Origin of the sequence: Comamonas resistens, assembly GCF_030064165.1 — a bacterium.
GTDB classification, from domain to species: Bacteria; Pseudomonadota; Gammaproteobacteria; order Burkholderiales; family Burkholderiaceae_C; genus Comamonas; species Comamonas resistens.
Map to the genome: position 1 here is coordinate 1,081,567 of NZ_CP125947.1, position 57,671 is coordinate 1,139,237.

Sequence of the window (57,671 nt, forward strand, 5' to 3'; positions counted from 1 at the left end):
CGCAGGAGCAGGCCGAGCCGGCTCCAGTCCTGCTGTTTTCGCCGATAGGCACCACGCTTAAGCATGAGGTGGTTGCGCACTGGGCACAAAGCCGTGGTGCAATTTTGCTGTGTGGTCGCTATGAAGGTATCGATCAACGCTTTATCGATACCCACGTGACGCATCAGCTGAGCCTGGGGGATTTCGTACTCTCCGGCGGTGAATTGGCAGCCATGGTGTTGCTTGATTCTCTGACACGGCTGCAGCCCGGCGTGCTCAATGATGAAGGCAGCTTTCAGCAGGACAGCTTCAATCCCGCGCTGGATGGATTGCTCGATTGCCCGCATTACACCCGTCCCGAGGTCTGGAATGGGCAGGAAGTGCCGGCCGAGCTGTTGTCGGGCCACCACGCAAATATCGAGCGTTGGCGCCGGGATCAGCGCCTGCGCATCACGGCCCAGCACCGGCCGGAGCTGATCGAGCAGGCGCGTGGCCAGGGGTTGCTCAATGCCAAGGACGAGGGGTTTTTGGCAAAAACAAGGACCAAGCTATAATTGCAGGCTCTTTGATCCTCTATCCGGCCGCTGTAAGGAATAGCGGAGCAGCCCCATCGGCTGCTTTGTAATACAGCCATAGCTCCAATCCCGGAGCTTGCCAATTTTGGCGCGGACAAGATCAAGGTGGACTTACATCATGAATCTGATCCAGACCCTCGAGCAAGAAGAAATCGCTCGCCTGAACAAGACCATCCCCGAATTCGCCCCTGGTGACACCGTCATCGTGAGCGTGAACGTGGTGGAAGGTTCGCGTAAGCGCGTGCAGGCTTACGAAGGCGTGGTGATTGCCAAGCGCAATCGCGGCCTGAACAGCGGCTTCACAGTGCGCAAGATCTCCAGCGGTGAAGGCGTGGAACGTACGTTCCAAACCTACTCCCCTCTGATCGCTGGCATTGAAGTCAAGCGTCGCGGCGATGTGCGTCGTGCCAAGCTGTACTACCTGCGTGAGCGTAGCGGCAAGTCTGCTCGTATCAAGGAAAAGCTGCCCCAGCGCCGTGTCAAGACTGCAGCCGCAGCCGAGTAATCCGCGCTTAGGAAGTCTTTCCGAGAAAGCCGCTACAGTTCGCTGTGGCGGCTTTTTTTATTGCAGCCGGGCCGCCCCGAGCCAATGCCCCCCTGTGGATGCTCACGCGCTATTGGGCAAGCGTTGGGGACTTTTTATGCCTTGCTGCATCAAAGTACATGCTTTCATCCGATCAAGCTTCTAAGAACACAAGCTCTGTGGGAATCAGCGATCCCAGGCTGGCACCTTTGCTGGGGGTGGATAGTGAGCTGCCCAGCGTGCCGCTGGATGCCCAGACTCCCCAGGCGCTGCGTCACCGCTTTGCCAGTAGCCGGGACTGGGTGCCCGAAGCCATGGAGGAAAAGCGCTTCACTACCCGCGCGCCATTGGATGCCGCGGTACTGGTGCCCATTGTGATGCGCGAGCAGCCGACGGTGCTGTTGACCGTGCGCTCGGCCAAGCTCTCCACCCATTCGGGGCAGGTCGCTTTTCCGGGTGGCAAGCGTGATCCGCAGGATGTCTCTGCAGAAGCCACGGCACTGCGCGAAGCGCATGAGGAAGTGGGCTTGTTAGCCAAGAATGTGGAAGTGCTGGGGCGGTTGCCGATCTATGTGACGGGAACCGCATTCAACATCACGCCCGTGGTGGCGCTGGTGCAGCCGCAGCCCGCCTACTTTCCCAACCCGGGAGAAGTGGCGGATTTGTTCGAGGTGCCGCTTTCTTTTCTGCTGAATCCCGCACATCACGAACGTAGAGGCATGCTCTGGCAGGGCGTGCAGCGGCAGTGGTTTGCCATGCCCTACCAGGACGGCGCACAGCAGCGCTATATCTGGGGGGCCACAGCAGGCATGCTGCGCAATCTCTATCGTTTTTTGGCGGTCTGAAATGATGCTTGTAACAAGCTGCACGACTGCGCCGGTATGATGAAGCAATGAGCTTTTTTGCCATCCTGATCGCCTTGCTGCTGGAGCAGGCGCGCCCGCTGGCCCGATCCAATCTGGTACAGGGGGGCTATCGCGCCTGGACCGTGACGGTGCGCAGCAATTTTGATGCCGGCAAACCTCACCACGGCTGGCTGGCCTGGGTCATGGCGGTACTGCTGCCCTGTGTGCTGGTGCTGGGCATTTATTTTGCCTTGCTGGAGCTGATCGGCTGGCCGGTGGCCATGCTCTGGAATGTGGCCGTGCTTTATGTGACGCTGGGCTTTCGCCAGTTCAGCCACCATTTCACGCGCATTCGCGATGCGCTGGATGCAGGCGATGAGTATGCGGCACGCCAGGCATTGGCTGACTGGCAGCAGGTAGATGCCGGTGAGGTGCCGCGCAGCGAAGTGGTGCGCCATGTCATCGAATATTCGGTACTGGCAGCGCACCGCCATGTGTTCGGCGTGCTTTTCTGGTTTTCCGTCCTCTCGGCGCTGGGCCTGGGGCCGCTGGGCGCGGTCATGTACCGCATGGCCGAGTACCTGTCGCGTGCCTGGTCGCGCAAGGGCGTGGAAGGTCTGCAGGCACCGACCAGCGAGCGCCTGCAGCGCGTTGCGGCCAGGGCCTGGTATGTGATCGACTGGCTGCCGGCGCGGCTGACGGCCCTGTCCTTTGCCATGGTGGGCAGTTTCGAGGAGGCCATAGACAACTGGCGTCTGTATGCCCAGCGCTTTCCCAATGACAACGATGGTGTGATCCTGGCTGCGACGGCTGGCGCCATCAATGTGCGCCTGGGCGGGGAAGCCCTGCGCCGCCGCGACGCCGGCTATGGCGAAGAGGGTGACGAGGCGCAGTGGGAGCCCGGCAGCGATGTCACCCCTGGCCGCGAGCCCGAGATGGCGCATCTGCGCAGCGTGGTCGGCCTGGTCTGGCGCTCGGTCGTTGTCTGGTTGCTGCTCCTGGCCCTGCTGACCTTTGCGCGCTTGCTGGGGTGACTCATAAAAATAGCAGCCAGCGCTTATGTATCAAGCGCTGGCTGCTATTGATCTGGAAGTCCATTCAGTAGCCAACCTGGCTCAGCTCATCGAATAGTTCGCCGTAAATACGATAGCGGTTGTCGCTGATGGGCAGGGTGTCTGAGCCGTTTTTGACGGCCTCAATCACGCCACAGCCTGGCTCATGCAAGTGCGTGCAGTTATAGAACTTGCAGTTCTTGGCGTGGGCGCCGATATCGGGCATGCAGGCGGGCAGCTGTGTGGGCGCGATGTGATACAGGCCGAATTCCTGAAAACCCGGCGAATCAATGATGGCCGTGCTGCGCGCTTCATCCACCCAGTACAAGGTGGTGCTGGTCGTGGTGTGCTTGCCGGTGTTCAGCGCCTGCGAGATTTCGTTGGTGGCGACCTTGGCGTCAGGCAGCAGCAGATTGATCAGCGTGCTTTTGCCCACGCCTGAGGGGCCGAGCACCAGCGTGGTCTTGCCTTGCAGCAGGCCGATGATGGCCTCACGATCTTCTTCGTCGGCATCTTCCAGCGACAGCGGCAGCACCATGTAGTGCGGTGGGTCATCTACCGCGTCGCGCATGGTACGGTAAGGCTCTAGCCGCTCCCAGGCGCGCAGGAACGGCTCTTGCAGGTCCATCTTGTTGAGCGCGATGATGGGCGTGATGTGAGCCGCCTCGGCGGCGATCAGGGCGCGGGCCAGCTGCACCTCGCTGAATACAGGCTCGGCAGCGATCAGGATCAGCAACTGGTCGAGGTTGGCGGCAAAAGTCTTGGTGCGAATGTCATCCTGGCGGTAGAAAACATTGCGGCGCTCGACGACCTTCTCGATCGTGCCCTCATCGCCCTGACCGGGAGGAGGGGCCAGCCATTGCACATGGTCGCCCACCACCGCCTGGCTTTTCTTGCCGCGTGGATGGCAGATGCGGCGCTCGCCGTCCGGAGTCTCGACCACGCAGTGGCGACCGTAACTGGCGACGACCAAGCCTGTTTGAATATCAGCTGCTGCCTGGGCGCCGGGGCGCCGTCCTTGTTTTGCCATGGAACTCAGGCCAGCTTCAGCAAGGCTTCGATGCGGCGGGCGCAGTCGATATCGGTGTCGGAGATGCCGCCCACATCATGGGTGTTCAGGCTGACCTGGCAGCGGTTGTAGCTGACTTCCAGGTCGGGGTGGTGATCCTGCTGGTGGGCGACCAGGGCCAGGGCATTCACAAAAGCCATGGTTTCGTAGAAATTGCCAAAACGGTAGGTCTTGCGGATGACGGGGCTGGCAGCGGTGCCAGTCAGCTCCCAGCCGCTCAGTGCGGCCAGTTGCTCGCGAGTCTGTTCAGGGCTCAAGGCACTGCGCTTTTGCTGGGACCAGTCTTTTTGTTGCAGGGTCATATTGCTCATATTGGAAACTCTTGTGAAGTTACAAGCTGCCCGCGGGAGTAGGCATGCGCGCCAATCGGTCCACGGCAGGAGGGTGTGAATAGTAAAAGCTCACATACCAAGGGTCTGGCGTGAGGGTTGAGGCATTGTCCTCGTAAAGCTTGAGCAGTGCCGAAGCGAGCTGAGCACCATCGGCCTGCTGCATGGCATAGGCGTCGGCTTCGAATTCGTCGCGGCGCGACTGGGCCGACATCAGTGGCGTGATGAAGAAGCTGAACACCGGCACGGCCAGCAGGAACAGCAGCAGTGCCAGAGCATTGTTCTCGGCGGGTACGCCCAGGTACTTGCTCTGCATGATGTTGACGCCCAGGCCCGAGTAGAACCAGGGTTGCTGGCTGAGCCAGCCCAGCAGCCCAAAGCCCAGCAGGGATGCGCCAAACATCAGCACCATGCGCTTGGTGATGTGCTTGTGCTTGAAGTGGCCCAGCTCGTGCGCCAGCACGGCTTCCACTTCGTCAGGGCTCAGTTGTTTGAGCAGGGTGTCGAAGAACACCACGCGCTTGGAATTGCCAAAGCCTGTGAAATAGGCATTGGCGTGTGCCGAGCGGCGGCTGCCATCCATGACGAACAGGCCTTTGGCCGCAAAGCCGCAGCGTTCCATCAATCGGGTCACCCGGGCCTTGAGACCTTCATCGGCCAGTGGCTCGAACTTGTTGAACAGCGGTGCGATGAAGCTGGGGAAGATCCACATCAGCAGCAGGTTGAACGCCGTCCAGGCGCCCCAGGCCCAGAGCCACCACAGCGGGCCCGTGGAGCCCATGAGCCAGAGAATCAATGCAGCCAGTGGCAGGCCGATGGTGGCGCCCACCAGCGTGGATTTGAGCAGGTCGCCCAGCCACAGGCCCAGCGTCATCTGGTTGAAGCCGAAGCGCTGCTCCAGCTTGAAGGTCTGGTACAGCGAAAGCGGCAACTCGATCAGCGACGAGATCACGGCAAAGCAAGCCAGCAACGCCAGTTGTTGCCACAGGCCCGGGTTGATGAATTCAAGCAGCCAGGAGTTGAGCCAGTTCAGTCCGCCCAGCAGCGTCCAGCACAGCAGCACGGCGGCCGATAGAGTGATGTCAATCAGCGAGACCTTGGCCTTGGCCAGCGTGTAATCAGCAGCTTTCTGGTGTGCGGCCAGGCTGAGGCGGTGAGCGAAGGCTGCCGGCACGGCGGCGCGGTGCTGCGCCACATGCCGTACCTGGCGCGAAATCAGCCAGACGCGCAGCAGCCATTGCAAGAGCACTGCTGCTGCAAACAGCAGCGAAAGTGCCAGTGAAAAATCTAGGTTGGAAGCCATGTATTGGCAGTGTAGGCGACAATTTGTGCCATGTCTGAAGCTTCCTGTACGAATTCCGTCAGTGCCGAGTCACTGCCCGCCGACGCCCCTGTTCTGCCCAAATCCGACCTCAATATGGTGTGGCTCGATTGCGAGATGACGGGCCTGAACCCCGACCACGACCGCATCATCGAGATCGCGGTGGTGGTCAGCAGCGCAGACCTGCAAACCCGCATCGAGGGCCCGGTATTTGCGATTCACCAATCGGACGAGCTTCTCAATGGTATGGACGCCTGGAACAAGGGCACGCATGGCAAAAGCGGGCTGATCGACAGGGTCAAGACATCCACGGTGACCGAGGCCGAGGCGGAGGCTGCGCTGATTGCCTTTCTGGGCAAATACGTGCCCAAGGGCAAGACGCCGCTGTGCGGCAACAGCATCGGTCAGGACAGGCGCTTCATGGAGCGCTACATGCCCAAGCTCAACAATTTCTTTCACTATCGCAATATCGACGTCAGCACCTTGAAGGAGCTGGCCAAGCGCTGGAAGCCCGTGGCCTATACCTCCTTCAAGAAAGCCCAGCGCCACACGGCGCTGGCCGATGTGCATGAGTCCATCGACGAGCTGCAGCACTATCGCAAGGAATTGCTGAGCGTCTGAGCCGACTGCAGAGTGGTATAGCCCTGCCACTTGCGGGAAAACCCGGTGCATGAGACAATGCGCTGCTTACCCGATATATGGGTAATTTGCGCATCTCCATCACACACCGGGTTCTTACTTGCGTGCAGCGGCCTGCATACAGCCGACACGCCAAGCCATAACGCCCATCTGCCCCTTTTGCGAACGGGCAGTCAAAGTCTGACGGTGGATGTTGATAACCAACCGTCAAAAGAAGTGGGCAGCACGCTGACTGCGCCGCTTTTTTTCGTGAGTTTTTCATGACTGAAAAATCCCTGGAGCAGGGCCAAGTGGCCGCTGCCGATATGTCTTTGTCTTCTCCTGAACTTGATTCCCGCCTCGACGCCATGCTGGCTGCCGTAGATGCCGAGGAATTTGATGTCGAACCAGCTGCTGAAGAGCAAGCTGAAGCCGAACCCAACGGCTTTGTAGAACTGGGCCTGGCCCCCGAGCTGGTGCAGGCTGTGGCCGATCTCGGCTACACCAAGCCCACAGGCGTGCAAGAGCAGGCCATTCCGCTGGCCATGAACAGCGGCGGCGAGCAGCCTTTTGTGGACCTGATGGTGTCCAGCCAGACCGGCTCTGGCAAGACGGCTGCCTTCCTGCTGCCCGTGCTGCACACGCTGATCAAGCAACGCGCTGAAGCCGACGCTGCTGCCAAGGCCGAGTTCGACCGCCTGTGCGCAGAAGCTGCAGCCAATGGCCAGCCTGCCCCCAAGCGCGCCAAGCGCAAGGACCCGACCAACGCCCGCAACTTCAAGGCTGCCGTGCCCGGCGCGCTGGTTCTGTGCCCCACGCGTGAACTGGCCCAGCAGGTGGCGCATGACGCCATCGAGCTGGTCAAGCACTGCCGCGGCATCCGCATTGCCAACATCGTTGGCGGCATGCCCTATCAGCTGCAGATCGCCAAGCTGCAGAACGCTGATCTGGTGGTGGCCACGCCTGGCCGTCTGCTGGACCTGCAGCGCTCCATGCAGATCAAGCTGGATCAGGTGCAATTCCTGGTCGTGGACGAGGCCGACCGCATGCTGGACCTGGGCTTTGCCGACGACCTGGCCGAAGTCAACCAGATGACGGCCCAGCGCAAGCAGACCATGATGTTCAGCGCCACGTTTGCGCCCCGCATTCAGCAGCTGGCCATGCGCGTGATGCATGACAACGGTGCCAACGTGCAGAAGATCACGATTGCCACCGCTCAGCAAAAGCACGAGAACATCAAGCAGGTGCTGTTCTGGGCCGACAACGCCCAGCACAAGCGCAAGATGCTGGACCACTGGCTGCGCGACAGCAGCATCAACCAGGCCATCGTGTTTGCCTCTACGCAAGTGGAGTGCGACGGTCTGGCCAACGACCTGCAGCAGGACGGCTTCTCGGCCGTGGCACTGCATGGCGCGCTGAGCCAGGGCCTGCGTAACCGCCGCCTGATGGCGCTGCGCAATGGCCAGGTGCAAATCCTGGTGGCTACCGATGTGGCTGCCCGCGGCATCGACGTGCCCACGATCACCCACGTCTTCAACTACGGTCTGCCCATGAAGGCTGAAGACTACACCCACCGTATCGGCCGTACCGGCCGTGCCGGTCGTGAAGGTGTGGCCGTGACCTTTGCCGAATTCCGTGACCGTCGTCGCGTGTTCGATATCGAAGGCTACACCCGCCAGCAATTCAAGTCCGAAGTGATCCCGGGCCTGGAACCTGTGCAGCGCTTCCCCGCAGCCGGCGAGCGTGATGGCCGCCGCGGCGGCGGTGGTGGCCGCGGTGGCTTTGGTGGCCGTCGCGATGGCGAAGGCTATGGCCGCAAGTCCGGCTTCGGCAGCTTTGGCGGCGGCCGTGGCAACGACCGCGGTGGCTTCGGTGGCGACCGTGGCGGTGATCGTTTCGGTGGTGACCGTGGTGGTTTCGGCGCGCCTCGCGGTGATCGCTTTGCTGACCGTGGCGGTGAGCGCGGTGGCGAGCGTGGTTTCGGTGGTGGCCGCCCCAGCTTTGGTGGCGACCGTCCGGAGCGCAGCTTCGAGCGTCGTGACGAGCAGCGCGGTGAACGCAGCTTTGGCGACCGCGGTGGCAACGGCAACCGTGGCGGTTTTGGCGGTGGTGAATCGCGTGGTGGCTTCGGCGGCGGTCAGCGTCGCGGCGATGGCCCCCGTGAGGGTGGTGATTTTGCTCGCAAGAGCTTTGGCGGTGGCCGTGACGCTGCCCACGGTGGCCGCGAAGGCGGCTTCCGCGGCGGTGAGTCGCGTGGCTTTGGTGGCGGCGACCGCCGTCCCGCTTTCGGTCAGAGCGCCGGCAAGCCCTACCAGCCTCATGGCGAGCGTGGTGCTGATCGCGGCTTCGAGCGCAAGCCTCGCGCTCCCCGTCGTGACGAGCGTTAATCGCTAAGGCTCAGGCCTGAAATAAAAAAGCCAGCTTTACGCTGGCTTTTTTGTATTCATGACTTTGAAAAAGTGAGCTGCTTGCGCCTGATGAATATTGGATTCAGCATGAATTTGCGCTGAACCCCTTGTCTGGCAAGCGCCAGCAGCTATTGATATTTCATTGATCAGAAGCATGGCGGCCAATTTCGGGCCAGTGGTGATGCAGATAGATCCAGGAGACCAGGCCGATCAGCATCATGAGGATGGAGCCGGTTGCCAGCAACACGGCGGAGTGCATGACCAGCGGTGCGATCACGCCCGCGACAAAGCCGTTGGCAACCGAGCCGACCACAGCCTGCAAAGAGGAGGCCAGACCGCGCCGCTCGGGGTGGATGTCCAGTACCAGCAGCGTCACCACGGGCACCATCAGCGCCCAGCCATAGGCGAACAGACTGATGGGAATCAGTGCCCAGCTCACGTGGGCAGTCCAGAGCATATTGGCCACCAGGTTGACGATGGAAGTCAAACACATGATGAGAAAGCCGTGACGGATCTGGCGCTTGGGGGGAATGCGCCCGGCTAGACGCCCGCTGGTCCAGCTGCCGGCCATGATGCCGCTGATCGTGGCGATGAAGAACCAGAAGAACTGCGTGGGCTCCAGGTGCAGGATGTCGCCCAGAAAGGCGGGTGCCGACAGCAGATAGAGGAACATGCCGTTGAACGGTACGCCGCTGGCCAGTGCCAGCAACAGAAAGCGCGGGTCGGTGAGCAGCACGCCATAGCCTTGCATCAGCGGCTTGAAGCGAAAGGGCTGACGCTTTTCCAGGGGCAGCGACTCGGGCAGGAATTTGATGTTGATGGCCCAGAGCAGCACGCCAACCGCGCTCAGAAACCAGAACACCGCCTGCCAGCCCAGGTGCACGAACAGCCAGCCTCCGATCACCGGAGCGAGTGCAGGGGCGATGCCAAAGAAGATGGTGATCTGCGCCATCAGGCCCTGGGCCTGGGCGGGCGGAAAGATATCGCGCACGATGGCGCGCGAGACCACAATGCCGGCGCCCGTGGACAGGCCTTGCAGCGTGCGGAATACCACCAGCTGGGTGATATCGCGGGAAAGGGCACAGCCCGCAGAGGCCAGCGCAAAGGCCACCAGCCCCCAGAGAATTACCGGGCGGCGGCCGAAACTATCGGCCAGCGCGCCATGGAACAGGTTCATGAAGGCGAAGCCCAGCAGATAGGCAGACAGCGTCTGCTGCATCTCTATGGGCGTGGCACCTAGTGCCTGGGCGATGCCGGAGAAGGCAGGGATATAGGTGTCTACGGAAAACGGCCCGAGCATGCCGAGGATGGCCAGGAGAACGGCCAGTGTCCAGCGTGGACCGCGCCAGAAATGTTGCATAGGAGATCAGTTGGAAGCCTGCGGCTACTGCGCCGCAGTGCTTCCGAGCATGCCACAACTGCGGCAGGCTTTGCTGTGCGCTGCGCCGCTCAGTTGGTGTAGGGGATCCAGGCGTCAGTGCCGGACTTGAGCAGATATTGTCCGTTGTCGTCATGCATGACGACGACATCCGCGTTTTCTGCAACGAAGCGCGTGCCCTGCAACTGAGCCACCCGGCCGGCCAGTGGCGTGGCTCCGGGACGATAGGGGTTGTCCTGCATGAGGTTGTTGACCAGCGTGAAGAGGTCGAAGTAGCTTGTGGGCTTGCTCACGATCACAGGGCCGGTTTGGGCGGAGGGCTGACCGGCAGGGGCTGCTCCAGTCGCACCGGCTGGATGCGGCAGGCCGATGAGCTTGATGGCCGTGGGCACCAGGGTCACGCGCGGGCCGGGGATCTCGCGCATGCCAGAGATCTGCATCTTGTCACCCCGCAGCGAGGCGCCGTGCTCGGGCACCAGCATCAGTAGCACGGGGCGGCCGCTGGACTCAAGGAGGCTGATGAAGCGGTCGAAGTCAGACAACAGCTGCGTCAGCCGTGGCTTGTAGGTCTGCAGGCTGTTGCGCGATGCAATGCCGGGCACACGGTTGCCGTCGTGCAGAGTGATGGTGTTGTAGTACAGGGCCACAGGCTCGTCGCCGCGGCTTTGGCGTTCCTTCCACCACTGTGATAGCAGGGCCAGATCGCTGTAGACAGGAGAGCCGTCAAAACTCTGCATGGCCTCTGGGGCGCCCTGGTTCTTCTCCATCTTGCCTGCGAAGCCGCCGCGCTCCTGCAGCGACTGGGCAAAGTCGTCAAAGACGCCGTTATGGTTGAGCAGGGCACTGGTGTGGTAGCCGACCTGTTCCAGACTGGGGAAGACGTTGCAGGCCGAGTCCGTGCCTTCATAGAGGGCCTTGTGCGGCATCTGGCCACAACTGCCGTGCAGCACGCGCAACTGGGCCGGGCCGCTGTAACTGGCCGCGCTGTTGAACTGGGTGAAGACGGCGTCGAAGCGCTGCAGCAGAGGTGTGTTGCGCATGCCTTCGAACTCCATGTCGTCCCAGGCCAATGAGCACACATGCAGCAGCACGATATCGAAGGGCGGTGTGGTGCCCGAGGCGAAGTTCAGCCGGCGCTGGTGTTCACTGGCGTAGAAGTTGGCAAGCAAGGCATCGGGCGTGGCTGCGGGTGCGGCGGCACCGGGCTGGGCGCTGTCTTGGGTCTGGGCAAGCACGGGCTTGACAGGTCCTTGTTGCAGGCGGGTGACCAGCGGAACGCTCAGAATGGCCAGCAGTGCAAACGTGGCAAAGCGGATGCGGCGCGCCAGTACGCTGTAGAGCGCCAGCAGAACGACAAAGCCCAGCAGGGCCTGCCAGGAGACGACGCGCTGCACCAGCTCGAGCATGTAGCTGGCACTGAAGCCGGCCAGCGCCGAGACCTGGGACAGCACGCGCGAGATGGGCGGGAAGTGCGTGTCGTAGTACAGCAGGGCGATGGCCGCGATCAGGCCCACGGCCAGGCGCAGGCTCTTCCATAGCCGTGATTGCAGTGGCCAGAACACAACGAGGGCCAGCAGCAGGTTCAATAGCCAATGCAGGCTCAGGTAGCCGGCGTAGTGCAGGCCGACCTTGGCGAGAAAATAGAAACTCCAGTAGCTCATGGCGTGCTCTTAGAAGGCGTGAGAAGGGACTGTCGGGCGCTGCGCATTTCCGCAACCAGGGAGTGCCAGAACTTGCGGTATCCATGCAGGCCCAGGATGCCGAGTTCGAGCAGGCCCTGCAGGGGTTTGTCGGTGTCGTGCTCGTTGCTCCATTCGCGCCAGGCGGCGGGGCGCGCGAACGTACATTGCACCAGCTGTATCTGCTGGAACTTGTTCAGTTCGCCGAACTCCAGCCCTATGGCACCGTTTGCATGGCAGGCGATGACGCGTGCGGGGAAGACGCATTCGCGCTGGTCGAACCACAGGCCAACATCCAGGTTGCTGCCGGGAGGCAGGGTCAGGCCCGGCGCGGCCTGCAGGCCCAGGCCGGACATGGAGAAGTCGGTGCAGTTGGTTTTGAGCACATGACCCGAAGGCAGGTACAGCGTGGCTGGCAGCTCGGATGCCACGCGGTGCATGCGGCGTACCTGCTTGGACTCGGTGGCCACGCCCAGCGCCGTGCCCAGCATGAAGATGCTGTAGGCCGTCCAGACCATGTTGAGCAGCACGGTCAGCGGCTCGTCGGAGTTGGCGTAGACAAGGCGCCACAGGCCCACAAAGAAGGCAGTAATGTTGAGCAGAACCAGGACTGTGTAGGGTCGGGAGATGGCCCAGTCGAAATAGCTGTGCGTGACAAGCCCGCCCTTGGCCGTGACATTGAATTTTCCATGGCGTGGCGACAGCAGGGCCACCGTGGTGGGAAGGGCGATGTACCAGGCCAGAACGGTTTCATAGACCTCGGCCCAGAAAGTGTGGCGGAACTTGCCCTGTACGTGGGCGTTGGCGATGTTGGTCTGCAATATGTAGGGCAGTACATAGAGCATCAGCAGCACGGCATTGGTGTTGATGATGTGCAGCTCGAAGAACAGATAGGCCATGGGGGCCGTGAGGAACACCAGTCGCGGCAGGCCGAAGAAGAAGTGCAGCATGGCATTGGCATAGCAGATGCGCTGCCACAGGCTCAGACCGGCCTTGAGGAAGGGGTTGTCCAGCCGGAAGATCTGTGCCATGCCGCGCGCCCAGCGGATGCGCTGGCCGATGTGGGCGGAGAGGCTTTCGGTGGCCAGGCCCGCAGCCTGTGTTTCATTGATATAGGCCGTGTTGTAGCCCTTGCTGTGCAGCTTGAGCGCAGTGTGGGCGTCTTCGGTCACCGTCTCCACGGCAATGCCGCCGACTTCCAGCAGGGGGCCGCGCCGCAACACGGCGCAGGAGCCGCAGAAAAAGGTGGCATTCCAGAAGTCGTTGCCGTCCTGGATGAGGCCGTAGAACAGCGCCCCTTCGTTGGGTACACGCCGGAAGGTGCCCAGGTTGCGCTCGAAAGGGTCGGGCGAGAAGAAATGGTGCGGCGTCTGCAGCATGGCGCACAGCGGATCGCGCTGGAACCATCCACCGGCGGTCTTGAGGAAGCTGCGCGTGGGAATGTGGTCGCAATCGAAGATGGCGACGAGTTCTCCGTCGGTTTGCGCGAGGGCATGGTTGAGATTGCCCGCCTTGGCATGGCGGTTGTCCGTGCGACAGATGTAGCCCACCCCCAACTGGTTGGCGAAGTCGCGGAATTCTTCGCGACGGCCATCATCCAGGATGTAGACCTTGAGCTTGTCCTCGGGCCAGTCCAGCGCCATGGCAGCCAGCACCGTGGGCCTGACCACGCTCAGGGGCTCGTTGTAGGTGGGGATGAAGACGTCCACCGTGGGCCAGCTCGAGGGCGGTCCGGACAGCGGGGCGGGCTTGCGCTGCAGCGGCCAGGCCGTCTGTATGAAGCCCAGGATGACGATCAGCCAGGTGTAGGCTTCGGCGGCCAGCAGGCCATAGCCGAGAGCCGCTTCCAGCGCGCTGTCGAACTGCAGCGTGTTGTTCATGCGCCACCAGGCATAGCGTCCCATGGCCATCAGGCTCAGCGTGGACAGGGCCAGCGATGGAAAGCGCCCGGGCAGCTTGCGCAGGACCAGGGAGAGCAGCCAGATGATGATCAGGAACAGCAACTGCCCGGCCCAGCTCAGGGGCGTGGTCATGACCACCGCCGTGACGGCGGCGCCTGCCCCCAGCACGGCCCAGCGCATGCCCGGAATGGCGAACAGCGGATGCAGCAGCGAGTCGGCCTGACGGCCGAAGGCGTCCGAATCGATGCGCGAGGCCACGCGTTCGGCGCCGCGCATGGCCATGCGTATGGGCCAGGACAGGATCAGCAGCAGGGGGCGCAGCAGCAGCCACACTCCGCTCCAGATCCAGGCCAGCGCCTGGAACATGGGCTGCAGCACTGCGACCAGCAGGTTTTCCAGGTGCATGCCGCCTTGGCGGCCTGAAGGGTCGGGGCGAAGGAACAGGGCCAGCAGCCACTGTTGTGGCGAGGCACCGGAATCCAGTTGCAACTGGTGCGCCAGCCATTGCAGCGGGTCGGGCACCTGTGTGGAAGTCAGAGGCATCCAGGCCTGCGTGCGGCGGGGCAGCACGAACAGTCGCCTGGCCCACGAGGACCACTGCGCGGGCTGCTCGACCTGCAACTGATTGGCCAGCCAGAGGGCGCTGAAGTGCAGAGGGTTCATGGCGGATCCTGGGGCAGGAGGGCGAGATCTGACAACAGCCTGAAGGCCAGTCCCTGGAAGTCGTGGGCGGACTGCGCGTCGGGTAGGCGTTGATGTACACACAGGCCTTGCGAGAGGGCTTCGCAGATGGCTTCGTCGTCATGGACCAGATCTGGCAGCAGGGCCTCCCCCCATTGCTGGCGCAATTGCTCCAGCGCGGCCTGCTGGGTCGGGCGGCGTGGTGCGTAGCGGTTCACGACCAGTTGTAGCCGCGTCTGGGGCGCTAGGCTTTGCTGCAGCGCCTGTATGGCGGCATGCGCCTGCAAGGTGCGCTCGGAAGCGTCCAGCACCACGACCGCCAGGTCGGCAGCCTGCAGGGCTTGACGGCCCAGGGGGGAGCATGGAGGGGGTGCGTCCATGACTACGAGGGTGGAGGATGACAGGTCCAATGCTTGCAGGTTTTCGGACAGCCAGTTGGGATGGCTTTGCCAGTGCGCATGCAGGCGGTTGCATTCCTGGTCATTGAGGTAACCGCGCGGCATGTATTGCAAGCCCGCAGAGTTGGCCATTGCAGCCTGGCCCCACCACTGTTGCTGCAGCAGCGCATTGCTCCAGCCCTGTGCGGCGCAGGAAGGCAGACCCAGGTAGCGTCCCAGCATGTTGCCGGGACTCAGGTCCAGGGCCAGGCAGTCGCTGCCGCGCTGCACAGCCAGTACCGAAATATGGGCGGCCAGAGTGGTGCAGCCTGAGCCTCCGAGGGGGGAGATAAAGACGAGACGTTGCATGAGGCTTAGCCTTTTCCTGAAGGACGCGCCGATGGTCCTGGCTGGTAGGGCTGGAGATAGTGGGGCCTGCGCAGGCGGCTCAGCAGCTTGTTGCCGGATTCGATGCGTCCGAGCAGCCACAGTGCCACGGCGATGACGATGCCAGCAGTGATGCCGGTGAGGAACAGGAAAAAGGACATGGCGTATTCCTAGGCGCTGTGAGGCGGGGAAGGACGTCTGGGGATGGGGCTGTGGCCCATGACCGATGCGCTTGCGGCTGCATCTGTCGCTGGTGCGATACGGGGCAGGGTTGCAGATGGCTGCACGGAGTTGTGCATCTGTGCGTTAATCGGGCGACGGGCAGTCGTGCCTGGCATTGCCACTGCGGTGTAGTCGGGTAGCCCAGCCTCGGCGGCCGATTGCAGGCGACCCAGCATCAGCAGCATGCCTTCGTGGCTACTGTCTGAAGTCTGGGAGCTGAACAACTGGGCCAGGGGCTGCAGGAAAAGACGGGGCAGGGCAGTGTCGATATCGGACTCCCCACAGGCGAACAGGAAGACGTAGATGGAATCATGGTCGGCGGTGATGAGGTCTCCGTCGCGCGAGGGGCGATAGGCTTCTATGGCCTGGATATGGGAGGCATGGCTTAGCAGCCGCAACTGGATCAGGCTATGGCTCAGGCCCATGGGTTGCGTCTTGCGCAGCATGTTCAGGGTCAGGGTGCAGAAATACGCAGGCTGCTGATAGCCCCGTTCCGGAATGGGCAGAAAGGCATCTAGGGCCTGCTCGTAGCTTTCGGGAACCTGGCGCGAGAAACGCTGGGACTGCAGGTCCCGCAGTCGCTGCAGCAGCCGGGAAAAGCCCAGCTCGCGGTAGATGACGTCGTTGGCACCCAAGCGCAGCAGCGCCTGCTCGCTGTTCAGGCGTAGCTTGCCAACGGTTTCGCGGACTACGATCTTGAGCGTCTGCGGGTGGGTGCGTCGCAACTGGTGCACCATGCGAGCCAGAGCTTCGAATTCGATGCTGCTGCCGGCGTCCAGCAACACGGTTGCACCTAGGGCGTGTTGCACGGCTTCGGGGATTAGTTCCCGGGTCGCGACCACATGCCAGGGCGCAGGCGGCTGGCGCTGGTCCGCAACGGCGGCCTGCGTGGCATAGACATCCAGTTCGTCGGGCGCGTATATGAGCTGTGCGGAGGACCCCTGCATGACGACACCGTTGGCGTGCAGGCGCTGGGCGGTATCGGCCCAGTCTGGCGCCTGCAGGCCCAGCCGGATGGCGAAGACGGCACCCTGCGCGCTGTTCCAACGCTCCAGGCGCAGAGCCAGCCCATTGCCGTCCTGCTCCAGGAGGGCGTAGTACGGGAAGGCGTGAGCAAAGCTGGTCAGCATGCCATGCACTTCGTCGCCCGGTGCTTCAAAGCACAGTATCACAGGCGCCTTGCGCTGGCTTGCCCATTGGTGGAGCTGGCCAGCCAGACGGTGGATGCGCTCCAGGGAGGCGCCGGTGAACAGGGGCGAGGCGTCGAGCAGACACAGCGCCTGCTGTGGTCTCAGGCCCGCGCGCTTGAGATCCTTGTGCAGGGCGGCAAAGCCGGCTTCCTGCAGCTGGCTCTGGGCGGTGCTTGGCAGTACCCAGGCGTCGGGACGGGGGGCTGTGTGATTGTCCGGCTGGGTGGCGAACAGACGGTCCAGCAGAAGCGCATCAGGAGCCACCAGCATGGTGGGAAAGTCCCGGCATAGGTCCTGGACCAGATGCCGGCGCCAGTTTTCGAAAGCCGTACCGGACGAGCCAGCGAGCGCGATCACACCGCTGTGCGGCAGCTTTCCCATATCGTCCGGCAGGCCGTCTATGCCCAGGTTGCCGGCGGTAAGAGCGGGGCTGGTTTGGGCCATGGTCGTCTGTTGCATGTCAGAAGCTTGAGTAGGGCTGTACGGGGCGGGGGCGATTTACGAGCGGTGCGGTTACCGGATCGAGCAGGAAGCGCGCATAGAGCATCAGGCTGGATGGCGCGTAGTAGGCCGATCTGTCCATTTCGAACTGCGCGCCCAGGGCCAGATTGGAGGTGAGCTGGTGCTCGACGACCGCGCGCAGTGATCTGCCAAAGCCCGTGCTGCTGCCTCCCGTGTAAACGGCCGACCGTCCCAGCGCGTTTGCCTGAGCCTGCAGTCGTGGGTCGGTGGGGAAATAGTCCATGGCGTTGCTGGAGCTGCTGGAGAAGGAAACCGAGGCACGCAGCAGCCATGTCCACTTGCCTTCGCGGCCGCTCCATTCCAGCGGCAGGGCTATGGAGGCGTAGCGGTTGGGGCTGTAATAGCCGCCATGGCCCCAGCTGTATTCGGACAGGTCGCGTGCATAACCCCAGAAGGACAGGGCTGCGCCCAGGTTGACGAGCTGGTTGGGGGTGCGCCAGACATCGCGGTCCAAGGCCGCGCGCAGCTGCCAGCGGGTGTTGCTGCGCACGTTCTTGCCGGTCAGGGCCGCGTAGTTGCCACTGAGCGAGGCCCCAAAGCCACCCACATTGGTGGAGGCGCGTGCAGACACGCCTGTGGCGACCACCCCACCCCAGGTCTGGCCGGTGATGGGGTCATGGGCACCGCCATAGGCAAGAAGACTGCCGGTCAGCGGGCGGCGCGACACCTCGAGCCGGTAGCCGACATCGCGCCAATCGCCGGTATGCGCAACGCCGCCGACCACGTTGGTGACAGGCATGCCGGCTCCGGTCGTACCTATATCCCATTGCCAGCGGTCGGCCTGGTAGCCGAAGCCCACGTTGAAGCCATCTGCCTTGGAGTGAGCTCCCGTGGTCGGATATCGGGCCGAGGGCCAGGCTGCGACTTGGCCGTAGCTCATCGCATCGCTGGCGTTTCTGGGCAGGGCGCCGGCATCGAGATGGACCTGGTCTACATGCAGGAAGTAGAGACCGTCATAGCCGCGCGGGAACCATGCCACGGCGGGGCGCTCCCAGCCGTGCAGGGAGGAGATGCCATCGGTGGACGACTTGCGCAGTCCGGTCTGACCAACCTCGACCCAGCTCTGGCGGCGCCCTTCTATGGATGCAATGTCCGATTCGATCTTGGTCACGGAGCTGGGCTGGGGGGCGGCGGTACCGTCTGCAGGCAGGTTGCGGCGCTCGATGGCCAGTGCGTCCCGGTAGGAGGACAGGGCCTGGGCGTAGTGGCTTTCCGAACGCTCCAGGCGCGCGCTGTGCAGCAGTACCTCGGTGTCGTCGGGGTTGTCGGCCTTCAGCGATGCGAGCAGTGCCCCGGCCTCATCGGGCTGGCCGATCCGTTGCCACAGCCGTACCAGGGCGAGTTGGCGATAGGACTCCTGGCTGGCCGCACGCTGCCGGGCCCACTGTGCTTCCGCACGGGCGGCTTCTAGCTGGTACATGCGCGCGAGCGCATTGCCGCGGCCTATGTGCAGGTCGTAGCTGTCGGGCGAGTCCTTGAGTGCGATGTCGAACTGTTCGAGGGCTACGGCGTTCTCATTGGCCGCGAGCATCAGCCGGGCGCGGGCGGCACTGCGCTGGGCCTGAGTGGTCTGGCCCTGATGCAGGGGCGAGGCTGCCAGCTGCTGTGCCTGCGCCAGGCGAGCCTGGCTTGTGGCCTGATCCACCTGCCGTTCGAGGTGGCTGGCCTGAATTCCCAACAGGTCCGCATCCTGATCGGCTGTCCAGTCCTTTCGTGTCAGCAACTGCGGAAGCAGAGATTGCAGCCGGTTGTCCTCGGCCACGCGGCCGAGCAACTGAGCCAGCCGCAATTGGTCAGCGGGGTCTGGGGCGGGGAGTCTGGCCATACGACGGTCAAAGACTGCCACGGCTTCCCGGGGCTGGTTCATGCGGAACCAGGCGTTGGAGACCGCGTATAGCAGGTCGCTGTCGTTGCCTGCCGCGCGCTCGGCGGCTTCGAGCCGCGCCTTGGCCTGCACAGGATCGCTTGAAGTCTGGGCAATGTAAGTATGGATTTGTGCACTGTTCAGCAGGCTGCGCATGGAGTCGCTGTACTGGGCTTCGGGGATTTTCCGCATGTCGGAGAGTGCGCCCTCGTCGTCATTGACGGCGCTGCGGATCAGGGCTCGCGCATAGCGCATGTCCGGCTCGGCAGGGGCGAGGTCTATGCCAGCGTTCATGACCTGCAGCGCCGATTCGGGTTGCTGCATGCGCAGATAGGTACGTGCCAGCCGGTGCCTGAGCCAGGGATCCGCAGGGGTAAGTTTCAGAGCCTGTTCCTGCAAGCCCAGCGCCTTGCTCAATTGGCCGGCCTCCAGCGCGGTATTGGCTTCGCGGGCGAGCAGACCGGCTTGCACGGGCTGAAGGTCCTGGGCCAGGCTGGCCTGCTGCTGCGCGGTCTTTTCGAGCAACTGGCGTGCGCGCTCGGGCTGGCCCTGGGCTGCGTAGAGATCGGCCAGGGCAGTCAGGGCGGAGACATTGCCGGGATTGCGCTGCAGAGCCCGCTTGTAATAGGTTTCGGCTCCGGCCGCATCCTGGTCGCGGGCCTTGATCTCACCGGCCAGCATCAGCGCCTGCAAATTGTCGGGTTGCTGTTGCAGGGCCTGCTGCGACAACTGCTGTGCCGATGTCAGATCATCGGCCTGCAGTGCGGCTTCGGCGGCGCGCAGATGAGCCCAGAACTGGGCCGTGGTGCGCAGGTCTCGCCATTTACTCTGATGGTCTATGGCGTAGGCCTGGTCCAGCAATGGCAGTGCTTCGGCATGGCGGCCCTGGCGCATGCGCAGCAAGCCCTTGTTGCCCAGTGCCTGAGCGTCGCGAGGCCTGCGTTGGAGCACTTGGTCGAAGCTGCGCTCGGCCAGCTCGAACTGTTCCTTGTCCAGTGCAGCCAGGCCGGTCCTGAGTGCAATGTCGGCAGGGTCGCGCACAGCCTGGGTTTGACGGGATGGAGCGCTGCCAGACGGGCGCTTTGTTTTTTCGGGTGTCAGGGCCGCGTCTGCCGTGTTCGGTGCAGCGGGTTGCACCGCCGCCTGCGCCGCAGGCTGTGCGTCGGGTGGAGGGCCTTCGCCAACGATCTGGTAGTACTCGCGCACCAGGCTGCCGGTCTGTGGTGGGCCTGCAGGGAAAAGCTGACGGGCAATGGCGGCGGCCTCGGTCTTGCGTCCCGCACGGGCCATGAGCCGCATCTGGGCGAGCTGCTGCTTGCCTGGGCCGTAGGCATTGATCAATGCCGCGAGATCACGCGTCGACTGGCTTGAGGGGCTGGAGCTCTGCAGGCGGGCGAGGAGGCTTTGCGCCTCCTGGGTCTTGCCTTCCTGCAGCGCGATATCTCCCAGCGTGGCTAGGCCTTGAGGCGAGCGTGGGTTGATGGTCAGCAGCTTCTCTATTGACTGACGCGCCAGGTCCGCGCGCTGGCGGCTGTTCCACATCTGGGCTGTGCGGAGCAACTCGGCCTCCACGGCCTGGGTTGAGCCGGGCTGTGCCATGGAGGAGGTGCAGCACAGCAGGGCGGCTATTGCAATGACGCCCAGCGGCTGATACGTGCAAGCGAAAGGAATCATGGTTGGGTGATCCACCTGGGCTGAAACTCGCCGAGCCTGCCAAAACGGAATTGCTGCTGCATCCAGCCAAGCCCGAACAGGGCCAGGCATTGTTCGTAGTAAGCCGTGGGCCGCAGGGGCTGATCCTGTATACGGGCCTGCTGGGCCTGAACGGCCTCCTCGTCGCCCTGGGCGCGCAGAAAGGGCAGCATGGCGGCGCTGAAACCGCTGGGCGCCACGCCTGTGCTTTCACCGCTCATGGGGTCTATGCGCTCAGGTGGACGACCGGTGTCGCGCACCAGCCTAGCCATGGGGCGCAGTGCGGTCAGTACCTGAGCGCGTGCTGCAGCCTCGGGGTGCAGCATGCCGGCCCAGAGATAGACACGGATGGCGTTATAGGCACCCATGGCCTTGTCTTTGTCCGTGTCCCTCAGAAAGCCCCACTTGGTGTCGTATATCACCCAGTCGGGCGAGATACCCTTGGGAGCCGTGTCCACCGTGAGCCTGAGGGAGCTGGCGCGCAGCGCCTTCCAGCGGGGATGACGGGGCAGGGCTTGGGCGAGGCAGTCCAGTACCTGCAGCGGCACGTAGCTGGGGTTGAGGCGCCATTGGCCCTCGCCGAGCTTGAAGCCCTGGGGGCCGGGCAGTAGCGTGGGGCCCAGGCCCGGCAGGTCGTCGGTTTCCTTGTCCAGCAGCAGGGCGCTCATGACCGAGGCCATCGCGCGGTAGCGCCGGTCATTCCACAGCCGCCCCGCCTCCGCCAGAAGGTAGACGATCCACAGGTCGGCGTCTGAGGCTGCATTGGTGTCCAGAGGGCCCCAACTGCCATCCGGCTTTTTGCCCCATAACCACGCGGGCAGAGCGGTGCTCAAATCACCCGCGCACAGGTTGTTCTCCGTCCACTGCAGCAGCAACTCGAAGGTCGGGCGATCATTGGCCGCCAGCGCAAAGAACAGGGCGTAGGCCTGGCCCTCGGAATAGGTCTGGCCGCCCTTCTCATCGTCAGAGACGATGCGTCCGTCCTGGGTCATGAAACTGCGCTTGAACTCTTCCCACATCGGCCAGGGCGTCGTTGCAGCCTGCACAGGTCGTGTCGTCAGACAGGCCAGCGGCCCAGCCATGGCCAGGCTGGCTGCCGATCGCAGCCAGCTGCGGCGCTTGAGCCACAGCTCAGGCATTGTTCTTGCCTCCAAGGCGGCGTGCAGCCAGGGAGCGCAGTGCGCCGTAGACCAGGAAGGTGAGCAGCAGGCCCGTGACGATGCCGGCCAGCGCCAGTGCCACGGGGTGGTTATGCAGGTGGAACCACATGCGCTGCCACCAGGGCAGGTCGCCTACATAGTAGATGGGATTCACGCGGAAGCTCTCCACCTGCTCGGAGCGCAGAAAGCTCAGGTCGCCGCGCATGGCGCTGATCTTGCTGGAGTCGCTCAGGCCCCGGTAGATCTGTGCCATGGCAATGTCGTCGCTGGCCGTGAGGCCGACGACACTGCGGCCCTTTTGTAGTGGGGATTCGAAGCCCACGATGGCTGCCAGCGGGCCCTTGCCTTCCAGCGTGGCCAGCCCGCTGCTACCCGGTGTGGGGGCATCTGAGGCGTGCTGGAACAGTTCGCTGAGTGAACTCACGGCACGCTCGAGCAGATGGGTGGTGCGTTTGCCAGCGACGATCAGAGTCGGAATGTCCTGCGACCACTTCTGCAACAGGCCGTCCTTGTCACCCGCAGATATCAGCAGGATGTCCGTATCGCGGGCCTTTTCGATCTGGCTCGCATTCATCAGATTGAAGCGTATGCCGGCCAGGCCCGTGGCTGCGCTCATGCGGGCCACGGCTGTCAGATAGGCTTCGGCATCGGCTGCGGTAGGCTGGTTGGGCAGGACGATGGAGGTTTGACTGAGGTCGGCGTACTTGGTGAATGGGTAGCCGCTGTTGGCATAGGCTGCCAGATTGGGCATGGGCAGGTAGTGCCTGAAACCTCGCAGGTCGATGTTGGACTCGGGGTCAATTGCTGCACGCAGCTCTGTTGGCTGGGTGGAGCGGCATTGACCGAGGTCGGTGGCAGGTAACTGAAAGCCTAACTGCAGCTGGTTGTCTCCTCCTACGAGAAAAGAGGGAATCCGGAAGTCCGAACTGGCCTGAGTGCTGCCGTCCTCGAACAAGGGCAGCATGATGGTGCTTTTGCCGCTCTTGTCGTCATCTGCGGCGCGTAGCGGATAGGCCTTGATGAACTGGTTGTTGATGGAGACGCTGAGCGAGCCATGCTGTGATACCGAGTTCGGTGTGTAACGATAGTTCAGCTGCAACGGAACGCCGCGGGCATTCCAGGAAAACAGATCTGGCGCCATGCGCGCAGGAATGTTGATGGTGTTGTTGAGTGCATAGCCGCGCAGTTGCAGGTCTGATGGGTTGCTCACCAGCTCGGATAGCAGAACAGGCCGCTTGGTGGTCAGCCAGCGTGGTGCGTCGTAGGGCTTGCGTTTTTCAGGGTATTCCAGCTTGGTCACCTGCATGCTGCTGCCGCTCAGCGCGGCTTTGCCCAGTGCCAGGGCGTCGGCAGCCTGCTGTAGCTGGGCATTGTCCTTGCCCTGTACCACGAGCAGCTTGATGGCTGGATGCTCGGGGTGGGACATCATGGTCAGCGTGGGCTGGGCGACGGGTGGCTGCTCCTTGAGGAAGTCTGGGCGGTGGTCGTTGGTGGCAAAGACCACTGAGTTACGCTCGGGCAGCTGGTTTTCGAAAAGCGGGAAGCGGTTGCCCCGGTAGCCCGACAGCATGCCCAGCCAACTGGCCACCGAGCCTGCGGCCTTGAGTTGTCCCATATCCTTGGCATCGGCAAAGACGAAGGGGACGTTGACAATCTGGTTGTCGCGTGAATCGAAGAAAGGGGCGGGTAGAAGCTCGAGGTCATCGCTCAGTGGCAACTGGCGCAGCGTCAGATCAAGCTGGCTGTCGTTGCTGATGGATGCCCACAAGCTGGTGTGGTTGGGCATCTCGCAGTCCATCGTGTAGTGGCCGACGAACTGAAAGCGCAACCGGTTGTAATCCGTGAACAGGCGCGGATCGATGGGGATTTCCAGCTTTTGTGGGACTCCCAGCTGCTCCTTGGGTAGGGAGATAGTCTGCAGCAACTCCTCGTTGAGCAGTAGTTTGATGTGTGACAGCGACGGAATCAGAGACGGGGACAGTGTGAAGGTCAGGCGCAGAAGGGCGGATTCGACCAGCTCGTCACGACGCACGCTGATGTTGACGCTGCCTTCGCTTTCCACGCCTCGCAGCATCATGGAGCTGCCCTGGCCCAATTGCTGGAAGGTTGTAGTGAGTTCACGACGCGGGAGCCCTGCAAGCGGGTTGGCTGCCAGTGCGGCGGCTGTGGGGGCGCTGGGCGGCTGTTCCTGCGCAAAGCCGCAGACGGCGGGAGTCAGCAGAGTCAGTCCGATGACGGCAAGAGCCCAATGAGGAATGTTGGATTTATTCGGAATCGGGGACACTTTTGCTCCTCAAACTGATTTGTTGGCGGGATAGGCCAGATTCACTTAGTTATTCTTACATTGATATTTTGATACATATTGCTGATGGTTCCCTATCAGTACTGGAGATTTGACATTGGTTTAAATAATGGTGTATGTCAAGCTAGGTAGGGGTAGCAAGGGGGTAAATTAGAAGCCCGAAAAACAAAAAACCCGCTGCTCGAAAGAGCAGCGGGTTGCTGATTTTGGTGGGCCCTGAGTGATTCGAACACTCGACCAACGGATTAAGAGTCCGCTGCTCTACCAACTGAGCTAAGAGCCCGCCGGGTAAACCGGAGGATCAATCCGATGAAATCAGATCGAAGAAATTTTGGTGGGCCCTGAGTGATTCGAACACTCGACCAACGGATTAAGAGTCCGCTGCTCTACCAACTGAGCTAAGAGCCCGCCGGATAAACCGGAGGTTCAACCTGAAAAAATCAGACCGAAGAAATTTTGGTGGGCCCTGAGTGATTCGAACACTCGACCAACGGATTAAGAGTCCGCTGCTCTACCAACTGAGCTAAGAGCCCCACACGGGTTGCCTGCGCTGCAAGCAAGACCGCAATTATGCGCCAATTCTGACGGGCTTGCAGGAAAACCCGTGGATTTTTTTAATCGAGTGCGTTGCGCCGTTGCAGTTCGACATACAGGCCGGCCTGATCGAGGTCGCCCAGACCGTTCTTGACGCCTTCGGCATACAGCTCTTCGAGCAGGTCGGTGATGGGCGCGCTGAAGCCGATTTCGTCGGCGGTGGCCATGGCGTTGCGCATGTCCTTGAGTTGCACCGTCATGCGGCCGCGCGGTGCGAAGTCATGGTTGACCATGCGTTCGCCATGCACTTGCAGAATGCGGCTGTCGGCAAAGCCACCAGAAATGGCTTCGCGTACCTTGGCCGGGTCGGCGCCACCGCGCTCGGCCAGCAGCAGGGCCTCGGCCACGGCACCGATGGTGATGCCCACAATCATCTGATTGGCCAGTTTTGCCAACTGGCCTGCGCCGTGGGGCCCCACATGGGTGCTGCGGCCCAGGGCTGCGAACACGGGCTGGGCGCGCTCGAAATCGGCAGCCTCGCCGCCGGCCATGATGGCCAGCGTGCCGGCTTCGGCACCCAGCGTGCCGCCGGAAACGGGCGCATCCAGGTGCTGCACGCCCAGCGCCTGCAGCTGGCTGGCGTGCTCGCGTGCTTCGCGGGGCTGGATGGAGGCCATGTCGATGAACAGAGAGCCCTTGGGCATGGCGTCGGCCACGCCCCGCTGAAACAGCACCTCGCCCACGATGGCGCCGCTTTCCAGCAGGCTCACGGCAAAATCCACGCCGCGCACGGCGTCCGCGGCCTGGTCGTGGATGGTCACGCCGTCGGCGGCCAGCGGCTCGGCCTTGGCGCGGGTGCGGTTCCAGGCATGAACCTCATGACCGGCTTGTGCCAGCCGGCGTGCCATGGGCAGGCCCATCATGCCGGTGCCCAGAACTGCAATCTTCAAACCAGTGCTCATTGCGTTGTTTCCTTGGAGCTTTTATGAATGCCTACATGCTAAAGCCTGAGGCGGCGAGCAATGCTGGGTAGCGGTGCAGATCAGTTATGCCTGAACTGACACAAACACCACCAGAATACAAAAAGGGCAGCCGAAGCTGCCCTTGATGCTTTTTTTGGAGGTTCACCTTCGCGCTGGTGAGATGCGCTTGCGCGTTTACATCAGCAGGTGCTCTCCGGCATTGTCGCCGCCCAGGATCACGTAGTTGACCTTGCGGATGTCCATGAGCTTGGTGCCGCCGGAGTAGCTGATGGAGGACTGAGTGTCCTGCTGCATCTCGATCAGCGTGTTCATCAGCGGGCCCTTGACGGGTTCCAGAATGCGCTTGCCTTCGACATGCTTGTACTCGCCCTTGTTGAAGTCGGAAGCCGAGCCGTAGTATTCCTTGAACAGCTGGCCATCCACTTCCACGGTCTTGCCGGGCGATTCTTCATGGCCGGCAAACAGCGAACCAATCATGATCATGGTGGCGCCGAAGCGGATGCTCTTGGCGATGTCGCCGTGGCTGCGGATGCCACCGTCGGCAATGATGGGCTTGGTGGCCACGCGTGCGCACCACTTCAGGGCCGACAGCTGCCAGCCGCCCGTGCCAAAGCCGGTCTTGAGCTTGGTGATGCAAACCTTGCCGGGGCCCACGCCGACCTTGGTGGCGTCGGCACCCCAGTTTTCGAGGTCGATCACGGCTTCGGGCGTGGCCACGTTACCGGCGATCACGAACGTTGCAGGAATCTTTTCCTTCAGGTAGGCGATCATGTTCTTCACGCTGTCGGCATGGCCGTGGGCAATGTCGATGGTGATGTACTCGGGGCAGATGCCCTCGGCCACGAAACGGTCGACCGTGTCGTAGTCGGGCTGCTTCACACCCAGCGAGATCGAGGCGAACAGGCCTTGCGACTGCATGGACTTGGTGAAGTCCACGTTGTCGATGTCAAAACGGTGCATCACATAGAAGAAACCGTTTTGTGCCAAAAATGTGCAGATCTTCTCGTCCACCACCGTCTTCATGTTGGCGGGCACGACCGGCATCTTGAAGGTGCGGTTGCCCAGCTGCACGCTGGTGTCACATTCGGCACGGCTTTCCACGCGGCACTTGCGGGGCAGAAGCAGAATGTTGTCGTAGTCGAAGATTTCCATGGTTCCAAGCTCCGGAAAAGGTCATGGCGGGAATCTCACCCGCCTCAATTTTCAAGGATAGGCGCTTGGCTTGGAGACCGGTTTTTTGCAGCGCTGGCAAACAGCGGGCAAAAAAAACCGGACCTCAAAAAACTTGGGCCCGGTGATTGATTCTATACGGCGTTGCCGGAAAGTACATGCATCATGTGAATTATGAAGTTTATAAGGAAATTCTTATAAATTGGCATGTGTTCCAGATCGAGAGGCGTCGGGCTGGAGACGGACGGCTGCTATTGCCGATATGAAGCTATAAAATTGATAGCTTCATGCGCATGATTTGATTGAATGTAGAGACTAAATTCATTTTAAGTTGGCGAATTGCATGCGCAGGCAGCTTTGCTTTTGATAGCGGAAAGTTCTCTGAAAGCAGCAGCAAGTCATGGGGAGTCGCCAGCATTTCTACAATGACAGGCTATGTTCCCGATCGACCTGCTTGACTCCGCGCCGGAAGGTGCAAATTCTGGTGCCCATCCCGCCTCTCATTCCCCTTTGCTGACGGGTCTCAATGACGAGCAACTGGCCGCGGTGACTTTGCCTGCGGGCCATGCGCTGATTCTGGCGGGTGCAGGTTCCGGCAAGACGCGCGTGCTGACCACGCGCATTGCTTGGCTGCTGCAGACCGGCCAGGCCACGCCCGGCTCCATCATGGCCGTGACCTTCACCAACAAGGCGGCCAAGGAGATGCTGGCGCGCCTTTCGGCCATGCTGCCCTATAACGTGCGCGGCATGTGGATTGGCACCTTTCACGGCCTGTGCAACCGCATGCTGCGCGCCCACTATCAGGTGGCAAAGCTGCCGCAGGCGTTTCAGATCCTCGATACCCAGGATCAGCTCTCGGCCATCAAACGGCTGTGCAAGCAGTTCAATGTGGACGACGAGCGCTTTCCGCCCAAGCAGCTGATGTACTTCATCGCCGGTTGCAAGGAAGAGGGCATGCGCCCCGGCGACGTGGTAGCGACCGATCCGGACACCCGCAAAAAGGTCGAGATCTACCAGCTCTATGAAGAGCAATGCCAGCGCGAAGGTGTGGTCGATTTCGGCGAGCTGATGCTGCGCTCCTTCGAGCTGCTGCGCGACGATGTGCACCTGCGCCAGCACTATCAGCGCCGCTTTCAGCATATTCTGGTGGACGAGTTCCAGGACACCAACAAGCTGCAATACCAGTGGCTCAAGCAACTGGCGGGCGAGGCCGATGGCAGCCGTTTTGTCTCGCAGTCCAGCGTGATCGCCGTGGGCGACGACGATCAGAGCATCTATGCCTTTCGCGGAGCGCGCGTGGGCAATATGGCGGACTTCATCCGCGAATTCGAGGTGAAGAACCAGATCAAGCTGGAGCAGAACTACCGCTCTTACAGCAACATCCTGGACTGTGCCAATGCACTGATCAGCCACAACAGCAACCGCCTGGGCAAGAACCTGCGCACCACGCAGGGGCCGGGCGAGCCGGTGCGCATCTACGAGGCCCCCAGCGACCTGGCCGAGGCCTCGTGGATGGTGGACGAAATCAAGCAGCTGGTGAAGAACGACGGCTTCACGCGCCAGGAGATTGCCGTGCTCTACCGCAGCAATGCGCAAAGCCGGGTGATTGAGTCGGCACTGTTCAACTCCGGCATTCCCTACCGCGTCTACGGCGGCCTGCGCTTTTTCGAGCGCGCCGAAATCAAGCATGCGCTGGCCTATCTGCGCCTCCTGGAGAACCCGCACGACGACACCAGCTTCATGCGCGTGGTGAACTTCCCGGCGCGTGGCATTGGCGCGCGCACCATCGAGCAGTTGCAGGACGCGGCGCGCAGCAGCGGTTGCTCGCTCAGCGATGCCGTCACCGCTGTGGGCGGAGCCGCCGGCACCAAGCTCCAGGGTTTTGTGGCACAGATCGATGTGCTGCGCGAGCAGACGCAAGGCAAGACGCTGCGCGAGATCATCGAGACTGTGGAAGAGCAAAGCGGGCTGATCGAGCATTACCGCAATGAAAAAGAAGGCGCCGACCGCATCGAGAACTTGCAGGAACTGGTGACGGCGGCCGAGAGCTTTGTGACCCAGGAAGGCTTTGGCAAGGACGCGGTGGCCCTGCCGTTGGATGCACAGGAGATTCTGCCCGCAACGAATCTGACACAAAGCCCGGTCAGCCAGGGGCTGGACCCCGAGGCCCCGTTGCTCGATCAGCCGTTGCAGGCACCGGCAGGCACGCTGGCATCCATGGTCAATGCAGACACGGGTGAAACCATGTCGCCGCTGGCTGCCTTTCTCTCCCATGCCTCTCTGGAGGCCGGCGACAACCAGGCCCAGGCAGGTCAGGACGCCGTGCAGCTGATGACGGTGCATGCCAGCAAGGGCTTGGAGTTCGACGCCGTGTTCATCGGCGGTGTGGAAGAAGGCCTGTTCCCGCATGAGAACGCGATGATGGATAGAGGCGGTCTGGAGGAAGAGCGCCGCCTGGCCTATGTGGCCATCACGCGCGCGCGCAAGCGGCTGTATCTGAGCCATTCGCAGACGCGCATGTTGCATGGTCAGACGCGCTACAACGTCAAGAGCCGTTTCTTTGACGAGCTGCCCGAAGAAGCGCTCAAGTGGATCACGCCCAGACAAAGCGGTTTCGGCAGTTTCGCTCCTAATTCAGGTGCTGGTGGCGCTTATGGATCAAGGGGTTCGGGCCAGTTTGGTTCCAACTCTGGCTGGAGCAACAAAACGGAGGTCTTTGCCAGCCCCGTGGTGCCCAGGCAAAAGGCCGAGCCCTCGCATGGCATCAAGGCGGGCATCACGGTGTTCCACAACAAGTTCGGCGAAGGCAAGGTGCTGGCCGTCGAAGGCCAGGGCGACGATGCTCGTGCCCAGGTGAGCTTCGGCCGCCATGGCACCAAGTGGCTGGCGCTGGCGATTGCCAAGCTCACCGTCGTGGAGTAAGAGACTGCAAAGGCATGGCCCTGCATACATAGAAAAAGCCGCCTCATGAAGGCGGCTTTTTCTGGGGCTGATGAGCTTAGTTGGCGCTCAGCTTAATCTGTGAAGGTGTGGCAGTGACATAGCCCACAGTGGCCGCCACCTTGTTCTTGTAGTTCTTGTTGATCTCGGCGTCGACGGCGCTCCTCACGGCCTGCACGGTGGCATCGGTGTATTCGCCTGCGTGCTGGAAGCTGCTGAGGATGTAGGTCCAGCCATTGAGGTCTTCCACGCCATGCAGGCCGGTGGACTCGGCACCTGCAGGGCAGGAGAGCAGGCGCTCCAGCTTGCCGCTGTCCACGCTGTAGCCCCACATGAAGTTGTTGACGTGTTGGCCGCTGTCCTCGCCGATGAACAGCGTACGCAGCTTTTCGGAGTACTTGAGGTTGTCGGGCTGAGAGATCTTGCCTGCAGCGTCGGTGTTGCCGAGGGCATCGGGGGCGGAGAGCTGTTCGCCGGCCAGCAGCAGGCTGGTTTCGGTCGGCACCCATTCGCTGTTGATGGCGGTGCCCGTGTCATCCTGCTGACCGCCGCCCAGCTTGTGCTGCAGCACATAGCCGGCCGTGCTCTTGGCAAAGCCCGCCAGGCTGGCTACCGGAGTGGAGCCTGCAGCGGCGTTGAGCGGCAGTTCCTTGTTGTGGTCGCTGCCGGCGACAAAGGTGCTGGTGCTGCCGGACACTGCCGAGTAGGCGATCTTGTCCTTGGCGTTGACCGTCGTGCCTTCGAGCTTGTTGAACACCAGGCTGCCACCCTTGAGTGCGGCGTAGCGGTGGGTTTCGAGGAAGGCGGCGGCCTTTTCCTGACCGGGCTTGAGCTTGACCCAGGCGCTCTTGCCGCTGAGCTTGATCTCCGTGAAGCTGGGGTCCTTCGGGTCCTTGCGGGTCGAGGCGAAGATACCGTTTTCCTTGAGGTCGCTATTGCTTGCATTGACCGAGACCTTGGTCAGGGCGCTGTTGTTGGCCAGTACCTTGATTTCGTCGCTGGTGGCCTTGCCGAGCTTGATCCATTGAATCTTGCCGGTGCTGGTTTCATTGAGCGCCGTGATGTATTTGGCGACGTAGAGCGTGCCCGAGGAGAGGTCGCCGGCCTTGTCGGCCACGAACAGGAACAGGCCGCCATTGTTGGAGTCGTCACCGCCCAGAACGGTCTTCTGGTCGGGGAAGACCTGCACCAGTTCGCGCGAGTAGCGGCCCAGGTTGTAGTACTTCTTGAAGTCGGCCGTACCGTCGGTCTTCACCGTGACTTCGGGCAGATGGCCATACCAGTAGGGGTTGGCATCGGCGTTGCCAAAGGCGTTCTGGCTGAAGGCCCGCAGCGTGGACAGACTCTGGTTGTCGCCCTGGTCGAAGGCGTCGGGATGATATTCCTCGCTGGACAGGTGGGTGCCCCAGGGAGAGAGGCTGCCGCCGCAGGGAATCCACAGGCCATGCGAGTCATTGGCGAAGGTGTTCACATTGTGGTAGCTCTTGAGCGTGAGCTTGCCGGTATCGGGGTTCTGGTCCAGCGTCAGCACGGAGATGGGCGAGGGCAGCATGCCGTAGGCGTTGGAGTTGTATTCGTACTGCACCACGGCATGAACCGTATTGCTGGGGGCACCGGGAATGCTGAACAGCGAGGAGCCATCCACGCAGTCGGAGAAGATCTGGCCCGCCTTGCTCCATTCTGTGGGGGCGCTGTCCTTGCTGTAGCCGGTCAGAGCGGCGGCCGTGCCGTCGGCACTCTTGATGGTGGTGATGGGGTTGCCGTTGGCGTCGAAATAGCCGCCGGCGATGACTTTGCCGCCCCCGGTCCTGTTCACGCTGTCGCCAGTGTTGAAAAAGCCCTGGTAGCCCAGGTCGTAGACCTGCTGGCTCTTGTCATCGAAGTTGACCGTCAGCTTGGAGCCCACAGCCATGGTGGCCATGGCAGCTGCATTGTTCGGGCTGGGTGCAGCCATGCCGGTGAATGTGGCCGACACATAGTTGGGCTTGGCCACGGGAGGCGTCACAGGCTTGGAGTCGCCGTCACCGCCGCCGCAGGCCGCGAGCAGGCTGGTGGCCGATACGGCAGTGCCCAGGGGCAGCAAGGGTGCGGCGGAGAAAAATTGCAGGGCTTTACGACGGCTGAGCAGATTTTGTGACATGGAAGATGATTCGCTGTGGGGTTGGCATGAAGAAATGGCCGTAGAGGGGTTGTAGGAAAAGCCTCACGACTGCCGGGCGAATGCTAGAAATCTTCCGTGTCACCGCTGTTGCATTGGCGTGACATTTCTGTGACGCAAGCATTGGTGAGCAACAGATATAAAAAAAGCCCCGGCATATGGCTGGGGCTTGTAGCGTGCTTCTGAAATCAGAGCTCGGTGGAGGGGGGAGAGGGGGGCGGGCTGGAAGGCAGCACAGCCGTATCCGGCGCTTCATCGGGCGGGCTGAAGCAGTCCCGGAAGGTGAAGACGATGGACGAGAAGAACATGGCCGCCAGCATCAGTGCAGTGGCCACCATCAGGCCGCCGGCAATGGGGCCGATCACTGCAGCCAGAATGCCGGTCACCATGGCAAGAACCATGCCGCTGACGATGAAGACGCCGGCCCAGCAAATACCAAAGACCAGATAGGCGCCGAAGTTGCGCACGCAGGCCACCAGACTGAAGAACAGCGACTTGATGGGGCTGATGCCGTGCCAGTGGATCAACGCCGGAGCGTGCCAGAAAGCCAGGGACAAAGGCAGGTAGAGCAACATGCTCATCCACATGGCGGACTGGAATTCCGGGTCCTCGGCCAGTTCCACGGACATGGGGGTCTGGCCGATGTAGACGCTGGCAAAAGTGCCGCCGTCCACGATGCTGGAGGCGCCGATGATGAGCAGAAAGCCTGCGGCATAGAGACCGCCCAGCGTCAGCATGGCATGTGTGTGCTGGCTGCCGGAGCGAAATGCGACCAGCAGCAGAGCCGGCGTGGGCTTGCGGCCGTGGGCTGCCTCGGAGGCGGCCACCATCATGGTCAAGGAGATACAGGGCAGCAGTGCCAGGGCAATGACAGGGCCGATCAGCGGCACGGCCGTGATCAGTGACATGCTGGCCATGCCCAGAAAGAACAATGCGGCCAGGGCCAGCGGCTGGCTCTTGAAGGTGCGCAGACCAAGCTGTACCCACTGCAAGCCAGTACGGGCGGGAACGATTTGAAGTTTCATGAGGAATTGAAGCGCTTCTGCCAAGGGTTGCAAAAGCTGCACTTGTCACTGTACCCGAGCCGACTCGCAGGGGCCACGAATAGCCCCGCGTGGGTTTGGCTGCTTGTGGGCTGAGTGGGGCTTCAGCCCAGCGTCAGCGGATGGGCGATGCGCTGGCTCAGTACGCGCTCGAAGTGCGTGGGATCGTGAGGGGTGAGCAGTGCAGCCTCGCGCGGCAGATGGAAATCCCAGAGGCGGGAGATCCAGAAACGCAGGGCACCGGCACGCAGCTGGGCGTTGAACAGCTCGCGCTCTGCGCTGGTCAGCGGGCGCACAGCCTGGTAGGCGTCGATCATGGCCTTGGCGCGTGGTGCATCGTGAGCACCTGTTGCGTGGTTGATACACCAATCGTTGAGGCAGACCGCCAGATCGAAGAGCCAGGTGTCGACACCGGCGAAATAGAAATCGAAGAAGCCGGTGAGCTTGTCGCCATCGAACATGGCGTTGTCACGGAACAGGTCGGCATGAACGGGACCGCGTGGCAGGGCAGCGTAGCTGGCCGAGGCTGCCACATGGTTCTGGTAGGCCAGCTCGGCGCGCAGCATGGCCGCGGCCTTCCCGTCCAGGTGGGGCAGGACCACGGGCACGGTTTCGTTCCACCAGGGCAGGCCGCGCAGATTGGGCTGCTGGCGTTCATAGCTTTGGCCTGCCAGATGCATGCGCGCCAGCATGTCGCCCACGGCGGCGCAGTGCACGGGCTGGGGGGCGAGCTGGCTCTTGCCTGCCAGCTTGTTGACGATGGCCGCGGGCTTGCCGCAGACCTTGAGCAGAATGTCGCCGCTGCGGGACTCGCTCTGTGGATCTGGAACAGGAATACCTGCCTGTGCCAGATGCTTCATCAGATGCAGATAGAAGGGCAGTTGCTCGAAGCTCAGGCGCTCGAACAGGGTCAGCACGTACTGGCCCTGGTCGGTGGTCAGAAAGTAGTTGGTGTTCTCAATACCGCCCTGAATGCCCTGCAGCGTTTGAAAGGAGCCAAGGGACATGCGGCGCAGCAGATCGCGCGCATCTTTATCGGAAACTTCGGTGAAAACAGCCATGGTGAATGCGCCGGCCTGGGGCGACCGACCGAACTAGCAGGGATAAGGTGTCTATATGCAACAGGGCAGTGCTCTGAAGCACTGCCCTGTCATGAATGGGGGAAAAGCGCGCCGCGCTTCAGAACTTGAGGAAATTCCAGACGCGGGTGCCTGTGGTGTCGCCGCTGTTGTTGTTGCGGTTGCGGGCTGCGCGGGCGCCGTCGTTGGACTGCACTTCGTATTCAGGCATGGAGCCGACCTTGGGCTGCACGGTAATGCTCTGGGTCTGACCACCTACACGGGTTTCATCCACACGGCTGCCACCGTCCTCCACGCGGATATGTTCTATCCGCTGGTTGTGCTTGCCCGTGGGAGCCGAGTTGTCCTGCTGGCCCTGAGGGGCAGGAGCTACCACGGCTTCGGCGGGAGCAGAGGTGGAGGTCTGGGCCAGAACGGATCCGGCGACCAGGCTCAGAAGAATGAAAAGAGGTGCAGCGCGCATGATGTAGAGATTGTAGGGCGACTTCGAATTGTCACACCATGGGTTGCCAGTCTTTGATCGCTGGCTCTGGGGAGCCGGGCAGGCGTGCACAATCCGGGGTATGAGCAATTCCAAGACCCTGGCGCTGGTGGACGGCTCCAGCTACCTCTACCGCGCCTACCATGCCATGCCCGATCTGCGGGCGATTCCTGGCGACCCGGCCAGCCCGGCCACGGGAGCCATTCGCGGCATGGTGAACATGATGCAGGCGCTGAGGAAGGATGTGCAGGCCGATTACGCCGTCTGCGTGTTCGATGCCTCGGGCCCGACCTTCCGCGACGAGATGTACACCGAGTACAAGGCCACGCGCTCGCCCATGCCCGATGATTTGCGCAGCCAGATCGAGCCCATCCACGAGGTGGTGGGAATGCTGGGCTGGAAGGTGGTGGCCGTGCCCGGCGTTGAGGCCGATGACGTGATCGCCACACTGGCTCAGATCGCTGCAGCGCAGGGCATCCAAGTTATCGTCTCCAGCGGCGACAAGGACTTGAGCCAGCTGGTCAATGAGCATGTGACCATCATCGACACCATGAACGGCAAGAAGCGCGACGTGGCTGGCGTGACGGCCGAGTTCGGCGTGCCTCCGGCGTTGATGATCGACTACCAGGCCCTGGTGGGCGACACCGTGGACAACGTGCCCGGCGTGACCAAGGTCGGCCCCAAGACCGCCGCCAAGTGGCTGGAGGAGCACGGCTCGCTGGACAATCTGATTGCCAGTGCGGCAGGCATCAAGGGCGTCGCGGGCCAGAATTTGCGTGATGCGATTGCCAGCGGCCAGCTGGCGCTGAGCCGCCAGCTGGTGACCATGAAGACCGATTGCGATCTGTCGGGCTATATCAGCGGCCTGCCGCAGCTCGATGCGGTCACCCTGGCCGAGCCTGACAATGCGGCGCTCGCGCCTTTTTATGAGAAATACGGCTTCAAGGGCTTGGTGCGTGCGCTGGGTGCTACGGCTTCTGAAGCAAAGCCCGCCCAATCAGGCAAGGCCAGCAAGGTCGACAGCGCCCAGGGCGGCCTGTTCGATGCCGATGACGCGGCTGCCACCGAGGTGGCCGTTGAGGCCCAGCAGCGTGATGTGGTCTACACCAGCATCCTGAGCGAGGCGCAGCTCGATGACTGGCTGGCCAAGATCGATGGGGCAGCGTTGACGGCGCTGGATACAGAGACCGATTCACTGGATGAAATGGTGGCCCGGATTGTGGGTATCTCGTTCAGCGTGGAAGTTGGCGAGGCCGCCTATATTCCGCTACGCCACGAGGGCATGGATGTGCCCGAGCAGCTGGACATGGACATGGTGCTGGCCAGGCTCAAGCCCTGGCTGGAAGACGCCAGCAAGAAGAAGCTGGGCCAGCATGTCAAATACGACCAGCATGTGTTTGCCAACCACGGCATCACCGTGCGTGGCTATGCCCACGACACCATGCTGCAGTCCTATGTGCTGGAGGCTGACCGCCCGCACAATCTGACGAGTCTCGCGCTGCGCCATGTGAGCCGCACTGGCATCAGCTACGAAGACCTGTGCGGCAAGGGCAAGAACCAGATTCCGTTTGCCCAGGTGAGCGTGGACAAGGCTGCAGCTTACAGCTGCGAGGACTCCGACCAGACGCTGGACGTTCACAGGACCCTGTGGCCGCGCATCCAGGCCCATGCAGGTCTGCTGCATATCTACGAGCTGGAAATGCAGACCAGCGAAGCGCTGTTTCGCATCGAGCGCAATGGCGTGAGCATCGACGCGGGCGAGCTGGCGCGCCAGAGCAACGATCTGGGCGCACGCATCCTCAAGCTCGAGGAAGAGGCTTACGAGATCGCGGGCCAGCCCTTCAATCTGTCCTCGCCCAAGCAGCTGGGAGAGATCTTCTTCGACAAGCTGGGCATGCCCGTGGTGAAGAAGACCGCCACCGGCGCGCGCAGCACGGACGAGGAAGTGCTGGAGAAGCTGGCCGAGGACTATCCGCTGCCCGCCAAGCTGCTAGAGCACCGCTCGCTGTCCAAGCTCAAGGGCACCTACACCGACAAGCTGGCGCAGATGGCCTTGCCTAGCGACGGCCGCGTGCACACCCACTACGCGCAGGCCGTGGCGGTGACGGGGCGCCTGTCCAGCAACGACCCCAATCTGCAGAACATTCCCGTGCGCACGCCCGAAGGTCGCCGCGTGCGCGAAGCCTTTGTGGCCCCCGAGGGCAAGCTGATTGCCAGCGCCGACTATTCGCAGATCGAGCTGCGCATCATGGCCCATCTCTCGGGTGACGAAGCCCTGCTGAGTGCCTTCAAGAACGGCCTGGACGTGCACCGCGCCACGGCCGCCGAAGTGTTTGGCGTGAGCGTGGATGAAGTCAGCAGCGAGCAGCGCCGCTATGCCAAGGTCATCAACTTCGGCCTGATCTACGGCATGAGCAGCTTTGGCCTGGCCAAGAATCTGGGCATAGAAACCAAGGCGGCTGCGGCCTATATCGACAAATATTTCCAGCGCTACCCCGGCGTGAAGCGCTATATGGACCAGACCGTGGAGCTGGCCCATGCCCAGGGCTATGTGGAGACCGTGTTCGGTCGCCGTCTGGTGCTGCCCGAGATCAACGGCGGCAACGGCCCGCGCAAGAAAGCGGCCGAGCGCGCCGCCATCAATGCGCCCATGCAGGGCACGGCCGCCGATCTGATCAAGAAAGCCATGGTGGCCGTGCAGGCCAGGCTGGATGCCGAAAAGCCCGAGGTGCTGGTCATCATGCAGGTGCATGACGAACTGGTGTTCGAGCTGCCCGAATCCGCCCGGGATTGGGTGCAGGCCGAGATCCCGGCCATCATGGCCGGCGTGGCCGAACTGTCCGTGCCATTGCTGGCCGAGATCGGCTTTGGCACAAACTGGGAAAAAGCCCATTGATGGGTCTCTCATGAAAAAAGGCTCGACGAGCCTTTTTTTATTGGTGAACTGTGTTGAATCGCCCGCATTGAAGGGCATGGTGGTTGCAGATTTGTAAGGCTTAGACTACAAATTCGCATTGTGTCGGTATGCTTTTTTGTTCATACGAACCGCCCAAAGGGATCATGGCCTCCTCCCTGTCTTGCAGAGCTGTCCTGTCCATGCGCTTAAGCCGTCAAAGGCTTTCCTGTCTGTTGCTCGGTGCTTTTGTGCTGATGGGCGCTTCCCCTGCGGTGGCTGAGGAAAACGAGCCAACCTGGTATCTGGTTCAGCCCCTGCTGCGCGCCTCGCTGGTGGACCCGTTGTTGCGCCACTACCTCAAGTTCTTGCCGCAATATCTGGATGGCAAGGTGGTGGTGCGAGAGACAGGCAAGAAGCCGATGCTTGACCGGGTGCGCACGGCGCTCACCGATGAGCGTGCAGATCGAACCGTGGTGTTGATGGCGCCTCTGCCCTATGGGCTGATTCACGACGAGCAACTGGCGATGCGCTTCGAAGTGAGTGCTGTCCCATTGCAGGTGGTGGCCAGGCGTCCCTGGTGTCTGGCCCAGGCGCAGGACATGGCGCCGCGCAACCGGGCGGCATTCATGAGCTGGCTGTCGAGCTTGCAGCGCCCGGTGCGCATTGGTCTGGCCAGCTCGAAAGGCATGCCGGCGATATGGATTCGCGCCATGGAGCGCAAGACAGGTCTGACCTGGACTTCCACCGACTTTAATTCCAGCGCGGAACAAGGCCTGGCCAGTCTGCTCTCGGGGCAGCAGGATTTGCTGCTGGAAACCTGCGCGGAGCTGGAGCGCATGCGTGCTTTGCGCGTGGCGGGGGCAGACCAGGGCCGGGTAAATGTGCTGCTTTCCGAGCAGGCAGCGGCGAACAGGAGCGTGGCAACCTTTGCGCAATGGCAGCTGCCCACGCCAGCACCGAGCTGGCTGGCATGGTTTACCTCCAGCAAGATGCCGCCGGCGCGGCGCAGCCTTCTGGGCAAGGCCATCAATGCCGTAACCCTGCGTGAGGACACGCAGGCCTTGATACGTGAGCTGGGGCAGGAGCCCATGCAGCTATCGGTGCAGGCCAGTCAGCTCTATGTCGACAACTGGCTCAGCGACTGGAAAAGCATCAGCACCTGGATGAACAATCTGCCGGAAAAGGCGGCCGCCGAGCCAGTTGGCGCCACCACGCCAAAGAAAACGCGCAACTGACGCCGTATCTGCTATTTGAAAGATAGCTGTATGCGCCGGGTATGAGCGGCGTTGTGCTATTTTTCCTGCTATGTCCGCTTCCCCTTCTTCCGAGAGCCAGGCCCGCTGGCTGACGCCGGCCACGCGCATGGGCCTGTCCATCTCCATTGCCACCGGGCTTTATGGCATCTCTTTTGGTGCACTGAGTGTGGCCTCCGGCCTGAACCTCTGGCAGACCATGGCCTTGAGTGCGCTGATGTTCACCGGCGGTTCACAGTTCGCATTCATAGGCGTGATTGCCGGTGGTGGCAGCGGCATGGCAGCCGTGGGCGCGTCGACCCTGCTGGGTGTGCGCAATGCCATCTATGGCGTGCAAATGAGCCAGGTGCTTGGTGTGAGCGGGCTCAAGCGCCTGCTGGCCGCGCATTGGACGATTGATGAGTCCACGGCCACTGCGGCCGGGCAGGACTCCCTGGCCGAGCAGCGTCGGGGCTTCTGGGTGGCTGGCGCTGGCGTGTTTCTGCTCTGGAATCTGTTTACGCTGCTGGGGGCCTTGCTTGGTGACGCGCTGGGCGATACGCGCCGCTTCGGGCTGGACGGTGCGGCGGTGGCGGCGTTTCTGGGCCTGCTGTGGCCGCGTCTGAATGCGCGTGAACCGGTGGCCTTGGCGCTGGCCTGCGGTCTGGTGACTGCGGTGGCCATTCCGCTGGTGCCTGCGGGTGTGCCGATTTTGCTGGCTGCAGCTGCGGGGGCGTTCTGGGGTTGTATCAGGCCGTCTGAGGCCGGTTCCCTGGCAAGGGGGCAGTCATGACCTTGTGGCAGTGGGTCTTTCTGGCTTGCGCTTTGGCATTTGCGACCAAGTTGCTGGGTTACAGCCTGCCCGAGCGCTGGATGCGCAGCCCACGCATGGTGCAGGTGACGGCCTGCCTGACCGTGGCCCTGCTGGCATCGCTGACGGTAATGAACACCGTGGCCAGTGGTGCGCAACTGGTGCTGGATGCACGCCTGGGCGCGCTGGCAGTGGCAGCGATTGCCTTGTGGCTGCGAGCCCCATTCTTGCTGGTGGTGATACTGGGTGCACTGGCTGCGGGTTTGCTACGCTGGTGGGCTTGAGCGGGCCTGCGGTCAGCTTGTGATCAGGTGCCCCGGAGCAGGGCTGTGGCGGGATGGCCGGAAGTTTTCGTCACCAACCAGGAGTCGTCATGAAGTATGAAGAGATCGAGCGGGAAGTGCAGTCTTTGCTGGGCCTGGCAGAGCCCGTTTCTGGCACGCGCAGACGCGATGCATTGCGTATGGCGCTGGGTGCGGGCCTGGGTGTTGGCTACGCCAGTGCAGCGGGTGTGGTCATGGCCCAGACCGCGATCAAGACCGCTGCAGATGGTCTGACGGCAGGTGAAGTCGGCATCGATGTCAAAGGCTTCAAGCTGCCCGCTTATAGAGCCATGCCCGAGGGCAAGCAGAACCTGCCGGTGGTGTTGGTGATTTCCGAAATCTTTGGCGTGCATGAGTACATTGCCGACACCTGCCGTCGTCTGGCGCAAGCAGGCTATATGGCAATCGCGCCCGACCTGTTTGTGCGTCAGGGTGATCCCATGGTCTATGGCGAGACGGCCAAGCTCATGAGCGAGGTGATTTCCAAGGTTCCCGATGCCCAGGTCATGGGGGACCTGGATGCCGCCGTGCAATGGGCGGGTGCCAACGGCGGCGACACCAGCAAGCTGGCGATCACCGGCTTTTGCTGGGGTGGCCGTATCACCTGGCTTTATGCCGCACATGCGCCGGTCAAGGCCGGTGTTGCCTGGTATGGACGCTTGCAGGGCAATAAAAGTGATTTGCAGCCGGCACATCCCATTGATCTGGTGTCTAGGCTCAAGGCCCCGGTACTGGGGCTTTACGGCGGACAGGACAGCGGCATTCCGCTGACATCGGTGGAAGCCATGAAGGCTGCGCTCAAGAGCGGATCTGCGGCTGCCAAGGCGTCTGAGTTCGTCATCTACCCCGATGCACCACATGCCTTCCATGCCGATTACCGGCCCAGCTACAGGGAGCAGGCAGCCGTGGATGGATGGCGTCGCATGCTCGATTGGCTGCGCCTGCATGGTGTTGCCTGACGACCTGGCGGGGGGCTTGACAGCTTTGATAGGCTGAAGACGGTCCTGTGCATTCGGGGCTGTCGACGTGGGGATAGTGCAGCGGTGGGCCTGTGCAGGCGCATTCTGCGAAAATCCGCGATTCGCTTTGTGCAGAGTGTGCATGAGGCATACGGTTAAGCCATAAATAGCTATGACATTGGTAGCAATTATCTTGGCCACCCTGGCTGCTGGTATCGGCAGTGTCTGGGTGGCCGCATTGTTGATGGGCCTGGGGGGAGGACGTTCGCCGGGAGTGATGCCGCAGCGGCTGTTGAGTCTGGCAGCAGGCGCGCTGCTGGCCACGGCCTTCATGCATCTGCTGCCAGAGGCTTTCGAGAGCCATGGCAATGCACAAAGCCTGTTCGTGGTGCTGCTGGTCGGCCTGGTGTTTTTCTTTTTGCTGTCCAAGGCCGAGCTATGGCACCACGGTCATGAGCATTCGCACAGCCATGTGCAGCAGGAGGCACATGTCCATCACCACGGTCATGATCACCACCATGACCATCACCAGGAGCACAGCCATGGCAAAGGAGGCTGGGCCGTATTGACCGGCGACAGCGTACATTGCTTTGGCGACGGGATTTTGATTGCCTCGGCCTTCATGGCCGATATTCGCCTGGGCATGATTGCGGCCCTGTCCGTGCTGGCCCATGAGGTACCGCACCATATGGGCGATATCGTGGTGCTGCGCCAGTCCAGCACCAATCGGCGTGTGGCGCTGATCAAGGTATCCATGGCCGGGGCAGTCACCACCCTGGGTGGCGTGGCGGGTTACTTCCTGCTGGGCCAGCTGCATGATCTGCTGCCGTATTTTCTGACCGTTGCCTCCAGCAGCTTTATCTATGTGGCGCTGGCGGACCTGATTCCGCAGCTGCAAAAACGGTTGAGCGCAAAGGAAACAGTGGCTCAGGTGTTCTGGCTGCTGCTGGGCATTGTGCTGGTGACGGTGATGAGCGGCGCGGCCCACAAGCATGGGCATGAGCACGAACACGACCATGAGGCGGAGCACTCGCACAGCAGCGAGCCGCCTCATTCCCACTAGGAGCAGTGTCGGTTCGGGCGGTGCTTGAGGCGTCCAGGCCGCTTCAACGCGCTGCTCTGGCAATCAGCTTCTGTCCTTGAGCTCGCTTTTCACAATCGCCAGCTGCCTGCGCGATACGGGTAGCAGCTCGGGCACGCCCTGCAGGCGCAAGCCCCAGCCTTCACCTTCCTCAGGGTCGTCATAGCGCTCCAGGCTGCGCAATGCGGCCCGCGCGACCAGGGCGTTGCGGTGCACACGCAGCAACTGGTCGCTGTGGCGCGACTCCAGGTCGGCCAGAGCGCCTTCGAGGATGTAGTGGCGCTGCACGGTGCGTACGGTGATGTATTTCTGCTCGGCCTTGAGGTAGCGCACCTCGGCCAAGGGCAGGCGTACCGTGCGGCCACGCTCCTGAATCACCAGGGCCGGCCCATTGGCCAGCGCCTGCTGGGTGTTGAAGGAGCGCTCGGCTTTCTGGAGTGCCTGCTGCAATCTCTCCAGGCGTACGGGCTTGGTCAGATAGTCTGCTGCATCCAACTCGAAGGCCTGCAGCGCATGGTGTGCATGGGCCGTCACAAACACAATGGCGGGCGGCTGCGGCAGGGCCTTGATGGCTTGTGCCAGCTGCAGGCCGTCCTGGCCGGGCATGTGAATGTCCAGCAGTACCAGTTGCACAGGCCTGGGCTGCTCGGTTGACAGGATCTGCAGGGCGGCTGCCGCACAACTGGCTTCCTGCACCTGATGAGGCCCGTTGCTGCAATCGCCAAGCAGCATGCGCAGGCGGGAGCGGGCCAGGGTTTCGTCGTCGACGATCAGGATGTTCATGGCATTCAGGCAGAGGTCTGAGGGGTGGGCAAGGGCACGGTCAGGCGCACGATGAAGAAACCATTGCGCTTGCGTGCACTGAAACTGCCTTGCAGATCGTGCAGCAGCGACAGACGGGCTTTGACGTTCTCCAGAGCCATGCCATGGCCGGGACTGGTGGGGGGGGCCTCGCCGTCGGGCAAGGTGTTGATGATCTGTATCAGCGCTTGCTGTCCCCGTCTCTCGGTACGTACCTGCAGCTTGCCGCCGCGCGAATGAGGCTCTATGCCGTGGCGAATGGCATTCTCGACCAGGGGCTGCAGCAGCAGGGGCGGCAGCAGTGCGCCATGCGCGCTCTCATCGAGCTGCCACTGGACCTGCAGGCGCTGCTCAAAGCGCACTTGTTCTATGGACAGATAGCGCTGGGCCAGCTCGATCTCCTGCGCCAGCGTGGTGGTCGTGTGAGGCTCGGCCAGTGCATAACGAAACAGATCGCTGAGATCTTCAAGCATGGCTTCGGCCTTGGCCGGCTCGGCACGCACCAGAGCAATCGCGCTGTTGAGGGTGTTGAACAGAAAGTGGGGGCGTATGCGGGACTGAAGCTCGGTCAGGCGCGCCTGGGTCTGGGCCGGCGTGCTGCCGCGTGCGCGCAGCACCAGGGCTGTGACCAGCAGCGCCGCCAGCAGGCCACCGGTGACGGCGCTGGCCAGCCAGGGCATGTTCTGCAACCCGATGAAAGACAGCATGGAGCAGGCGTAAAGACCCGCCAGGGCGCCCAGCAGCACGCCAGCCAGGTATTGACCACGCATGCTCATGCGTTGCAGCTGATGCTTGAGGCTGCAGGCCGCTATCAGCCAGATCAGTGTGCCGGGCAGGCTGGCGCCGGTCAGCAAGGCCATGGTGCTGATCCAGCCCAGTGCGTCGTCAGTGCCGTAAAGGGCCGCTGTGGCCACCACAAGCTGCACAAAAAGCACGGCACGCAGCACCACGCCGACGCTGCAGGCGTCAAACACCAGCGCCTGACGGGCGGCGGGGTTGGGCGAAGAGGTGTTGAACAGGCGTGAGAACAAGGCTTGGGCTTGCGGATGACGATGCCCGGGATTATGGGCAGTCTGGCCCCTGCCCGAAACCAGTGTGCTGCAGCATGTCGGTTTGTTGCCTCAGTCTTGAGCAGGCGCAAGACCGCGGGCGCGTTGAAAGCGCTTGAGCGACCAGGCGATGCCAAGCAATATCAGCAAGATGGGAGCCAGCTCGCCAGGCAGCGGCAGGCGGCGCTCATAGATGAAATGGTAGGCCAGGGCGAACAAGGTCTCGAACACCAGCAACTGCCCCACAAAGGTGATGGGCAGGCGCTGGCTGGCGGCATTCCACATCCAGTTGCCCAGCCAGGATGAAAAAATGGCGATGCACAGATTCAGCAGCCAGAACAGTTGCCAGCGCTGGGCAGGAATTGCAGGCTGATGGCTGTCGGGGCCGATCAGCCACAGCAAGGCCCAGAGCAGGGCACTGATCAGGCCGACCACCAGACCCCAGAGCGTGGACCACTCCGTGCCGTTGAAGCGGCTTTGCGCCAGATAGCGGGTGTTGTCCAGTGCGTAGCGGCTCCAGCTCAGCACGGCCAGGACAGCCAGCACCACGCCGAGCAGGTGACGGCCTGCCTGGGCCGATGGCTCGTCCGTCATGGCTCGGGTATTGATAAGCACAATGCCCGCCAGGATCAGCGCCATGGGGGCCAGCATGCGGCGCAGTGGAATTGCGCCCGTGGTCTTGCGGCCCAGCAAGGGCACGGTGACGGGCACCAGCCCCACGATCAGCGAGGTGACGGCCATGCCTATCCACTGCACCGAGGTGGCGACCAGCGCGAAGTAGACGATGTTGCCTGTCAAGGCCAGCCAGATCAGATGGCGTACATCGCTCGCCTGAAGCCTGGGCAGCAGGCGAGCGGCCTGGGGCAGGAAGACGCACAGTGCGACCAGGCCGTAGAGCACAAAGCGACCGAAGGTGATCTGCAGCGCCGAGAATTCCGGCAGCACCACGGGCACAAGAAAGATGGCGCCCCATAGCGCGCAGGCCGCCAGGGCAAAGCCAAAGCCGGAAAGAAAAGAGGTGCGGGAAGTCATGCCAGGGCTGCGCACAGCGAGGGCGCAGCGGTCAGGAGAAGGTTCTGGGCCGTGATTCTGCGCTGCAAGCCAAAGCCGCTGTGCGGCACCTGACTTCCCGGTTTTTAATGAAAACAAGATGAAACGATTGCCTATCAAGCGCAAGAAGCTATGAATAAATGAGTGTCTGCTGCCATCGTCAGGCTTTGCCGCAGTGCCCGGCAATGGCTATGGCGGGCAAGAGCGCCAGTGGCGGGTCAGACCGATAAAATCCCCGTTTCTGCTTTGCACAGCCGTCACGCCAAACTTCTGCATTGGGCGGCCTGTGGTTTTACGGGATTGCTGTCCTCACATGTCTACATCTGCTCCTTCGCACAACCAGCTCGACACCAAGGCCGAAGCCTGGTCTGCCCTGTTCTCCGAACCCATGAGCGACCTGGTCAAGCGCTACACCTCCAGCGTGTTCTTCGACAAGCGCATGTGGCAGGCCGACATCCAGGGCTCTCTGGCACACGCCGAAATGCTGTCGGCCCAGAAGATCATCGGCGCCGATGACTTCGCCGCCATCCAGAAGGGCATGGCGCAGATCACGGCCGAGATCGAGGCCGGCACTTTCGAGTGGAAGCTGGATCTGGAAGACGTGCACCTGAATATCGAGGCGCGCCTGACCGCTCTGGTCGGCGATGCCGGCAAGCGCCTGCACACCGGCCGCAGCCGCAACGACCAGGTGGCGACCGACGTGCGCCTGTGGCTGCGCAGCGAGATCGACCTGATCGAAGGCCTGCTCAAGGAGCTGCAGCGCTCGCTGGTCGAAGTGGCCGAGAAGAATGTGGATGTGATCCTGCCCGGTTTCACCCACCTGCAGGTGGCCCAGCCCGTGAGCTTCGGCCACCATATGCTGGCCTATGTGGAAATGTTCAAGCGTGACGCCGAGCGCATGCTGGATGTGCGCAAGCGCGTCAATGTGCTGCCCCTGGGCTCTGCGGCCCTGGCCGGCACCACCTACCCGCTGGACCGCGAGCGCGTGGCCAGGACCCTGGGCATGGAAGGCGTGAGCCAGAACTCGCTGGACGGCGTGTCCGATCGTGACTTCGCCATCGAGTTCACCGCGGCGGCCTCGCTGTGCATGGTGCACGTGAGCCGTTTGTCGGAAGAACTGATCATCTGGATGAGCCAGAACTTCGGCTTCATCAAGATTGCCGACCGCTTCACCACCGGCTCGTCCATCATGCCCCAGAAGAAGAACCCCGACGTGCCCGAGCTGGCACGCGGCAAGACCGGCCGCGTGGTCGGCCACCTGATGGGCCTGATCACCCTGATGAAGGGCCAGCCCCTGGCCTACAACAAGGACAACCAGGAAGACAAGGAGCCGCTGTTCGATACGGTGGATACCTTGAAGGACACGCTGCGCATCTTCGCCGAGATGATCGGCGGCCAGATCAATCCTGCGACCGGCGCCAAGGAAGGCGGCATCACCGTCAACGCCGAGAACATGCGCGCTGCGGCGCTCAAAGGTTATGCCACCGCGACCGATCTGGCCGACTATCTGGTCAAGAAGGGCCTGCCCTTCCGCGATGCCCACGAAACCGTGGCGCATGCCGTGAAGCTGGCCACCATGAAGGGTGTGGACCTGACCGAGTTGCCTTTGGCCGAGCTGCAGGCCTTCAACCCCAATATCGAGGCCGATGTGTTCGAGGCCCTGAGCCTGGAAGGCTCGCTCAATGCCCGTAACACGCTGGGCGGCACGGCACCAGCCCAAGTGCGTGCGCAGCTGGCCAAGCATCAGACCCGTCTGGCTTGATCAGGCTGAACTCTGTGGCGTAGTCATCACGCCGGGAAAGCGCCCTTACGGGGCGCTTTTGTTTTGGTTAGCCTAGAAAAATTGAGGAGAAAACCCATGACGCAAAACCGTCGTCTGCTCTTGCGCGCCGCTGTTGGCGCAGCTGCAGCCAGTGCTCTGGCGCCCCTGGCCTGGGCGCAGTCCGCGCAGCCTATCAAAATCCTGGTGGGCTTTCCGCCGGGGGGCGGATCGGATGCGATTGCGCGCCTGCTGGCCGACAAGCTCAAGGACGAGCTGGGCGGCATGACCGTGCTGGTGGATAACCGCCCTGGTGCCGGGGGGCAGATCGCCGCCCAGATGCTCAAGGCAGCGCCTGCCGACGGCCATACCCTGTTTCTGACACATGACCACACCATTTCCATCCTGCCCCAGGTGGTGAGAAAGCCGGGCTTTGATCCGCGGCAGGATTTCGTTCCCGTGGCAGGCATAGCGACCTTTGTGAATGCGCTGGCCGTATCCAGCAACACGCCGGCCAAGAATCTGGCCGAGTACATGGCCTGGGTCAAGAGCGAAGCCAAGCGAGGCTCGATAGGCATTCCGGCTCCGGCATCGACGCCGGAGTTTCTGGTCAAGATTCTGGCCGAGCATTACAAGCTGGATCTGGTGGCCGCGCCATATCGCGGCAGTGCCCCATTGCTGGCCGATATGCTGGGCAACCAGATTCCGGCAGGCATCGCTTCGGTGCCGGACTTCATGGAGAACCACAAGGCCGGCAAGCTGCGCGTGATCGGTGTGCTGGGGGCCAAGCGTCAGGCTTCCATGCCCGAGGTGCCGACCTTGCTGGAGCAGGGCATCAAGGGCTTTGAAGATCCTCCGTACTACGGTATCTATGCGCCCAAGGGAACGCCGCAGACATTTGTGGAGCGCTTTTCCATTGCCGTGGCGAATGTGCTCAAGCAACGTGACGTCTATGCACAGCTGACCGCATTGGGGCTTACAGTTGGATACATGAATCCTGCGCAGTTGGCTGCTCGGGAAAGTGCCTATACCGGGGTTTGGGCCGGTATCATTCGTCGCAGCGGTTTTCAGCCGCAGTAGTCCGCGCGTGCTGCACAGGCGCCTCAAGGCCCTGCTTCACTGGTGGAAGCAGGGCTTTTTTGTATCTGTTGTCACTGATTTGTGACCTGCTGCGAGCCGGGATCGAACTCCAAATTCAAACATCAAGGCCGGCGTCGGAGGGCCTTAAACAGGGATGACTCTATGACTGTGCCAAGCACGGATACGAGCGGAGCAAGAGAAATCATCACAAGCCAGCCATCGACCGGCTGGCGCAAGCTGCTGGGGGCCAGCCTGCTTCTGGGGCTGGCTGCCACGGCGGCCCATGCCGTGGGGGTCAGGCAGTTCAGTCCGCAGGGCGATGTCAGCAGGGTGGGCCAGGTGGTGGTGCAGCTCGATGGCGCTGGCGTACGTTTTGGTGACCCCAAGGCCGAAGCTCCGGTGACGCTGCAGTGCAGCAACGCCGAGGCTGCCAAGGGTTACGGGCGCTGGAACAGCGAGAAGGAATGGGTTTTTGACTTCAACCAGAACCTGCCCGCCGGCGTGCGCTGCACAGCGCAGATCAACCCCAAGTTCAAGACCACGGCAGGCACAGCACTGACGGGCGCTGCCAGCTATCAATTTCAGACCGGCGGACCACAGGTTTCGAGCATCTCTCCGGACACCTACGAGTCGGTGGACGAGCAGCAGTATTTCGCGCTGCGCCTGACGGGGGCTGCCACCACGGACAGTCTGCAAAAGCGTGTCTGGTGCACCTCCGAAGGCGTGGGTGAACGCATTCCCGTGCAGCTGATCGAGGGCAAGGAGCGCGACGCCGTGCTCAAGCAGCAACACTGGGACAAGGATGCCGCCAAGAACCCGCAGAGCTATGCGGTGCTGGCCTGTAACCGCCGCCTGACATCGGGCAGCAAGATGACCCTGGTCTATGGCAAGGGCGTGGCCATGGCCAATGGCCTGGTCAGCAAGGATGAGCAGCGCTACGAGTATCAGGTGCGCGAGCCCTTCTCGGCCGACTTCAGCTGCGAGCGCGAGAATGCCAACTCTGCCTGCTTGCCGATTCGCCCCATGCGCCTGTCGTTCAATGCGCCGGTGCCCCGCAAGTTGATGGAAGCCATCCGTCTCAAGAGCGGCGCCTCGGCTGTGGCTCCCATCATCGAGCAAAACGGCGACAAGCTTGCCGAAGACTCGCTGGTGGATTCGGTGACCTTCCCGGCCACCATGACGGCGAACGCCAAATACACCATCGAGCTGCCGCCGCAGTTCAAGGATGCGGCCGGCCGCACGTTGAGCAATGCGAACATGTTCCCCCTGGCCACGGCCACGGGCAATCTGCCGCCGCTGGTCAAGTTTGCTGCCGCGCCTTTCGGCATTGTCGAGCGCTTTGCCGAAGGCCCCAATGGCCCGGCGCTGCTGCCCGTGACGCTGCGCAATGTGGAGCCCGATCTGGCGGCAAGGTCGCTGGATGCCAGCGTGGTGCGCACCAAGAAAGGTGGCTCGGACGCCGACATCATTGCCTGGTTGAACAAGGTGGAGCGCTACAACGACTATAGCGTCGAGCGCAAGCGTGCTCAGCTTGATGTGCGTGTTCTGCCTCCGGTCATCAATGATGACAAGCACTGGGTGCAGTCGCGCATGCTGTCGCTGCTGGATGGCCAGAACCAGGTCCAGATGCTGGACATGCCCAAGGCTTCCAAGGGAGATCCCCGTCCGTTTGAAGTCGTGGGCATTCCCATGAATCCAGGCTTCCAGGTCGTCGAAATCGCCTCGCCCATGCTGGGCAAATCGCTGCTGGATGAAGGCTATGGCGCGGGGCGCACCATGTATGTGCGTACTTCGGTGCTGGTGACCAATCTGGCCGTGCATTTCAAGCTGGGCCGCGAAAGCTCCATCGCCTGGGTGACCTCGCTGGACAAGGGCAAGGCCGTGCCCGGAGCCACGGTGCAGATCTCCGACTGCGGCGGTCGGGCCATTGCTTCGGCCGTGACCAACGAGCAAGGTGTGGTGACCTTCAAGGGGCTGGAACCCAGCGCCCCCCGATGTGTCGGCGACAACTACAGCAACCATAGCGGCAATTACTTTGTCAGCGCCCGTGTGAATACCAACGCAGGCGAGGACATGGCCTTTGTCTGGAGCAACTGGCAAAAAGGTATTGAGCCCTGGCGTTTCAATGTCCCCACCAGCTCCAACAGCCAGCGCGACGAAGTTGCTCATACGGTGTTCGACCGAATGCTGTTCCGCGCCGGCGAGACCGTGTCCATGAAGCATCTGATGCGCGATCTGGTCGGTCCCGGCGGCAAGAACAATGGCTTTGTGCTGCCCTCCAGCTTTCCTGACAAGCTGACGATCACCCATCTGGGCAGCGGTCAGCGCTTCACACAGGCTCTGAACTGGAAGAGCAACGGCAGTGCCAGCAGCGAGTTCGCCATTCCCAAGGCTGCCAAACTCGGTGAATACTCGGTGCAACTGGGCTACGAGGGCAACAGCCATGGCCGCCCCAGCTTCAACACAGGTATCTTCCGTGTCGAAGAGTTCCGCCTGCCCGTGATGGAAGGCCGTGTGGGGCCCGCCAGCAAGGATGCGCTCTATGCCGTCACCAGCGTGCCGGCTGAAGTGCAGATCAACTACGTCTCCGGCGGTGCCGCAGCGAATCTTCCGGTCAAGGTTTCTGCCTTGATGCGCGGCAAATCGCCCGATTTTTCGGGCTGGGATGGCTTCAGCTTCAACGCACCGCGTAGCGCACAGGACGTGGGCAACAGCGATGACGAGGAAGCCACGGCCAGCGACGACACCAAGGTGGTGGCCGACAAATTGCCCGTAACACTGGACAAGAACGGCCTGGGCAAAGTCACCATCGACAAGCTGCCCAAGTCCTCCGAGCCGCGCGAGCTGCTGATGGAGGCCACCTATGCCGACCCTAACGGCGAGGTGCAGACCCTGCGCAGCACGCGTACCATCTGGCCCGCCGCCGTGGTGGCTGGCGTGCGCTCGGAAAGCTGGGTGTCTGTGGACCGCAAGCTCAGCTTCCAGGCGTTGACGCTGGATACCGCAGGCAAGGTCCAGGCCGGTGTGCCCGTCAAGGTCGAGGCCGTGGCGCGCATCACCACCTCCAGCCGCAAGCGTCTGGTGGGGGGCTTTTACAGCTATGACAACCAGACCACGCTGAAGTCGCTGGGCACCGTGTGCTCGGGCACATCGGACAGCCACGGTCTGCTGCAGTGCGAGGCACAGCTTTCGCAGCCTGGCGAGGTGGAGCTGATTGTGCGTGCGGCCGACAAGGATGGCCGCACTGCGCAGGCAGCGACATCGGTCTGGGTGACGGGCAAGGGCGAGATCTGGTTCGGCGGTGAAGACCATGACCGCATGGATGTGCTGTCCGAACGCAAGAGCTATGAGCCCGGTGAGACCGCGCGCTTTCAGGTGCGCATGCCTTTCCGCCAGGCTACGGCCCTGGTATCCGTGGAGCGTGAAGGTGTGATCAGCACCCAGGTGGTCGAGCTGACGGGTGAGAACCCCACGGTCGAACTCAAGGTTCAGGAAGACTGGGGCCCCAATGTCTACGTCAGTGTGCTGGCCCTGCGCGGTCGCCTGATGGAAGTGCCCTGGTACAGCTTCTTTACCTGGGGCTTCAAGTCGCCGCTGGAATGGTGGCGCGCCTTCTGGAACGATGGCAAGGAATACATCGCACCTACGGCGATGGTCGATCTGTCCAAGCCCGCTTTCCGCTTCGGCATGGCCGAAATCAATGTGGGCCTGAAGGGGCACACCATCGATGTGAAGGTCACATCGGACAAGGCCAGCTACAAGGTGCGCGGCACCGCCAAGGTGACCATCAAGGGTACATTGCCTGATGGCAAGCCCGCTGCCGGCGCCCATGTGGCACTGGCTGCAGTGGACCAGGCGCTGCTGGAGCTGATGCCCAATACCAGCTGGAACCTGCTGGACGCCATGATGACGCGCCGCGACTGGGGCGTGCAGACAGCGACGGCGCAGATGGAAATCATCGGCCGCAGGCACTATGGCAAGAAGGCCGTTCCCGCCGGCGGTGGCGGTGGTCGCAGCCCCACGCGTGAACTGCTCAACACCTTGCTGGTGTGGATGCCCGATGTGGTGCTGGATGCCAATGGCATGGCACTGGTCGATGTGCCGCTCAACGACGCGCTGACCACCTTCCAGGTGGTGGCTGTGGCCGATGCGGGCACCAGCCTGTTCGGTAAAGGCCAGGCAGCGATTCGCACCACGCAGGATCTGCAGATCATCAGCGGCCTGCCGCCGTTGGTGCGCGAGGACGATCTGTTCCGCGCGCAGGTCACGCTGCGCAACACCTCGGCCAAGGCCATGAAGGTGGAAGTCACACCGCGTGCCACGCTGCTGGAGCTAAAGGCCCAGACCGTGGAGATCCCTGCAGGCGAAGCGCGTGAAGTGGCCTGGGATGTCAAGGCTCCGGCCCAGCTCTCGGGCACGCGTGCCGAGGCGCTGATCTGGGAAATTGCGGCCCGCGATACCAGTGGCGGCGCCGACGCTGCGCAAGACGCTCTCAAGGTCAGCCAGCGCATCGTGCCGGCCGTGCCCTTGAGCGTGCAGCAAGCCACTCTGGTTCAGGTGGACGGCAGCTTCACCATGCCTGTGGCACCGCCTGCAGATGCTCTGCCCGGTCGTGGCGGTCTGCAGATGTCGCTGGTGCCCAAGCTGACCGAAGGTCTGCCGGGCGTGCGCGACTGGTGGGCCCGCTACCCCTATTCGTGCCTGGAGCAGACCACCAGCAAGGCCGTGGGTATGAACAGCCCCGAGCTGTGGAGCAACACCATGGCTCAGTTGCCCAACTATCTGGACCGAGATGGTCTGGCCAGCTATTTCCCGCTGCAGGAGGGTACGAGAAACCTCGGCAGCGATACGCTGACTGCGCATCTGCTGAACATGTCGGCTCTGGCTCAGGGCGTGGACAAGAGCTATGTGATCCCCGCTGCCGAGCGTGCTCGCATGGAGGATGGTCTGGTCGCCTTTGTGGAGGGCCGTATCCAGCGCGACTTCTGGAGCCCCCGAAAGGACCTGGAAATGCGCAAGCTGGCGGCAATTGCCGCGCTGGCACTGTCCGGCAAGGCCACGCCGCGCATGCTCGACAGCATCAACATCACGCCCAACCAGTGGCCCACACACTCGGTCATCGATCTGGTGATGCTGTTGCAACGCATGAAGGACGCACCGCAGCGCGATGAGCGACTGGCCCAGGCGCAGCAGATCCTGCGTTCGCGCCTGACCTTCAACGGAACGCGCGCGGGCTTCAGCACCGAGCAGGACGACAGCTGGTGGTGGCTGATGCAAGGCCCTGACGTGAATCTGGCACGCCTGATTCTGGTCACGATCAACGACCCCAGCTGGGCGCCCGATATGCCGCGTCTGGTCAGCGGCTTTATCGCACGCCAGCAGGCCGGTGCCTGGAACACGACGACGGCCAACCTCTGGGGTGCGCTGGCGCTGCGCCGCTTCTCGGCCAAGTTCGAATCCGAGCCCGTGGCCGGCACGACTGTGGCCAGCCTGGGCGGCAACGAGGCCAAGGTGGACTGGAACACTGTGAAGCGCGCCACGACGGAAGATGCGCAGGGCGCAGCCCATGTGGCCAGCGCCTTTGGCGAGCCCGTGCGAGCCGGTGGCCTGATGAACAACTCCATGTTCATGCCCTGGGCCAAGGCCGGCAAGGGCCAGCTCAGCGTGAGCCAGCAAGGCACGGGCAAGCCCTGGCTGACCGTGCAGTCCGTGGCTGCCGTGGTGCTGAAAGCGCCTTTCGCTTCCGGCTACAGCGTCAAGAAGACCATCACGCCCGTGGAGCAGGCGGACAAGGGCTTCCTGGGCGGTGGTCAGTACACCCGTGGCGATGTGCTGCGCGTGACGCTGGAAGTACAGGCCAAGACCGATATGACCTGGGTGGCGATCTCTGACCCCATCCCCACGGGCGCCACCATTTTGGGCGGCGGTCTGGGTCGCGATTCGGAAATTGCCTCCAAGGGTGAAAAGCAGGAAGGCGCGGGCTGGCTCGCTTATGAGGAGCGCAGCTTCGAGGCCTACCGTGCTTACTATCAGTACCTGCCCGCAGGTACCAGCAAGGTCGAGTACACCGTGCGCCTGAACAACGCCGGTGAGTTCGCTTTGCCGCCCACGCGTGTCGAAGCGCTGTATGCGCCCGAGATGTTCGGCGAGTCGCCGAATGCCAAGTTGAAGGTGTCCATGCCCAAGTAGCCGCAGCCTCGCTGCAAAGCCCCGGTCAGTGCAAGCTGCCGGGGCTTTTTCATGGCCGCTGTACGCTACCCGCTCTGACATGCGCTTGTCATGTTCAGTTTCTAGACTGGCGCGATGTCTTTGATCGAGCTGGAGAACGTTGCCAAATCCTGGGGCAACACCACGGCCTTGCAGGCCGTGAATCTGAGAATTGAGCCAGGCTCGTTTTGTGTTTTGCTGGGCCCTTCGGGCTGCGGAAAATCCACCACCTTGCGCATGATTGCCGGACTGGATACGCCCAGCTCTGGTACGGTGCGCATCGATGGTCGCGACGTCACCCATCTGCCGCCGGCCGAGCGCGGCATTGCCATGGTGTTCCAGAACTATGCGCTGTTTCCCCATCTGACAGTAGCCGACAACATCCAGTTCGGCCTGCAGGTGCGCAAGCTGCCCAAGGCCGAATGCATGCAGCGCCTGCAGCAGACGGCCGAGCTGCTGGGCCTGACTGCCTTGCTGGATCGCAAGCCCGGTCAGCTTTCGGGCGGCCAGCAGCAGCGTGTGGCGCTGGGCCGGGCACTGGTGGCCCGGGCCAAGGTCTGCCTGATGGACGAGCCGCTGTCCAACCTCGATGCCCAGCTACGTCAGGAAATGCGCGCCGAGCTGCGCGAGCTGCAGCAGCGTCTGGGTCTTACGGTGGTCTATGTGACCCACGATCAGGCCGAGGCCATGAGCATGGCCGATCAGGTCGTTCTGCTGCATCAGGGGCATGTCGAGCAATGCGCCAGACCCCGTGACATCTATGCTCAGCCTGCCACGACTTTTGCTGCACGCTTTATCGGCACACCGGCCATGAACATCGTCAGGCTGCAAGGGCGAGGCATTGCTGGCAGCGATTGCGAAGTGGCTCCCAGCATGGTGGCAGGCAGTGCCTACCCGCAGCTCATGGGCATCAGACCTGAACTGATTGCCGTCGCTTCAGACCGCCAAGGTGTATTGGCCACCGTGCAGGGGTTTGAGTATCTGGGTGCCGATCTGGTGCTGCGCTGCCTTGTGGGCACGGAGTTGCTGACGGTGCGTGCACCGGGCAACGCCCATGCAGGTCTGGAACCCGGGCACAGCGTGTATCTGCAATGGCCTGCCACGGCGGCGCACTGGTTTGATGGCCAGAGCCGGCGTATCGAAGCGCTGTCCGCAGACCTGGCTGCAGACCCGCTGTTTCTGGCCAGTGCCTGAGCACTTCTGATGTCTTGTGCCGGAGCCTCCATCTCGCATCGGCTCCGGATTTTCGATTTTCTGTTTCGCATCCGCTGATCCCGAGGAGGAATTCCCATGCGTCGCCAAACCTTTATCCATGGCCTGATTGCAGGCGCTGCCACTTTGAGCCTGTCGGGCCTGATCCAGGCACAGACCCCGCTGGAAGTGCCGTTCTATTACCCCGTGGCCGTGGGCGGTCCCATCACCAAGGTGATTGACGGCTATGCGGCCGAATTCAACAAGGTCCACCCCCAGTACAAGCTCACGCCGGTTTACGCGGGCACCTACCAGGAGACCATCGTCAAGGCACTGACGGCCCACAAGGCCGGCAAGGCGCCCGCGACCTCGGTGCTGCTGTCCACCGACATGTTCACGCTGATGGACGAGGACGCGATCGCGCCCATCGACGACTTCGTGAAGACCGATGCCGACAAGGCCTGGCTCAAGGGCTTCTATCCGGCTTTCATGGCCAACAGCCAGGCCGGTGGCAAGACCTGGGGCATCCCGTTCCAGCGCTCTACCGTGGTCATGTACTACAACAAGCAGGCCTTCAAGGAAGCCGGGCTGGACCCCAATAAAGCCCCCCAGAACTGGAAGGAGCTCAAGGAAGCCGCGCACAAGCTGACCAAGAAGGATGCCAGCGGCAAGGTCGTGCAGTACGGCATCCAGATCCCGTCCACGGGCTTTGCCTACTGGATGCTGCAGACGCTGACCACGCCCAACGACGCGCTGCTGGCCAACGAGGCCGGCACCAAGGTCACGCTGAACCATCCCAAGGTCATCGAAGCGCTGGACTTCTGGGTCAGCCTGGTCAAGGAGGGCGTGCATCCGGCCGGCGTGGTGGAGTGGGGCACGACACCCAAGGACTTCATGGAAAAGAAGGCCGCCATCATCGTGACCACGACCGGCAACCTGACCAATATCAAGGCCAATGCCAAGTTCGATTTCGGCGTGGGCCAGATCGCCGGCAATATCCGCAAGGGCTCGCCCACGGGCGGCGGCAATTTCTACATCTTCAAGAAGGCAGCCAAGGAGCAGCAGCAGGCCGCCTTCGAGTTCGCCAAGTGGATCACCCAGCCCGAGCATGCCGCGCAGTGGAGCATGGACAGCGGCTATGTGGCCGTCTCGCCCGCAGCCTACGAGACGCCCGTGCTCAAGAAGTACGGCCAGGAATTCCCGCAGGCCCTGGTGGCACGCGATCAGCTGCCGGTGTCGGTGGCCGAGTATTCCACGCATGAGAACCAGCGCGTGACCAAGGTACTCAACGACGCCATCCAGGCGGCCCTGAACGGCAGCAAGACCCCGGCCCAGGCCATGGAAGAGGCGCAGAAGGAATCCGATCGCATTCTGCGTCGCTACAAGTGATGAGCGCCACCGCGACCGACAACGCGCGGGGCGGCCTGCGGCCTGCGGCAGGAGCCCTGGCCGCCGCAGCGGCCCGCCGCGAGGCTGTCCATGCCTGGCTGCTGCTGTTGCCCGCCCTGGTACTGCTGCTGAGCTTCACGCACTGGCCCACGCTGTCCACGTTCTGGGACAGCTTGCATGCTACGGGGCGCGGCGGGCAGACCGGCGCATGGGCGGGTCTGGAGAACTATGCGGTGATGGTCGACGACCCCGTGTTCTGGCAGGCCGTGCGCAACAACCTGTGGTTCGCCGCGGCGACGATCCCTCTGTCCATGGGGTTGGCGCTGCTGATGGCGCTGTGGGTCAACGAAAAACTGGCCGGCCGGGCCTTTCTGCGCATGGCGTATTTCACGCCCACGGTGCTGCCCATGATCGCCGTGGCCAATATCTGGCTGTTCTTCTACACGCCGCAGTACGGTCTGCTCGAGCAGATCCGTGGCGCTGTTGGCTTGGGCGCGCACAACTGGCTGGGCGATCCGTCCACGGCCCTGGCCTGCGTGACCCTGGTGGCCGTGTGGAAGGAGGCGGGTTTCTTCATGATCTTCTACCTGGCCGCGCTGCAGACGCTGAACCCCAGCCTCAAGGAGGCGGCGGCCATCGAGGGCGCATCGCGCTGGTATTTCTTTCGCCGCGTGCAGTGGCCGCTGCTCATGCCCACCACGCTGTTCGTGCTGGTCAATGCGGTGATCAATGCCTTCCGCCTGGTGGACCATATCTTCATCCTCACGCGCGGCGGGCCGGACAATGCCTCCACGCTGCTGCTCTACCATCTGTACGAAGTGGGCTTCAAGTTCTGGGACACCGGCTATGCGGCGGCCATCACCGTGGTGCTGGTGGTGGTGCTGGCCGGTGTGGCGCTGCTGCAGTTCTTCGTGCTCGACAAAAAGGTGCATTACCAATGAGTGCCGCTGCACTTTTTTCAACGCGCAATCGCGCTGCGGCGACCATCTATGCCACTTCATGGCTGGACACCGTGGCCGCCTGGTTGCTGGCCTTGCTGTGGATACTGCCGCTGGCCTATGCGGTCTGGACGGCCTTTCATCCGGCCGATGTGTCCACGCGCCTGGATCTGTCCGCCCCCTGGACGCTGCAGAACTTCCGCCACGCCTGGGAGGCCGCGCCATTTGCGCGCTACTTCCTCAACACGATGATCCTGGTGGCGCTGATCCTGGCGGCGCAGCTGGTGCTGAGCACGCTGGCGGCCTTTGCCTTTGCGCGCTACCGCTTTCGCGGCAGCAACGTGGCTTTCGCGCTGGTGCTGGTGCAACTGATGATCATGCCGGACATCCTGCTGGTGGCCAATTACCAGACCATGTCGCAGCTGGGCGCCGTCGATACGCTG

General features: G+C 62.4%; 40 protein-coding genes, 3 tRNA genes and 1 pseudogene (2 of these 44 only partly in view). 20 read left to right on the top strand and 24 right to left on the bottom strand.

From position 1 onward, the window contains the following. From trmD to QMY55_RS04960, 4 genes are all read left to right on the top strand, one after another. Positions 1-533: the 3' portion of a tRNA (guanosine(37)-N1)-methyltransferase TrmD gene (gene trmD, locus QMY55_RS04945; protein WP_283487566.1), read on the top strand. Its footprint begins 247 nt before the window's first position; 533 of the gene's 780 nt are visible here — the last part of the coding sequence; the start codon falls outside the window, past its left edge; it ends in the stop codon at positions 531-533. Positions 534-672: 139 nt separating this feature from the next. Beyond that, positions 673-1,059 (top strand): 50S ribosomal protein L19, encoded by a 387-nt coding sequence (gene rplS / locus QMY55_RS04950; protein ID WP_283487567.1) that lies wholly within the window; start codon positions 673-675, stop codon positions 1,057-1,059. A gap of 158 nt (positions 1,060-1,217) precedes the next feature. Then, positions 1,218-1,922: a CoA pyrophosphatase gene (locus QMY55_RS04955; protein WP_283487568.1), complete on the top strand. Its 705-nt coding sequence runs from the start codon at positions 1,218-1,220 to the stop codon at positions 1,920-1,922. Positions 1,923-1,969: 47 nt separating this feature from the next. Next, positions 1,970-2,956, top strand: coding sequence for a CobD/CbiB family protein (locus tag QMY55_RS04960; RefSeq protein ID WP_283487569.1), 987 nt, complete (start codon positions 1,970-1,972; stop codon positions 2,954-2,956). 64 nt (positions 2,957-3,020) lie between these two features. Here QMY55_RS04960 and rsgA read toward each other — a convergent pair whose 3' ends face one another. Genes rsgA through QMY55_RS04975 form a run of 3 tightly spaced genes read right to left on the bottom strand, consistent with a single transcriptional unit; the run spans position 3,021 to position 5,675 of the window. Continuing rightward, positions 3,021-4,004: a ribosome small subunit-dependent GTPase A gene (gene rsgA / locus QMY55_RS04965; protein ID WP_283487570.1), complete on the bottom strand. Its 984-nt coding sequence runs from the start codon at positions 4,002-4,004 to the stop codon at positions 3,021-3,023. 5 nt (positions 4,005-4,009) lie between these two features. Further along, positions 4,010-4,354 carry a 4a-hydroxytetrahydrobiopterin dehydratase gene (locus QMY55_RS04970; protein WP_283487571.1) on the bottom strand — a complete coding sequence of 115 codons (345 nt, stop codon included), beginning with the start codon at positions 4,352-4,354 and terminating at the stop codon, positions 4,010-4,012. Positions 4,355-4,373: 19 nt separating this feature from the next. Beyond that, positions 4,374-5,675: a M48 family metallopeptidase gene (locus tag QMY55_RS04975; protein WP_283487572.1), complete on the bottom strand. Its 1,302-nt coding sequence runs from the start codon at positions 5,673-5,675 to the stop codon at positions 4,374-4,376. A gap of 30 nt (positions 5,676-5,705) precedes the next feature. On the opposite strand from QMY55_RS04975, the gene orn reads away from it, so the two are divergent. Together orn and QMY55_RS04985 are read left to right on the top strand one after the other, a co-directional pair. Continuing rightward, entirely contained in the window at positions 5,706-6,314 is a 609-nt protein-coding gene (gene orn / locus QMY55_RS04980) for an oligoribonuclease (protein WP_407650627.1), read from the top strand. A 278-nt stretch (positions 6,315-6,592) separates the two neighbouring features. Next, positions 6,593-8,698, top strand: a complete 2,106-nt coding sequence (locus QMY55_RS04985; protein WP_283487573.1) for a DEAD/DEAH box helicase — start codon at positions 6,593-6,595, stop codon at positions 8,696-8,698. 160 nt (positions 8,699-8,858) lie between these two features. On the opposite strand, the gene QMY55_RS04990 is transcribed toward QMY55_RS04985, so the two are convergent. The 14 genes from QMY55_RS04990 to QMY55_RS05055 form a co-directional block, all read right to left on the bottom strand. Continuing rightward, positions 8,859-10,079: a multidrug effflux MFS transporter gene (locus QMY55_RS04990; protein ID WP_283487574.1), complete on the bottom strand. Its 1,221-nt coding sequence runs from the start codon at positions 10,077-10,079 to the stop codon at positions 8,859-8,861. An 89-nt stretch (positions 10,080-10,168) separates the two neighbouring features. Further along, positions 10,169-11,758, bottom strand: a complete 1,590-nt coding sequence (gene bcsG, locus QMY55_RS04995; protein ID WP_283487575.1) for a cellulose biosynthesis protein BcsG — start codon at positions 11,756-11,758, stop codon at positions 10,169-10,171. Next, on the bottom strand, positions 11,755-14,340 hold the full coding sequence (gene bcsA / locus QMY55_RS05000; RefSeq protein ID WP_283487576.1) for a UDP-forming cellulose synthase catalytic subunit: 2,586 nt from the start codon (positions 14,338-14,340) through the stop codon (positions 11,755-11,757). Before bcsA ends, bcsG begins: the two co-directional genes overlap by 4 nt. After that, on the bottom strand, positions 14,337-15,104 hold the full coding sequence (gene bcsQ, locus QMY55_RS05005; RefSeq protein WP_283487577.1) for a cellulose biosynthesis protein BcsQ: 768 nt from the start codon (positions 15,102-15,104) through the stop codon (positions 14,337-14,339). The genes bcsA and bcsQ overlap by 4 nt, the downstream gene beginning before the upstream one ends. Positions 15,105-15,109: 5 nt before the next feature. Beyond that, positions 15,110-15,283: a hypothetical protein gene (locus QMY55_RS05010; protein ID WP_283487578.1), complete on the bottom strand. Its 174-nt coding sequence runs from the start codon at positions 15,281-15,283 to the stop codon at positions 15,110-15,112. A gap of 9 nt (positions 15,284-15,292) precedes the next feature. Next, complete coding sequence (locus tag QMY55_RS05015; protein ID WP_283487579.1) at positions 15,293-16,978, bottom strand: BcsE family c-di-GMP-binding protein; 1,686 nt, start codon at positions 16,976-16,978, stop codon at positions 15,293-15,295. Between the two features lie 16 nt (positions 16,979-16,994). Beyond that, on the bottom strand, positions 16,995-20,594 hold the full coding sequence (locus QMY55_RS05020) for a cellulose synthase subunit BcsC-related outer membrane protein (RefSeq protein ID WP_283487580.1): 3,600 nt from the start codon (positions 20,592-20,594) through the stop codon (positions 16,995-16,997). Further along, positions 20,591-21,751 carry a cellulose synthase complex periplasmic endoglucanase BcsZ gene (bcsZ, locus tag QMY55_RS05025; RefSeq protein ID WP_283487581.1) on the bottom strand — a complete coding sequence of 387 codons (1,161 nt, stop codon included), beginning with the start codon at positions 21,749-21,751 and terminating at the stop codon, positions 20,591-20,593. Before bcsZ ends, QMY55_RS05020 begins: the two co-directional genes overlap by 4 nt. Further along, on the bottom strand, positions 21,744-24,056 hold the full coding sequence (bcsB, locus tag QMY55_RS05030) for a cellulose biosynthesis cyclic di-GMP-binding regulatory protein BcsB (RefSeq protein WP_283487582.1): 2,313 nt from the start codon (positions 24,054-24,056) through the stop codon (positions 21,744-21,746). Before bcsB ends, bcsZ begins: the two co-directional genes overlap by 8 nt. A gap of 225 nt (positions 24,057-24,281) precedes the next feature. Next, positions 24,282-24,357 (bottom strand) — tRNA-Lys (locus tag QMY55_RS05035). A 49-nt stretch (positions 24,358-24,406) separates the two neighbouring features. Further along, positions 24,407-24,482, bottom strand: a tRNA-Lys gene (locus tag QMY55_RS05040). Positions 24,483-24,531: 49 nt separating this feature from the next. Then, positions 24,532-24,607, bottom strand: a tRNA-Lys gene (locus QMY55_RS05045). A gap of 81 nt (positions 24,608-24,688) precedes the next feature. Next, entirely contained in the window at positions 24,689-25,570 is an 882-nt protein-coding gene (locus tag QMY55_RS05050) for an NAD(P)-dependent oxidoreductase (RefSeq protein WP_283487583.1), read from the bottom strand. Positions 25,571-25,765: 195 nt separating this feature from the next. Further along, positions 25,766-26,743: a GMP reductase gene (locus QMY55_RS05055; protein ID WP_283487584.1), complete on the bottom strand. Its 978-nt coding sequence runs from the start codon at positions 26,741-26,743 to the stop codon at positions 25,766-25,768. Between the two features lie 453 nt (positions 26,744-27,196). Between QMY55_RS05055 and QMY55_RS05060 the strand changes: the two genes are divergently transcribed. Beyond that, on the top strand, positions 27,197-29,683 hold the full coding sequence (locus QMY55_RS05060; RefSeq protein ID WP_283487585.1) for a UvrD-helicase domain-containing protein: 2,487 nt from the start codon (positions 27,197-27,199) through the stop codon (positions 29,681-29,683). 76 nt (positions 29,684-29,759) lie between these two features. Here QMY55_RS05060 and QMY55_RS05065 read toward each other — a convergent pair whose 3' ends face one another. The 4 genes from QMY55_RS05065 to QMY55_RS05080 form a co-directional block, all read right to left on the bottom strand. After that, positions 29,760-31,841, bottom strand: a complete 2,082-nt coding sequence (locus QMY55_RS05065; protein WP_283487586.1) for a PhoX family protein — start codon at positions 31,839-31,841, stop codon at positions 29,760-29,762. A gap of 206 nt (positions 31,842-32,047) precedes the next feature. Then, positions 32,048-32,884: a BPSS1780 family membrane protein gene (locus tag QMY55_RS05070; protein ID WP_283487587.1), complete on the bottom strand. Its 837-nt coding sequence runs from the start codon at positions 32,882-32,884 to the stop codon at positions 32,048-32,050. A 122-nt stretch (positions 32,885-33,006) separates the two neighbouring features. Further along, positions 33,007-33,963 (bottom strand): homoserine kinase, encoded by a 957-nt coding sequence (locus tag QMY55_RS05075; RefSeq protein WP_283487589.1) that lies wholly within the window; start codon positions 33,961-33,963, stop codon positions 33,007-33,009. A 118-nt stretch (positions 33,964-34,081) separates the two neighbouring features. Next, positions 34,082-34,444: a hypothetical protein gene (locus QMY55_RS05080; protein ID WP_283487590.1), complete on the bottom strand. Its 363-nt coding sequence runs from the start codon at positions 34,442-34,444 to the stop codon at positions 34,082-34,084. A 100-nt stretch (positions 34,445-34,544) separates the two neighbouring features. Here QMY55_RS05080 and polA point away from each other — a divergent pair, with 100 nt between their 5' ends. The 6 genes from polA to QMY55_RS05110 all read left to right on the top strand — a co-directional run bounded on the left by polA (position 34,545) and on the right by QMY55_RS05110 (position 41,746). Continuing rightward, entirely contained in the window at positions 34,545-37,358 is a 2,814-nt protein-coding gene (gene polA, locus QMY55_RS05085) for a DNA polymerase I (protein ID WP_283487591.1), read from the top strand. A 254-nt stretch (positions 37,359-37,612) separates the two neighbouring features. Then, on the top strand, positions 37,613-38,593 hold the full coding sequence (locus QMY55_RS05090; protein ID WP_283487592.1) for a type 2 periplasmic-binding domain-containing protein: 981 nt from the start codon (positions 37,613-37,615) through the stop codon (positions 38,591-38,593). A 70-nt stretch (positions 38,594-38,663) separates the two neighbouring features. Continuing rightward, the gene (locus tag QMY55_RS05095) at positions 38,664-39,383 is read left to right on the top strand and encodes an AzlC family ABC transporter permease (RefSeq protein ID WP_283487593.1); all 720 of its coding nucleotides are present in this window, start codon (positions 38,664-38,666) and stop codon (positions 39,381-39,383) included. Then, complete coding sequence (locus tag QMY55_RS05100; RefSeq protein WP_283487594.1) at positions 39,380-39,685, top strand: AzlD domain-containing protein; 306 nt, start codon at positions 39,380-39,382, stop codon at positions 39,683-39,685. Before QMY55_RS05095 ends, QMY55_RS05100 begins: the two co-directional genes overlap by 4 nt. An 89-nt stretch (positions 39,686-39,774) precedes the next feature. Beyond that, positions 39,775-40,683 carry a dienelactone hydrolase family protein gene (locus QMY55_RS05105; protein WP_283487595.1) on the top strand — a complete coding sequence of 303 codons (909 nt, stop codon included), beginning with the start codon at positions 39,775-39,777 and terminating at the stop codon, positions 40,681-40,683. A 172-nt stretch (positions 40,684-40,855) separates the two neighbouring features. Next, the gene (locus tag QMY55_RS05110) at positions 40,856-41,746 is read left to right on the top strand and encodes a ZIP family metal transporter (protein WP_283487596.1); all 891 of its coding nucleotides are present in this window, start codon (positions 40,856-40,858) and stop codon (positions 41,744-41,746) included. A 63-nt stretch (positions 41,747-41,809) separates the two neighbouring features. Here QMY55_RS05110 and QMY55_RS05115 read toward each other — a convergent pair whose 3' ends face one another. The 3 genes and pseudogenes from QMY55_RS05115 to QMY55_RS05125 all read right to left on the bottom strand — a co-directional run bounded on the left by QMY55_RS05115 (position 41,810) and on the right by QMY55_RS05125 (position 44,646). Then, positions 41,810-42,547, bottom strand: a complete 738-nt coding sequence (locus QMY55_RS05115; RefSeq protein ID WP_283487597.1) for a LytR/AlgR family response regulator transcription factor — start codon at positions 42,545-42,547, stop codon at positions 41,810-41,812. Continuing rightward, positions 42,531-43,584: pseudogene (locus QMY55_RS05120) on the bottom strand (sensor histidine kinase); the annotation flags it as partial. The gene QMY55_RS05115 and the pseudogene QMY55_RS05120, both read right to left, overlap by 17 nt. A gap of 102 nt (positions 43,585-43,686) precedes the next feature. Then, the gene (locus tag QMY55_RS05125; protein WP_283487599.1) at positions 43,687-44,646 is read right to left on the bottom strand and encodes a DMT family transporter; all 960 of its coding nucleotides are present in this window, start codon (positions 44,644-44,646) and stop codon (positions 43,687-43,689) included. Positions 44,647-44,977: 331 nt separating this feature from the next. Here QMY55_RS05125 and argH point away from each other — a divergent pair, with 331 nt between their 5' ends. The 7 genes from argH to QMY55_RS05160 form a co-directional block, all read left to right on the top strand. After that, on the top strand, positions 44,978-46,426 hold the full coding sequence (gene argH / locus QMY55_RS05130) for an argininosuccinate lyase (protein WP_283487600.1): 1,449 nt from the start codon (positions 44,978-44,980) through the stop codon (positions 46,424-46,426). 96 nt (positions 46,427-46,522) lie between these two features. Then, positions 46,523-47,503, top strand: a complete 981-nt coding sequence (locus QMY55_RS05135; RefSeq protein ID WP_283487601.1) for a Bug family tripartite tricarboxylate transporter substrate binding protein — start codon at positions 46,523-46,525, stop codon at positions 47,501-47,503. A gap of 162 nt (positions 47,504-47,665) precedes the next feature. Continuing rightward, positions 47,666-53,692 carry an alpha-2-macroglobulin family protein gene (locus tag QMY55_RS05140; RefSeq protein WP_283487602.1) on the top strand — a complete coding sequence of 2,009 codons (6,027 nt, stop codon included), beginning with the start codon at positions 47,666-47,668 and terminating at the stop codon, positions 53,690-53,692. Positions 53,693-53,806: 114 nt separating this feature from the next. After that, complete coding sequence (locus tag QMY55_RS05145) at positions 53,807-54,904, top strand: ABC transporter ATP-binding protein (protein WP_283487603.1); 1,098 nt, start codon at positions 53,807-53,809, stop codon at positions 54,902-54,904. Between the two features lie 96 nt (positions 54,905-55,000). After that, the gene (locus tag QMY55_RS05150; protein WP_283487604.1) at positions 55,001-56,290 is read left to right on the top strand and encodes an ABC transporter substrate-binding protein; all 1,290 of its coding nucleotides are present in this window, start codon (positions 55,001-55,003) and stop codon (positions 56,288-56,290) included. Beyond that, a complete protein-coding gene (locus QMY55_RS05155) occupies positions 56,290-57,231 on the top strand; it encodes a carbohydrate ABC transporter permease (RefSeq protein WP_283487605.1) in 942 nt (313 codons plus the stop codon). Before QMY55_RS05150 ends, QMY55_RS05155 begins: the two co-directional genes overlap by 1 nt. Next, a protein-coding gene (locus QMY55_RS05160; protein WP_283487606.1) for a carbohydrate ABC transporter permease crosses the window boundary here: on the top strand, positions 57,228-57,671 show its 5' portion. The gene runs 411 nt beyond the window's last position; the window shows 444 of its 855 coding nt (coding positions 1-444); its start codon is at positions 57,228-57,230; the stop codon falls past the right edge of the window. The genes QMY55_RS05155 and QMY55_RS05160 overlap by 4 nt, the downstream gene beginning before the upstream one ends.

Excerpts from the sequence above, each read along its gene's own strand:
- QMY55_RS04970 (WP_283487571.1), bottom strand. The coding sequence starts at position 4,354 with ATGAGCAATATGACCCTGCAACAAAAAGACTGGTCCCAGCAAAAGCGC.
- rplS (WP_283487567.1), top strand. The coding sequence starts at position 673 with ATGAATCTGATCCAGACCCTCGAGCAAGAAGAAATCGCTCGCCTGAAC.
- QMY55_RS05015 (WP_283487579.1), bottom strand. The coding sequence starts at position 16,978 with ATGGCCCAAACCAGCCCCGCTCTTACCGCCGGCAACCTGGGCATAGAC.
- QMY55_RS05115 (WP_283487597.1), bottom strand. The coding sequence starts at position 42,547 with ATGAACATCCTGATCGTCGACGACGAAACCCTGGCCCGCTCCCGCCTG.
- QMY55_RS05105 (WP_283487595.1), top strand. The coding sequence starts at position 39,775 with ATGAAGTATGAAGAGATCGAGCGGGAAGTGCAGTCTTTGCTGGGCCTG.
- bcsA (WP_283487576.1), bottom strand. The coding sequence starts at position 14,340 with ATGAACCCTCTGCACTTCAGCGCCCTCTGGCTGGCCAATCAGTTGCAG.
- QMY55_RS04990 (WP_283487574.1), bottom strand. The coding sequence starts at position 10,079 with ATGCAACATTTCTGGCGCGGTCCACGCTGGACACTGGCCGTTCTCCTG.
- QMY55_RS05010 (WP_283487578.1), bottom strand. The coding sequence starts at position 15,283 with ATGTCCTTTTTCCTGTTCCTCACCGGCATCACTGCTGGCATCGTCATC.
- bcsZ (WP_283487581.1), bottom strand. The coding sequence starts at position 21,751 with ATGCCTGAGCTGTGGCTCAAGCGCCGCAGCTGGCTGCGATCGGCAGCC.
- QMY55_RS05020 (WP_283487580.1), bottom strand. The coding sequence starts at position 20,594 with ATGATTCCTTTCGCTTGCACGTATCAGCCGCTGGGCGTCATTGCAATA.
- QMY55_RS05065 (WP_283487586.1), bottom strand. The coding sequence starts at position 31,841 with ATGTCACAAAATCTGCTCAGCCGTCGTAAAGCCCTGCAATTTTTCTCC.
- QMY55_RS05070 (WP_283487587.1), bottom strand. The coding sequence starts at position 32,884 with ATGAAACTTCAAATCGTTCCCGCCCGTACTGGCTTGCAGTGGGTACAG.
- rsgA (WP_283487570.1), bottom strand. The coding sequence starts at position 4,004 with ATGGCAAAACAAGGACGGCGCCCCGGCGCCCAGGCAGCAGCTGATATT.
- argH (WP_283487600.1), top strand. The coding sequence starts at position 44,978 with ATGTCTACATCTGCTCCTTCGCACAACCAGCTCGACACCAAGGCCGAA.
- QMY55_RS05155 (WP_283487605.1), top strand. The coding sequence starts at position 56,290 with ATGAGCGCCACCGCGACCGACAACGCGCGGGGCGGCCTGCGGCCTGCG.
- QMY55_RS05150 (WP_283487604.1), top strand. The coding sequence starts at position 55,001 with ATGCGTCGCCAAACCTTTATCCATGGCCTGATTGCAGGCGCTGCCACT.
- QMY55_RS05145 (WP_283487603.1), top strand. The coding sequence starts at position 53,807 with ATGTCTTTGATCGAGCTGGAGAACGTTGCCAAATCCTGGGGCAACACC.
- QMY55_RS05055 (WP_283487584.1), bottom strand. The coding sequence starts at position 26,743 with ATGGAAATCTTCGACTACGACAACATTCTGCTTCTGCCCCGCAAGTGC.
- QMY55_RS05090 (WP_283487592.1), top strand. The coding sequence starts at position 37,613 with ATGGGCGCTTCCCCTGCGGTGGCTGAGGAAAACGAGCCAACCTGGTAT.
- QMY55_RS05050 (WP_283487583.1), bottom strand. The coding sequence starts at position 25,570 with ATGAGCACTGGTTTGAAGATTGCAGTTCTGGGCACCGGCATGATGGGC.
- QMY55_RS04985 (WP_283487573.1), top strand. The coding sequence starts at position 6,593 with ATGACTGAAAAATCCCTGGAGCAGGGCCAAGTGGCCGCTGCCGATATG.
- QMY55_RS05140 (WP_283487602.1), top strand. The coding sequence starts at position 47,666 with ATGACTGTGCCAAGCACGGATACGAGCGGAGCAAGAGAAATCATCACA.
- QMY55_RS05095 (WP_283487593.1), top strand. The coding sequence starts at position 38,664 with ATGTCCGCTTCCCCTTCTTCCGAGAGCCAGGCCCGCTGGCTGACGCCG.
- QMY55_RS05075 (WP_283487589.1), bottom strand. The coding sequence starts at position 33,963 with ATGGCTGTTTTCACCGAAGTTTCCGATAAAGATGCGCGCGATCTGCTG.
- orn (WP_407650627.1), top strand. The coding sequence starts at position 5,706 with ATGTCTGAAGCTTCCTGTACGAATTCCGTCAGTGCCGAGTCACTGCCC.
- QMY55_RS05125 (WP_283487599.1), bottom strand. The coding sequence starts at position 44,646 with ATGACTTCCCGCACCTCTTTTCTTTCCGGCTTTGGCTTTGCCCTGGCG.
- QMY55_RS05060 (WP_283487585.1), top strand. The coding sequence starts at position 27,197 with ATGTTCCCGATCGACCTGCTTGACTCCGCGCCGGAAGGTGCAAATTCT.
- QMY55_RS05110 (WP_283487596.1), top strand. The coding sequence starts at position 40,856 with ATGACATTGGTAGCAATTATCTTGGCCACCCTGGCTGCTGGTATCGGC.
- QMY55_RS05080 (WP_283487590.1), bottom strand. The coding sequence starts at position 34,444 with ATGCGCGCTGCACCTCTTTTCATTCTTCTGAGCCTGGTCGCCGGATCC.
- QMY55_RS05100 (WP_283487594.1), top strand. The coding sequence starts at position 39,380 with ATGACCTTGTGGCAGTGGGTCTTTCTGGCTTGCGCTTTGGCATTTGCG.
- polA (WP_283487591.1), top strand. The coding sequence starts at position 34,545 with ATGAGCAATTCCAAGACCCTGGCGCTGGTGGACGGCTCCAGCTACCTC.
- QMY55_RS05135 (WP_283487601.1), top strand. The coding sequence starts at position 46,523 with ATGACGCAAAACCGTCGTCTGCTCTTGCGCGCCGCTGTTGGCGCAGCT.
- QMY55_RS04955 (WP_283487568.1), top strand. The coding sequence starts at position 1,218 with ATGCTTTCATCCGATCAAGCTTCTAAGAACACAAGCTCTGTGGGAATC.
- QMY55_RS04960 (WP_283487569.1), top strand. The coding sequence starts at position 1,970 with ATGAGCTTTTTTGCCATCCTGATCGCCTTGCTGCTGGAGCAGGCGCGC.
- bcsQ (WP_283487577.1), bottom strand. The coding sequence starts at position 15,104 with ATGCAACGTCTCGTCTTTATCTCCCCCCTCGGAGGCTCAGGCTGCACC.
- QMY55_RS04975 (WP_283487572.1), bottom strand. The coding sequence starts at position 5,675 with ATGGCTTCCAACCTAGATTTTTCACTGGCACTTTCGCTGCTGTTTGCA.
- bcsG (WP_283487575.1), bottom strand. The coding sequence starts at position 11,758 with ATGAGCTACTGGAGTTTCTATTTTCTCGCCAAGGTCGGCCTGCACTAC.